This window comes from Lysinibacillus sp. NPDC095746 (assembly GCF_044763535.1).
Lineage (GTDB): Bacteria > Bacillota > Bacilli > Bacillales_A > Planococcaceae > Lysinibacillus.
On the sequence record NZ_JBIWGL010000007.1, the window covers coordinates 1 to 57,671 of the forward strand.

General features: G+C 36.2%; 57 protein-coding genes (1 of these 57 running past the window's edge). 37 read left to right on the forward strand and 20 right to left on the reverse strand.

Annotation, left to right across the window (positions count from 1 at the left end; genetic code table 11):
* Positions 1 to 596 precede the first annotated feature (596 nt).
* The 7 genes from ACIQ7N_RS06845 to dnaA all read right to left on the reverse strand — a co-directional run bounded on the left by ACIQ7N_RS06845 (position 597) and on the right by dnaA (position 10,541).
* Complete coding sequence (locus ACIQ7N_RS06845) at positions 597 to 1,679, reverse strand: HD-GYP domain-containing protein (RefSeq protein WP_132362467.1); 1,083 nt, start codon at positions 1,677 to 1,679, stop codon at positions 597 to 599.
* Between the two features lie 134 nt (positions 1,680 to 1,813).
* The gene (gene gyrA / locus ACIQ7N_RS06850; RefSeq protein ID WP_402931095.1) at positions 1,814 to 4,279 is read right to left on the reverse strand and encodes a DNA gyrase subunit A; all 2,466 of its coding nucleotides are present in this window, start codon (positions 4,277 to 4,279) and stop codon (positions 1,814 to 1,816) included.
* Positions 4,280 to 4,304: 25 nt separating this feature from the next.
* Entirely contained in the window at positions 4,305 to 6,239 is a 1,935-nt protein-coding gene (gene gyrB, locus ACIQ7N_RS06855) for a DNA topoisomerase (ATP-hydrolyzing) subunit B (RefSeq protein ID WP_402931097.1), read from the reverse strand.
* Positions 6,240 to 6,330: 91 nt separating this feature from the next.
* Positions 6,331 to 7,446, reverse strand: a complete 1,116-nt coding sequence (gene recF / locus ACIQ7N_RS06860; RefSeq protein WP_323654844.1) for a DNA replication/repair protein RecF — start codon at positions 7,444 to 7,446, stop codon at positions 6,331 to 6,333.
* Between the two features lie 3 nt (positions 7,447 to 7,449).
* Entirely contained in the window at positions 7,450 to 7,674 is a 225-nt protein-coding gene (yaaA, locus tag ACIQ7N_RS06865; RefSeq protein ID WP_132362475.1) for a S4 domain-containing protein YaaA, read from the reverse strand.
* A gap of 211 nt (positions 7,675 to 7,885) precedes the next feature.
* The gene (gene dnaN / locus ACIQ7N_RS06870) at positions 7,886 to 9,022 is read right to left on the reverse strand and encodes a DNA polymerase III subunit beta (RefSeq protein WP_132362477.1); all 1,137 of its coding nucleotides are present in this window, start codon (positions 9,020 to 9,022) and stop codon (positions 7,886 to 7,888) included.
* Positions 9,023 to 9,191: 169 nt separating this feature from the next.
* The gene (dnaA, locus tag ACIQ7N_RS06875) at positions 9,192 to 10,541 is read right to left on the reverse strand and encodes a chromosomal replication initiator protein DnaA (RefSeq protein ID WP_132362479.1); all 1,350 of its coding nucleotides are present in this window, start codon (positions 10,539 to 10,541) and stop codon (positions 9,192 to 9,194) included.
* 555 nt (positions 10,542 to 11,096) lie between these two features.
* Here dnaA and rpmH point away from each other — a divergent pair.
* From rpmH to ACIQ7N_RS06930, 11 genes are all read left to right on the forward strand, one after another.
* Positions 11,097 to 11,231: a 50S ribosomal protein L34 gene (rpmH, locus tag ACIQ7N_RS06880; protein ID WP_004233310.1), complete on the forward strand. Its 135-nt coding sequence runs from the start codon at positions 11,097 to 11,099 to the stop codon at positions 11,229 to 11,231.
* A 101-nt stretch (positions 11,232 to 11,332) separates the two neighbouring features.
* Positions 11,333 to 11,677 carry a ribonuclease P protein component gene (gene rnpA, locus ACIQ7N_RS06885; protein ID WP_402931101.1) on the forward strand — a complete coding sequence of 115 codons (345 nt, stop codon included), beginning with the start codon at positions 11,333 to 11,335 and terminating at the stop codon, positions 11,675 to 11,677.
* Between the two features lie 295 nt (positions 11,678 to 11,972).
* Positions 11,973 to 12,743 (forward strand): membrane protein insertase YidC, encoded by a 771-nt coding sequence (gene yidC, locus ACIQ7N_RS06890; RefSeq protein ID WP_402931103.1) that lies wholly within the window; start codon positions 11,973 to 11,975, stop codon positions 12,741 to 12,743.
* On the forward strand, positions 12,740 to 13,549 hold the full coding sequence (gene jag / locus ACIQ7N_RS06895; protein ID WP_142510019.1) for an RNA-binding cell elongation regulator Jag/EloR: 810 nt from the start codon (positions 12,740 to 12,742) through the stop codon (positions 13,547 to 13,549). The genes yidC and jag overlap by 4 nt, the downstream gene beginning before the upstream one ends.
* A 512-nt stretch (positions 13,550 to 14,061) precedes the next feature.
* The gene (mnmE, locus tag ACIQ7N_RS06900) at positions 14,062 to 15,447 is read left to right on the forward strand and encodes a tRNA uridine-5-carboxymethylaminomethyl(34) synthesis GTPase MnmE (protein ID WP_132362487.1); all 1,386 of its coding nucleotides are present in this window, start codon (positions 14,062 to 14,064) and stop codon (positions 15,445 to 15,447) included.
* A gap of 28 nt (positions 15,448 to 15,475) precedes the next feature.
* A complete protein-coding gene (gene mnmG, locus ACIQ7N_RS06905; protein WP_402931106.1) occupies positions 15,476 to 17,371 on the forward strand; it encodes a tRNA uridine-5-carboxymethylaminomethyl(34) synthesis enzyme MnmG in 1,896 nt (631 codons plus the stop codon).
* Positions 17,372 to 17,534: 163 nt separating this feature from the next.
* A complete protein-coding gene (rsmG, locus tag ACIQ7N_RS06910) occupies positions 17,535 to 18,251 on the forward strand; it encodes a 16S rRNA (guanine(527)-N(7))-methyltransferase RsmG (protein ID WP_132362491.1) in 717 nt (238 codons plus the stop codon).
* Positions 18,252 to 18,430: 179 nt separating this feature from the next.
* Positions 18,431 to 19,330, forward strand: coding sequence for a nucleoid occlusion protein (gene noc / locus ACIQ7N_RS06915; RefSeq protein WP_402931108.1), 900 nt, complete (start codon positions 18,431 to 18,433; stop codon positions 19,328 to 19,330).
* A gap of 737 nt (positions 19,331 to 20,067) precedes the next feature.
* A complete protein-coding gene (locus ACIQ7N_RS06920) occupies positions 20,068 to 20,829 on the forward strand; it encodes a ParA family protein (RefSeq protein ID WP_049662596.1) in 762 nt (253 codons plus the stop codon).
* Positions 20,822 to 21,673 carry a ParB/RepB/Spo0J family partition protein gene (locus tag ACIQ7N_RS06925; protein ID WP_132362495.1) on the forward strand — a complete coding sequence of 284 codons (852 nt, stop codon included), beginning with the start codon at positions 20,822 to 20,824 and terminating at the stop codon, positions 21,671 to 21,673. Before ACIQ7N_RS06920 ends, ACIQ7N_RS06925 begins: the two co-directional genes overlap by 8 nt.
* 78 nt (positions 21,674 to 21,751) lie before the next feature.
* Positions 21,752 to 22,465, forward strand: a complete 714-nt coding sequence (locus ACIQ7N_RS06930) for a DUF554 domain-containing protein (RefSeq protein ID WP_402931111.1) — start codon at positions 21,752 to 21,754, stop codon at positions 22,463 to 22,465.
* Here the strand turns inward: ACIQ7N_RS06930 and yyaC are convergent.
* Entirely contained in the window at positions 22,385 to 23,017 is a 633-nt protein-coding gene (gene yyaC / locus ACIQ7N_RS06935; RefSeq protein WP_132362499.1) for a spore protease YyaC, read from the reverse strand. The genes ACIQ7N_RS06930 and yyaC overlap by 81 nt on opposite strands.
* Before the next feature lie 93 nt (positions 23,018 to 23,110).
* Between yyaC and ACIQ7N_RS06940 the strand changes: the two genes are divergently transcribed.
* From ACIQ7N_RS06940 to ACIQ7N_RS06955, 4 genes are all read left to right on the forward strand, one after another.
* Positions 23,111 to 23,989 (forward strand): mechanosensitive ion channel family protein, encoded by an 879-nt coding sequence (locus ACIQ7N_RS06940; RefSeq protein WP_132362501.1) that lies wholly within the window; start codon positions 23,111 to 23,113, stop codon positions 23,987 to 23,989.
* A gap of 1 nt (position 23,990) precedes the next feature.
* A complete protein-coding gene (locus ACIQ7N_RS06945) occupies positions 23,991 to 24,191 on the forward strand; it encodes a DUF951 domain-containing protein (protein ID WP_132362503.1) in 201 nt (66 codons plus the stop codon).
* A 274-nt stretch (positions 24,192 to 24,465) separates the two neighbouring features.
* The gene (gene ychF / locus ACIQ7N_RS06950) at positions 24,466 to 25,566 is read left to right on the forward strand and encodes a redox-regulated ATPase YchF (protein WP_132362505.1); all 1,101 of its coding nucleotides are present in this window, start codon (positions 24,466 to 24,468) and stop codon (positions 25,564 to 25,566) included.
* Positions 25,567 to 25,648: 82 nt separating this feature from the next.
* Entirely contained in the window at positions 25,649 to 26,689 is a 1,041-nt protein-coding gene (locus ACIQ7N_RS06955) for an acyl-CoA dehydrogenase family protein (RefSeq protein WP_402931114.1), read from the forward strand.
* A 61-nt stretch (positions 26,690 to 26,750) separates the two neighbouring features.
* On the opposite strand, the gene ACIQ7N_RS06960 is transcribed toward ACIQ7N_RS06955, so the two are convergent.
* Positions 26,751 to 27,311 (reverse strand): DUF3267 domain-containing protein, encoded by a 561-nt coding sequence (locus tag ACIQ7N_RS06960; protein ID WP_402931116.1) that lies wholly within the window; start codon positions 27,309 to 27,311, stop codon positions 26,751 to 26,753.
* 173 nt (positions 27,312 to 27,484) lie between these two features.
* Here ACIQ7N_RS06960 and rpsF point away from each other — a divergent pair, with 173 nt between their 5' ends.
* From rpsF to ACIQ7N_RS07000, 8 genes are all read left to right on the forward strand, one after another.
* On the forward strand, positions 27,485 to 27,772 hold the full coding sequence (gene rpsF / locus ACIQ7N_RS06965) for a 30S ribosomal protein S6 (RefSeq protein WP_053482932.1): 288 nt from the start codon (positions 27,485 to 27,487) through the stop codon (positions 27,770 to 27,772).
* Positions 27,773 to 27,810: 38 nt separating this feature from the next.
* On the forward strand, positions 27,811 to 28,380 hold the full coding sequence (ssb, locus tag ACIQ7N_RS06970; RefSeq protein WP_132362511.1) for a single-stranded DNA-binding protein: 570 nt from the start codon (positions 27,811 to 27,813) through the stop codon (positions 28,378 to 28,380).
* Positions 28,381 to 28,416: 36 nt separating this feature from the next.
* Positions 28,417 to 28,653 carry a 30S ribosomal protein S18 gene (gene rpsR / locus ACIQ7N_RS06975; protein ID WP_012296211.1) on the forward strand — a complete coding sequence of 79 codons (237 nt, stop codon included), beginning with the start codon at positions 28,417 to 28,419 and terminating at the stop codon, positions 28,651 to 28,653.
* 524 nt (positions 28,654 to 29,177) lie between these two features.
* Positions 29,178 to 30,119 carry a YybS family protein gene (locus ACIQ7N_RS06980; RefSeq protein ID WP_402931118.1) on the forward strand — a complete coding sequence of 314 codons (942 nt, stop codon included), beginning with the start codon at positions 29,178 to 29,180 and terminating at the stop codon, positions 30,117 to 30,119.
* Positions 30,120 to 30,131: 12 nt separating this feature from the next.
* Positions 30,132 to 32,105: a DHH family phosphoesterase gene (locus tag ACIQ7N_RS06985; RefSeq protein WP_248717558.1), complete on the forward strand. Its 1,974-nt coding sequence runs from the start codon at positions 30,132 to 30,134 to the stop codon at positions 32,103 to 32,105.
* Entirely contained in the window at positions 32,102 to 32,548 is a 447-nt protein-coding gene (gene rplI / locus ACIQ7N_RS06990) for a 50S ribosomal protein L9 (protein ID WP_132362517.1), read from the forward strand. The genes ACIQ7N_RS06985 and rplI overlap by 4 nt, the downstream gene beginning before the upstream one ends.
* A gap of 13 nt (positions 32,549 to 32,561) precedes the next feature.
* Positions 32,562 to 33,923 (forward strand): replicative DNA helicase, encoded by a 1,362-nt coding sequence (gene dnaB / locus ACIQ7N_RS06995; protein ID WP_132362519.1) that lies wholly within the window; start codon positions 32,562 to 32,564, stop codon positions 33,921 to 33,923.
* 256 nt (positions 33,924 to 34,179) lie between these two features.
* Positions 34,180 to 35,472, forward strand: coding sequence for an adenylosuccinate synthase (locus tag ACIQ7N_RS07000; RefSeq protein WP_132362521.1), 1,293 nt, complete (start codon positions 34,180 to 34,182; stop codon positions 35,470 to 35,472).
* Positions 35,473 to 35,517: 45 nt separating this feature from the next.
* Here the strand turns inward: ACIQ7N_RS07000 and ACIQ7N_RS07005 are convergent, their stop codons facing one another.
* On the reverse strand, positions 35,518 to 36,330 hold the full coding sequence (locus ACIQ7N_RS07005) for a YitT family protein (protein WP_402931251.1): 813 nt from the start codon (positions 36,328 to 36,330) through the stop codon (positions 35,518 to 35,520).
* 1,269 nt (positions 36,331 to 37,599) lie between these two features.
* Here ACIQ7N_RS07005 and yycF point away from each other — a divergent pair.
* From yycF to rlmH, 8 genes are all read left to right on the forward strand, one after another.
* The gene (yycF, locus tag ACIQ7N_RS07010; protein WP_049662630.1) at positions 37,600 to 38,313 is read left to right on the forward strand and encodes a response regulator YycF; all 714 of its coding nucleotides are present in this window, start codon (positions 37,600 to 37,602) and stop codon (positions 38,311 to 38,313) included.
* A 6-nt stretch (positions 38,314 to 38,319) separates the two neighbouring features.
* Positions 38,320 to 40,185 carry a cell wall metabolism sensor histidine kinase WalK gene (gene walK, locus ACIQ7N_RS07015; protein WP_132362525.1) on the forward strand — a complete coding sequence of 622 codons (1,866 nt, stop codon included), beginning with the start codon at positions 38,320 to 38,322 and terminating at the stop codon, positions 40,183 to 40,185.
* Positions 40,182 to 41,501, forward strand: coding sequence for a YycH family regulatory protein (locus ACIQ7N_RS07020; RefSeq protein ID WP_402931121.1), 1,320 nt, complete (start codon positions 40,182 to 40,184; stop codon positions 41,499 to 41,501). The genes walK and ACIQ7N_RS07020 overlap by 4 nt, the downstream gene beginning before the upstream one ends.
* Positions 41,488 to 42,315 carry a two-component system regulatory protein YycI gene (locus ACIQ7N_RS07025; protein WP_132362529.1) on the forward strand — a complete coding sequence of 276 codons (828 nt, stop codon included), beginning with the start codon at positions 41,488 to 41,490 and terminating at the stop codon, positions 42,313 to 42,315. Before ACIQ7N_RS07020 ends, ACIQ7N_RS07025 begins: the two co-directional genes overlap by 14 nt.
* Positions 42,315 to 43,103 carry an MBL fold metallo-hydrolase gene (locus tag ACIQ7N_RS07030; RefSeq protein WP_132362531.1) on the forward strand — a complete coding sequence of 263 codons (789 nt, stop codon included), beginning with the start codon at positions 42,315 to 42,317 and terminating at the stop codon, positions 43,101 to 43,103. Before ACIQ7N_RS07025 ends, ACIQ7N_RS07030 begins: the two co-directional genes overlap by 1 nt.
* Positions 43,104 to 43,260: 157 nt before the next feature.
* Positions 43,261 to 44,562, forward strand: coding sequence for a S1C family serine protease (locus ACIQ7N_RS07035; RefSeq protein ID WP_402931123.1), 1,302 nt, complete (start codon positions 43,261 to 43,263; stop codon positions 44,560 to 44,562).
* Between the two features lie 361 nt (positions 44,563 to 44,923).
* Entirely contained in the window at positions 44,924 to 45,088 is a 165-nt protein-coding gene (locus tag ACIQ7N_RS07040; RefSeq protein WP_132362535.1) for a CxxH/CxxC protein, read from the forward strand.
* A 90-nt stretch (positions 45,089 to 45,178) separates the two neighbouring features.
* Positions 45,179 to 45,658 (forward strand): 23S rRNA (pseudouridine(1915)-N(3))-methyltransferase RlmH, encoded by a 480-nt coding sequence (rlmH, locus tag ACIQ7N_RS07045; RefSeq protein WP_323654815.1) that lies wholly within the window; start codon positions 45,179 to 45,181, stop codon positions 45,656 to 45,658.
* Between the two features lie 356 nt (positions 45,659 to 46,014).
* Here rlmH and ACIQ7N_RS07050 read toward each other — a convergent pair whose 3' ends face one another.
* The 3 genes from ACIQ7N_RS07050 to ACIQ7N_RS07060 form a co-directional block, all read right to left on the reverse strand.
* Positions 46,015 to 46,434, reverse strand: coding sequence for an exosporium protein C (locus tag ACIQ7N_RS07050; protein ID WP_402931125.1), 420 nt, complete (start codon positions 46,432 to 46,434; stop codon positions 46,015 to 46,017).
* Positions 46,435 to 46,689: 255 nt separating this feature from the next.
* Complete coding sequence (locus tag ACIQ7N_RS07055) at positions 46,690 to 47,031, reverse strand: BRCT domain-containing protein (RefSeq protein WP_402931127.1); 342 nt, start codon at positions 47,029 to 47,031, stop codon at positions 46,690 to 46,692.
* A 250-nt stretch (positions 47,032 to 47,281) separates the two neighbouring features.
* Positions 47,282 to 47,653, reverse strand: coding sequence for a VOC family protein (locus tag ACIQ7N_RS07060; RefSeq protein ID WP_402931252.1), 372 nt, complete (start codon positions 47,651 to 47,653; stop codon positions 47,282 to 47,284).
* Between the two features lie 276 nt (positions 47,654 to 47,929).
* On the opposite strand from ACIQ7N_RS07060, the gene ACIQ7N_RS07065 reads away from it, so the two are divergent.
* Positions 47,930 to 48,199, forward strand: a complete 270-nt coding sequence (locus tag ACIQ7N_RS07065) for a hypothetical protein (RefSeq protein WP_132362547.1) — start codon at positions 47,930 to 47,932, stop codon at positions 48,197 to 48,199.
* Positions 48,200 to 48,692: 493 nt separating this feature from the next.
* Here ACIQ7N_RS07065 and ACIQ7N_RS07070 read toward each other — a convergent pair whose 3' ends face one another.
* Entirely contained in the window at positions 48,693 to 49,184 is a 492-nt protein-coding gene (locus ACIQ7N_RS07070; protein ID WP_132362549.1) for a hypothetical protein, read from the reverse strand.
* 215 nt (positions 49,185 to 49,399) lie between these two features.
* On the opposite strand from ACIQ7N_RS07070, the gene ACIQ7N_RS07075 reads away from it, so the two are divergent.
* The 5 genes from ACIQ7N_RS07075 (at position 49,400) to ACIQ7N_RS07095 (ending at position 53,552) form a co-directional block, all read left to right on the forward strand.
* Complete coding sequence (locus ACIQ7N_RS07075; protein WP_402931130.1) at positions 49,400 to 49,552, forward strand: hypothetical protein; 153 nt, start codon at positions 49,400 to 49,402, stop codon at positions 49,550 to 49,552.
* Between the two features lie 169 nt (positions 49,553 to 49,721).
* The gene (locus ACIQ7N_RS07080) at positions 49,722 to 50,039 is read left to right on the forward strand and encodes a hypothetical protein (protein ID WP_402931132.1); all 318 of its coding nucleotides are present in this window, start codon (positions 49,722 to 49,724) and stop codon (positions 50,037 to 50,039) included.
* A 6-nt stretch (positions 50,040 to 50,045) separates the two neighbouring features.
* Positions 50,046 to 50,441, forward strand: a complete 396-nt coding sequence (locus ACIQ7N_RS07085; RefSeq protein WP_402931134.1) for a MerR family transcriptional regulator — start codon at positions 50,046 to 50,048, stop codon at positions 50,439 to 50,441.
* A gap of 207 nt (positions 50,442 to 50,648) precedes the next feature.
* Positions 50,649 to 51,416 (forward strand): nucleotidyltransferase domain-containing protein, encoded by a 768-nt coding sequence (locus tag ACIQ7N_RS07090; protein WP_402931136.1) that lies wholly within the window; start codon positions 50,649 to 50,651, stop codon positions 51,414 to 51,416.
* A gap of 654 nt (positions 51,417 to 52,070) precedes the next feature.
* Positions 52,071 to 53,552: a malate:quinone oxidoreductase gene (locus tag ACIQ7N_RS07095; protein WP_402931138.1), complete on the forward strand. Its 1,482-nt coding sequence runs from the start codon at positions 52,071 to 52,073 to the stop codon at positions 53,550 to 53,552.
* A gap of 362 nt (positions 53,553 to 53,914) precedes the next feature.
* Here the strand turns inward: ACIQ7N_RS07095 and ACIQ7N_RS07100 are convergent, their stop codons facing one another.
* From ACIQ7N_RS07100 to ACIQ7N_RS07125, 6 genes are all read right to left on the reverse strand, one after another.
* Complete coding sequence (locus tag ACIQ7N_RS07100) at positions 53,915 to 54,196, reverse strand: hypothetical protein (RefSeq protein WP_248717537.1); 282 nt, start codon at positions 54,194 to 54,196, stop codon at positions 53,915 to 53,917.
* A complete protein-coding gene (locus ACIQ7N_RS07105) occupies positions 54,193 to 54,849 on the reverse strand; it encodes a hypothetical protein (RefSeq protein WP_402931140.1) in 657 nt (218 codons plus the stop codon). The genes ACIQ7N_RS07100 and ACIQ7N_RS07105 overlap by 4 nt, the downstream gene beginning before the upstream one ends.
* Positions 54,850 to 55,009: 160 nt before the next feature.
* Positions 55,010 to 55,423, reverse strand: coding sequence for a MarR family winged helix-turn-helix transcriptional regulator (locus tag ACIQ7N_RS07110; RefSeq protein ID WP_248717535.1), 414 nt, complete (start codon positions 55,421 to 55,423; stop codon positions 55,010 to 55,012).
* 133 nt (positions 55,424 to 55,556) lie between these two features.
* On the reverse strand, positions 55,557 to 56,588 hold the full coding sequence (locus tag ACIQ7N_RS07115) for an alpha/beta fold hydrolase (RefSeq protein WP_402931142.1): 1,032 nt from the start codon (positions 56,586 to 56,588) through the stop codon (positions 55,557 to 55,559).
* Between the two features lie 37 nt (positions 56,589 to 56,625).
* The gene (locus ACIQ7N_RS07120) at positions 56,626 to 57,285 is read right to left on the reverse strand and encodes a hypothetical protein (RefSeq protein WP_402931144.1); all 660 of its coding nucleotides are present in this window, start codon (positions 57,283 to 57,285) and stop codon (positions 56,626 to 56,628) included.
* Between the two features lie 3 nt (positions 57,286 to 57,288).
* Positions 57,289 to 57,671: the 3' portion of a permease prefix domain 1-containing protein gene (locus tag ACIQ7N_RS07125; protein WP_248717532.1), read on the reverse strand. It continues 25 nt past the right edge of the window; the window shows 383 of its 408 coding nt (coding positions 26-408); its start codon lies off the right edge, out of view; it ends in the stop codon at positions 57,289 to 57,291.

The window sequence follows — 57,671 nt, forward strand, 5'->3', positions numbered from 1 at the left end:
GGATCAAACTCTCCATAAAAAGAAATTTGATTAGCTCAAATTGTTTTGCTGGCATCATGTTTGATGTCCAAAATTTTGTTTCGTTCACTAACTCAAGGCTAGTTACTAAAAACTTTATTGATTACGTTTTGCTTGTTCAGTTTTCAAGGTTCATTAATCTTTGTTTTAAGCATCACCTCTTGGCGACTCACTAATAATATCAAGAATACAAAGCCATGTCAACACTTTCTCAAAAATAATTAATAGTTTTTAAAATTTATTATTATTCTTCTACACCACTTTGTTCAGAGGATTAGTTAGCCTTGAATCAACATTTCATTTCACCTCCTAATAGCTGACGCTTTGCTTTCGCTACAAAAGACATTGTAACTGCTGTTTCACTTATGTAACATAAAACATTTCTGAAAGCAGTTAAATTATTTCAAAGAGATCATTTTTTCAAGTTCACTTCGTTTATTTAAACTATCAATTTCCTCTTACGTAGCTAGAGGTTAAAGTCTTTGTTGATACTTCAGTTTTATCACCTAAAATAAATTATCGATTGAATAAAAATAAAAAAGGCGAACGCCAATGTTAATGGGTTGCCCTTCTAACTATTATAAATCCGTTATAATACGTGAAATATAGAAAGTACGATTTTTACCTAAATCGAATATCTCTCCTGAATGACATAATTTGATAAGTGGTCGAGTTGGTGCAAATTTATTTACAAACATTACTTCGCCTTGTTCCAAATTAGATAGTTCAACTATTGTTCCTATAGGAAGGTCGGCAACAATATCTATTAGTGCACGAACTACTTTAATATCAAACTTCCCAAATTCAGATTCATTAATCATCTCTATGACTTTAAAGGAAGATTGCTTTGTTCTATACACTCGCTCACATGTCATTGCATGGAATACATCTGCAACAGCGATGATTTGAGCGAAAGTAGAAATATTTGCGATTTTTTCCCCTTTCGGATAGCCACTACCATTTAAACGCTCATGGTGCTGGAAAATAGCCTCTTTCATTGTATCCTTTAAAATTGTCAAATCTTTGACCATATTATAGCTATAAATCGGATGCTTATAAATTTCATTAAACTCTTGCTCTGTTAAGGTTGTTTTTTTATCGCGGATACGTGGATGAACTTTTGCCATTCCACAATCTGCTAGTAACCCTCCGATTGCAACTTGTATTGTCATTCCTTTATCATAGCCTAATTTTTGTGCAATTACGGAAGAAATCAATGCTGTTGCTACACAATGATGGTACAAATAGTCTTTTGGATTAGAATACTCATTTAAATCAAAAATTATTGTACGATCTTCTAAAACCATTTCTAGTAATGGCAAAATAATTTTACGTGCTTTCGTAATATCTACCTTTGCACCAGCTTCCCAATTTTTAAATTCCTTTTTAAATTGTTCAATGGAATTGTCATAAATCTTTTTAAAAGATGGAATAGCCTCTATTGGAACAACTAATTCTGTTTCTTTTATCTCTGATCGAGCCTCTATACCATCTTTATAAACTGGAACTCTCGATATATTAAAAGCAAAAAAAACTGGTAAATGTTCATGGGTAATTATCGTGTTTTTAAAAATGATTGGATATTGTGTATTAGCAAAAATATCTTCAGAAATTACTTTTCCAACGCGTAACTCTGAAATAGGGATATATATAGTTTCCACGCAATTAACTCCTCTTCACTATTTCACTTATAAGGTTTATTTTATCATGGAATTCAAAATAATTACTTATTTTTCATGATTTATGCAAAAAAAAACGATGAACGGCAACACTAGCTGCCGTCATCGGTCTTTAATTATTCTTCTACTTGATCATTTTCTTCGTTAGATTCTTCTTCTTTTTCAACCTTCGCTACAGTTGCTACAAGCTCTTCATCACCTAAACGAATTAAACGAACTCCCTGCGTACTACGACCAATTAAAGAGATATCATTCACATCCATACGGATTAGCATGCCATTAATTGTAATAAGCATTAAATCTTCTGAACCATCAACAGTTTTTACAGCTACCATTGGACCGTTTTTATCAGTGATTTGAATTGTTTTTAATCCTACACCACCACGGCTCTGTAAACGATATTCTTCTTCAGAAGTACGTTTACCATAACCTTTTGCTGTAACAACTAAAATTTCCTGTCCTGGTTCAACGATTTCCATACCAACTACTTCGTCACCATCACGTAGTTTAATACCTCGTACACCACCTGCAGTACGGCCCATTGAACGAATATCCTCTTCTTGGAAACGTACAAGCATTCCATCACGAGTACCGATAATCACTTGTTTATCTCCATCTGTTAAACGAACAGAAATAAGATCATCGTCTTCTCGTAAACTTATAGCTATTAAGCCGTTTGTTCGGATGTTAGCAAATTGAGATACTGGTGTACGCTTTGTAATACCTGTTTTAGTGGTGAAGATAAAGTATGCATCTTCATCAAATGAACCAACACGGATCATTGCTGTTACTTTCTCACCTTTTTCAATATTGAGTAAGTTAACAATCGGTAATCCTTTCGCTGTACGGCCAAATTCCGGAATCTCATAACCTTTTGCTCTAAATACTTTCCCTTTTGAAGTGAAGAACAAAATTGTATCGTGTGTAGATGTATTCATAAGATGCTCTACAAAATCATCTTCATTTGTGCCCATACCTTGCACACCACGACCACCACGTTTTTGACTGCGATATGTATTCGCAGCTAAACGTTTAATATAACCATTGTGCGTTAAAGTTACGACCGAATTTTCGACTGGGATTAAATCCTCGTCCTCAATCATTTCTAAACCGCCAGAAGTAATTTCAGTACGTCGTTTATCGTTAAAGCGTTCTTTTAGTTCTAATATTTCAGTACGAATAATATCTACAATTTTAGCTTCATCTGCTAAAATCGCTTTTAATTCAGCAATTAAAATTTGAAGCTCTTGATATTCTGCTTCAATTTTTTCACGCTCTAATCCACTTAAACGAACTAAACGCATATCTAAAATTGCTTGTGCTTGACGTTCAGATAAATTGAATCGTTCCATTAATTGAGGTTTCGCTTCCTCACCACTACGTGAACCACGAATAATAGCAATAATTTCATCGATATGATCAAGGGCAATACGTAAGCCCTCTAAAATATGTGCACGATCTTCTGCTTTTCTTAAGTCAAATTCCGTACGACGACGAATAATAACCTTTTGGTGCTCTAAATAATGATGCAGCATTTCTTTTAAGCCCATTACTTTAGGTTGACCATTTACTAATGACAGCATATTAATACCGAAGCTCGATTGCATAGCTGTTTGTTTATATAAATTGTTTAAAACTACATTGGCATTTGCATCTTTACGAACTTCAATGACTACTCGCATACCACGTCGGTCAGATTCATCACGTAAGTTTGTAATACCATCAATTTTTTTATCGCGTACAAGCTCTGCTATTTTTTCAATAAGCTTAGCTTTATTGACTTGGTATGGTAATTCATGAATAAGAATCGTTTCTTTACCATTTGATTTCTGTTCAATCTCTACCTTTGCACGAATAATGATGGAGCCACGACCTGTTTCGTAAGCACGGCGAATACCACTACGACCTAAAATTAATCCACCAGTTGGGAAATCAGGTCCTGGAATGATTTCCATCAATTCTTCTGTGGTAATAGCAGGATTTTCAGAAAGTGCTATCACTGCATCTATCGTTTCACCAAGTTGATGTGGCGGAATATTTGTCGCCATACCAACCGCAATTCCTGCCGCTCCATTTACTAATAAGTTTGGATAGCGACTTGGAAGGACAATCGGTTCCTTTTCTGAACCATCATAGTTATCTGTATAGTCAATTGTGTCTTTATTGATATCACGAAGCATTTCCATTGCAATACGAGACATACGTGATTCTGTATAACGCATCGCTGCCGCTCCGTCACCATCGACAGATCCAAAGTTACCATGACCATCGACTAGCATGTAACGATAGCTGAAATCTTGCGCCATACGTACCATTGCATCATAAATGGATGAGTCACCATGTGGGTGGTATTTACCCATTACGTCCCCAACGATACGTGCTGATTTTTTGTACGCTTTATCAGCTGTATTCCCTAGCTCTTGCATGCCATATAAAATTCGGCGATGTACAGGCTTTAACCCATCTCGTACGTCTGGTAATGCACGAGAGACGATTACACTCATCGCATAATCGAGGAAAGATGTTTCAATTTCTTTTGTTATATTAACTCCTTTAACACCGGAGCGTTCTTGTTCTGACAAAGTGTAGACCTCCTCTCAAGAAAAATTAAATATCTAAATTAGCATATACAGCATTTTCTTCGATAAATTGACGACGCGGTTCAACTTCATCGCCCATTAAACGCTCAAATGCTTGGTTTGCTTTAATTGCATCATCTAATTCAACTTGTAACAATGTGCGGTGCTCAGGATCCATGGTAGTTTCCCAAAGCTGCTCTGCATTCATTTCACCTAGACCTTTGTAGCGTTGCACATTTGGTTTTGGCATTTTTGGTAGTCGCTCTAAAATTTCTTTTAATGTTTCTTCATCATAGCAATATTCAACATGCTTACCCTGCTTTACTTGATAAAGAGGTGGCTGTGCAATATAAATATAACCTGCCTCTACGAGAGGTCGAAGGAAACGGAAGAAGAATGTTAATAGTAATGTGCGGATGTGGGCACCATCAACATCGGCATCTGTCATAATTACGATTTTATGATAACGAGCCTTTTCTAAAGTAAACTCTTCACCAATACCTGTGCCGAATGCTGTAATCATCGCACGAATTTCTGCATTCGATAAAATTTTATCTAAGCGAGCTTTTTCCACGTTAAGAATTTTACCACGTAACGGTAAAATCGCTTGGAAGTGTCGATCACGTCCAGATTTCGCTGACCCACCGGCAGAGTCACCCTCAACGATATAAATTTCGCATTCAGCTGGATTTGTTGAAGAACAGTCAGCTAACTTACCTGGCAAACTTGATACTTCAAGTGCACTTTTACGACGTGTAAATTCACGTGCTTTTTTAGCAGCGACACGTGCACGAGCAGCCATTAAACCTTTTTCTACAACCTTACGAGCAACAGTTGGATTTTCTAACATAAATCGTTCAAAACCATCTGAGAACAAGGAGTTAGTAATTTGGCTAACTTCAGAGTTACCAAGTTTTGTTTTCGTTTGTCCTTCAAATTGTGGATCAGGATGCTTAACTGACACAATAGCTGTTAGCCCTTCACGAACATCCTCACCAGTGAGATTTGCATCTGATTCTTTTAATAGTCCATTTTTTCGTGCGTAATCATTAATAACACGTGTTAAAGCAGTTTTAAAACCAGACTCATGTGTACCGCCTTCATACGTATTAATGTTATTAGCAAATGAAAAAATATTTGAAGAGAATCCAGCATTATATTGCATAGCAATTTCAACTGAAATACCATCTTTTTCACCAAGAACATCAATTGGTTCATGGATAGGCTCTTTAGATTGATTCAAATGCTCTACATAAGAACGGATACCACCTTCATAATGGTACGTAGTAGAACGTTCTTCACCTTCGCGTTCATCAGCAATTGTAATCCTAATGCCACGATTCAAATAAGCCAATTCACGAATACGATGTGCTAAAATATCATATTCATAAACAGTCGTTTCTTTAAATATTTCAGGGTCTGCTTTAAAACGTGTAGTTGTACCGTTACGATCTGAATCACCGATAATCATTAAATTTTGAATCGTTTTTCCACGTTCAAATTTAATTTCATGAATATGACCCTCACGATGAACTTGCACAATCGTCTCAACTGATAGAGCATTTACAACAGATGCCCCTACACCATGAAGACCACCTGATACTTTGTATCCTCCACCGCCAAACTTACCGCCAGCATGGAGCACTGTCATAATAACTTCAACAGCAGGCTTACCCATTTTCTCTTGAATACTTACTGGTATACCACGACCATTGTCTTCTACACGAATCCAATTGTCTTTTTCTATCGTTACTTTTATATCTGTACAAAATCCTGCAAGAGCTTCATCAATACTATTATCAACAATTTCCCATACTAAATGGTGAAGCCCTTTAGAGCTTGTTGAACCGATATACATCCCTGGTCTTTTACGTACCGCTTCTAAACCTTCTAATACCTGTATTTGATCGGCTTCATAAGCTTGATTTTGTAAACCTTCGTTCTCTATAGCCACGGCTTTCATCTACTCCTTCATAACATCATTGTGTGTAAATGAATGAACAGTCAACCGAGCTGACTATTACCATTCTTTTGTAATCTAAAAAACTCCCGGGCTAACTTTCTTCAATCGCGCCTTGTTTCACGTGAAACAGCTGTGCATGCTCCATCGTTTCATGGTGAATTCCATCAACACTTGTAGTCGTGACAAAGGTTTGAACTTCACCTTGAATGGTATTTAATAAATGCGATTGGCGATAATCGTCGAGTTCTGACAATACATCATCTAAAAGTAGTATGGGTGTTTCATTTGTTTCTTGTTTAATTAACTCGATTTCAGCAAGTTTTAATGAAAGAGCGGTTGTACGCTGCTGTCCTTGTGAACCATATGTTTGAACATCATAGCCATTTACCAAAAACTGCAAATCATCTCGGTGTGGACCAACTAGTGTTACACCCCGGTCAAATTCACGCGGCTTAGCTTCTATTAGCTTTTTATGCAAGAAGTCTTCAATTTCACTGGAAGTATGTTCTTTTTCAATACCAGCTACTGTGCGGTATTTAATAACTAATGTTTCCTTCCCTTGTGAAATACCTGCGTGAATTGGCTCTGCCCACTCCTGCAATAAATCCATAAATTGAAATCTTTTTCGAATAATTTGGGTAGCTGCGTGAATATATTGTTCATTATAAACCTCATACATCACGTCATCTGGCATTGCTTTCCCTTGATTCATCTTTAAAAAGTGGTTACGTTGCTTTAAAACTTTTTGAAAGGTTAATAAATCATGTAAATAAACAGGCGAAATTTGCCCAATCTCCATATCAATAAAACGTCGTCGTATTTGCGGACTTCCCTTTACGACATTTAAATCTTCGGGTGCAAACATCACGACATTCATTTGGCCAATATAATGACTTAAGCGACTTTGTTCTATGTGATTTATCTTACCTTTTTTGCCTTTTTTCGTAATCGTAAGCTCAATCGGTAAAATACCATGCCTTTTTTGAACGGCCCCTTCTATTTTACCATAGTCTGAATCCCAACGTATTAATTCTTTATCGTTCGTCGTGCGGTGGGATTTAGCCATCGCCAATACGTAAATAGATTCCATAACATTTGTTTTTCCTTGAGCATTTTCACCAATGAAAACATTAATTTTTGGAGAGAAGTTTAAAGCTAAGGCATCATAGTTACGGTAATTTGTAAGTTTTAATTGCTCTATATGCATAATCTACTGCCCAGTGGTACCTACGATACGGAATCGACCACATCCAGGAATATTTACAATGTCACCGTCACGTAATTTACGACCGCGGCGATCATCTATTTCTCCATTTACATATACATCATTTTCCTGTAAAAACCACTTGGCCATACCACCAGAGCTAATGGCATCGGTCATTTTTAAAAGCTGTCCTAATGTGACAAACTCTACATCAATTTCAATGTCCTTCATAGCTGAGTTCCCCTCCAAATACAGATCGTCTATCTCTCTATCATACCTAAAAATTCACCATAAGTAAAAAAAGATAGCCGCAATTAGCGACTATCAGTACATTTTCCAAGGTCCTTTGAGTTTGAAATGATGGAGTTTATTCTCTCCGACAAAAATTGTTTACTTCTATTACTGATTCCGGACACAATTTGGACTCGGTTTAATTGATTTTTTAATACGTACGCACAGGTAAAATCAATTGCAAAATAGCATCGTCATGAACAGAACGTAAAATAAATGGTCTCATTGCCCCTGTGAATTGAATGACTACTTCTTGACCATCAATTGCTTTTAGTGCTTCCATCATGTATTTCGCACTGAAAGAAATTTTTAAGTTCTCCCCTTCTAATGACTCAACAGGAATTTCCTCTTGTACTTTACCGATTTCTGGAGAATTAGAAGAAACTTCGACAGCTTGATTATCTAAAATCTCAAAACGTACAACATTGTTACGATCGCCACGAGCAACAAGAGATGCACGATCGATTGCTTGTAATAATGATTTACCATTAATCGTTAGATTTGTTTGGTACTCTTCTGGAATTAAACGTGATGTATCTGGGTAGTTACCTTCAAGTAAACGAGAGAAGAATAATACTTCCCCTGTTTTAAATAATACTTGCTGACTTGTGATAACAATTTGTACAAGATTTGTAGAATCTTCTAAAACCTTATTTAACTCATTTAAGCTCTTACCAGGAATGACAACACTATGTTCAACCTCAGGTAAATTTTCCAGTTGAACTTTACGTCTTGCCAAACGGTGGCTATCTGTTGCAACACAGATTAATGTTTCATTTTTTATCTGCCAGTTTACACCTGTCAACACCGGTCTACTTTCTGAAGTGGCAACAGCGAATACTGTTTCACGGATAATTGATTTTAATAGATCAGCAGGAATAGTAAATTTTTGATCCTCTGTTAATTCGGGTAATAAAGGGTATTCTGCAGCATCAGAGCCAATTAAGTGGAATTCAGATTTACCTGAGCGAATATGAGTTTGGAAACCAGTTGTTACTTGAATTTCAACCTCATTTGTTGGTAATTTACGAACAATTTCATTGAACATACGAGCTTGTACAACAATTGATCCTGTTTCTGTTATATGAATTATTTGTTGGCCATCTTCTTCAACTGGAATAAATGTTTGAATTGTAATATCAGCATCACTACCTGTTAAGCGAATACCCTCATCTGTTACATCCATTTTTATCCCCGTTAAAATGGGTATAGTCGTTTTTGAACTTACGGCTTTCATGACATCATTTAAACCCTCTAATAAACGGTCACGTAAAATATCAAATTTCATTCGTTTTCCCTCACATATTTATATTATTTATTTATATAAAATAAAAAAGATATAGTAATAGGTCCTGTGGATTTGTGGATAAGTACTTCTAAGTGAATAAAATCAGTCTATCCACATGTAGATAGACTGTGTATAAGTTTGTGTTTAAATGTTTGTGTTGTCCACAACATTATTTCCCTAACATGCTTCGGATTTGTTTAATATCTTGCTGTAGCTGAACGTCATTTTTCAACATAGAAGATATTTTTTCGTGAGCATGGATAACCGTAGTATGGTCACGTCCACCAAATTCTTCGCCAATTTTCGGCAGCGAAAAATCTGTTAATTCGCGAGATAAAAACATGGCGACTTGACGCGGGAAGGCAATTAACTTCGTACGTTTTTTCGCGGCAAAATCCTCTAAACGAATGTTAAAGTGCTCTCCTACTGCATTTTGAATGTCTAATATCGTGACAGTTCGCGGCTTTGAATTAGGGATAATATCCTTTAATGCTTCAGCAGCCAAAGTTGCATTAATATCCTTGTTAACAAGCGATGAATAGGCAACGACGCGAATAAGCGCACCTTCAAGCTCCCGGATATTGGAGTCAATCTGGTTCGCAATATAGAGCATGACTTCATTTGGCACTTCTAGGCCATCAGCCTTTGCTTTTTTTCGAAGAATAGCGATACGAGTTTCCAAATCAGGGGGCGCAATATCTGTAATTAGTCCCCATTCGAATCGAGAACGTAAACGATCTTCCAAGGTTGGTATTTCCTTAGGAGGACGGTCACTAGAAATAACAATTTGCTTCGATTCTTCATGCAATGTATTAAAAGTATGGAAAAATTCTTCTTGAGTTGATTCTTTTCCAGCTAGAAATTGAATATCATCAATTAGCAGTACATCTACATTGCGATATTTGTTGCGGAAATCTAGTGCCTTATTATCTCGAATTGAGTTAATAAATTCATTTGTAAATTTTTCAGATGATAAATATACCACCTTTGCATTTGGGTTATGTTCAAGTACATAATGACCAATCGCATGCATTAAGTGTGTTTTGCCAAGCCCTACTCCCCCATAGATAAAAAATGGGTTATAAGCCTTCGCAGGCGCTTCTGCGACAGCTAGCGAGGCAGCATGTGCAAAGCGGTTACCAGAGCCAATAACAAATGTATCAAAAGTATATTTCGGGTTTAACATACCTGGTGAAATATCATGATGATCGTCATTTTTTGCTTGGATAATCGGCGCTGGTAAATCAAAATCGTCCGAATCCTGGTTTTTTTGAACAACAAACTTAATAAGCAAGTCTTCGCCTGTAAGCTCCGTTAATATACCTGTAATCAAATGAATATAATGATTTTCAAGCCAGTCTCGAGCAAACGAATTTGGCGCAGCAATTGTCACAGTAGAACCACTACCATTGTAGGAAAGTAGTTTAGTAGACTTTAGCCACGTTTCGAAGCTTGGTTTAGAAATTTTTTGTTCAACTTGAGCCAGGACATTATTCCATAGTTCTTCTAAATGTTCCAAGCTGCTAATCTCCTTTTCAGTTCAATACAATTAAAAGCGCATTTATAGAAACGGTAAATACGTTCATTTTACAACTAGTCCACAAACTCACAAGTTGTGGATAAAAGTTAACCAAAGGCTGTGATAAAAATTATCCACAGCATATCAACAGTTGTGGATAAAATTAAAGTTCATTTCAGTTTTCAACAAAGTGAAGCACAGATATCGTATCAGAAAAACAAAGCTATTTCAATAGTTTGTGAAACTTATCCACATACCTTTCATTTATGCACTTCCAAGTTGTCCACAAGGTCTGCTTATGTGAAAAAGGTGTAGATAAATGTTGTGGATAAAAAAATATGCAAAAAATACTATACACAACTCTGTGTAAAAAAAACAAGTACTCTGTGGATAATTTATTTTTATGTAGCAGAAGATGATTGAAATAAAAAATAGACATAGATTTGCGGAAATATAGAAATTTATAAAATTCATTGACAAAATAACTAGTTACTTTATATAATATTCAGGTCTGTATGTTGAAAAATTCAACTCATCCAGGAGGTGTCTATATAAATGAAACGTACTTACCAACCAAAAAAACGTAAGCACAGCAAAGTTCACGGTTTCCGCGCACGTATGAGCACGAAAAACGGTCGCAAAGTTCTTGCTGCTCGCCGTCGTAAAGGAAGAAAAGTATTATCAGCATAAAATAAGTCCACTGAGACACATCAGTGGTCTTTTTTTTCTTTATTTTTGGTAAACCTAAAAATGAGGATCAAAGGATAATTATCGAGTAGCAGGTGAAAGTAATGAAAAAACGCCAACGAGTGAAAAAAAACGATGATTTTCAAAAGGTGTTTAAAAAGGGTAAATCTTTCGCTAATCGTCAGTTTGTCGTATATTTTTTAGAAAAAGAGGGACAAGCGGAATTTCGTATAGGATTATCGGTTAGTAAAAAGCTTGGGAATGCAGTAACACGCAACCAAATCAAACGCTATATTCGACAAAGTATTCATGAATTAAAGGATGAACTAAAGCCGAATATGGACTATGTTATTATCGCCAGACAACCGGCGGCCACGATGGATTTTCATGAAGTAAAACAAAGTTTGCAGCATGTACTACGAATCGCAAAAGCATTGAAGAAAGCCTAATATGGATGGCAACCAAAGTGGTGAGATAGAATAGTTTAGTTTCTGCGCGAAAGTGAAGCCAATATAAATACGTATAGGGGTATTTCGAAATCGGATTTTCACTGCAATATATGAATTATTAGTAACATTACTTAGCAAATATGTGCCCGTTGTTAGAATATTTAGTAGAGTGAAACGATATATGCATGATAAAATAACTGATAACTTTATTCAGTTGCAGGAAACTGTAATTGTATAAAGAAGAGAATGCATATAGTTTTAGAAAAAGTGAATAGTATTTGTAGGGGGAAAAAGGTTGAAGAAACAACTTTGGGTAATTTTGTCGCTAGTATCAGTAGTATTACTACTATCTGGTTGTACAGAATTTAATGAACCAATCTCCAAAGAAAGCACAGGCTTCTGGAATGAATTCATTGTTTGGCCTTTAGTGTCAGCGATTAAATATTTTGCTGATTTGCTCGGTTCATATGCATGGGGGATCATTGTTGTAACGATTATCATTCGTTTAGCAATTCTTCCATTGATGATTAAACAAACAAAGAGCTCTAAGAAAATGCAAGAAATTCAGCCGAAATTGAAGGAATTGCAAAAGAAGTATGCTTCTAAGGATGCACAGACACAGCAACAGTATCAAAAAGAGATGATGCAACTTATGAGTGAGTCTGGTGTCAATCCACTTGCTGGATGTTTACCTGTATTCATTCAAATGCCAATTTTAATTGGTTTCTACCATGCGATTAGTCGTATGAATGCTACACCTGCTTTTGATTTAGGGAATTTCTTTATTTTCCCGTTAGCAGAAACTGCACCGGCACTAGCAATTACGGCTGGTTTAATGCAATTTATCGTTTTACGTACGGGCCCAGCAATGGATAACCCTCAAATGAAAATAATGATGTACATTATGCCATTTATGATTATTGCTTTCGGTATGGCATTACCAGCAGCATTATCACTATACTGGGTAATCGGTAACATTATTTCGATTGCTCAAAACCTGTTTATTTACAAACCTTGGGAAAAAAATAAAACACAACCTGCTCAAAATGGAGGGGCTAAAAAGTGAAACAACATACGCAAATAGGCGCAACAACACAAGAAGCGATCTCATTGGCGTTACAGAAACTTGGCAAAACCCGTGAACAAGTAGATGTTGAAGTTTTACAAGAAGGTAAAAAAGGATTTTTAGGTTTTGGTGCACGATCTGCAGAAGTTCGTGTAACAGTAAAGGAAGTACAGGTTCGATCAACAATTGAAGTAGAAGAAGCTGAACAGCAAAATACGACTCAATTTGTCGAGCCAACAGTAATAGATGATGTTGAAACAATAAGTTCACAAGTTTCTGAACAACCAAGTGATATCGAAACTGTTCAACAAATCGTAGAGGAACAAAAAGAGGAAGAAGAAACCTCGATAAACCCAATTGAAGATGCAAAGACTTATTTAGTAAATATTGCCGAACAGTTGGGTATTCATGATCTTGAGATTGAAACGACACGTGAAGGGAAATATGTATTATTTCAACTGAAAAGTGAGAAAGCTGCACTGCTTATAGGGAAACGTGGTCAAACATTAAATTCCCTACAGCAATTAACACATCTTGTGTTAAATAAAAGTGCCAAGCAGTTCTTAATGGTGAAATTAGACGTAGAAAACTATCGTGAACGACGTCAAGAAGCTTTGGAATTACTAGCAGATCGTATGGCAGATAAAGCACTTCGCTTAAATCAGCGTGTGACATTTGAGCCAATGCAGTCGTACGAGAGAAAAATTATTCATAATCAATTGGCAAATCGCCTTGATATTGAAACATATTCAGAAGGAACGGAGCCTAATCGTTATTTAGTCATTGAACCTGTAAAGAACGGCTAAACTTCGTAAAAAACATACAGACAAAAATAAAAAGTCATTTTATCGTCATGATAAAATGACTTTTTTATGTTGTTGAAAACTATTATGTCAGTAAATTAAGGTGTGCTATTAAATAAAGTAGGCTCTTTGGCAAAAGGAGGGGTTGATTTCCGTTCCGACTGGGCGCTTTCCTGGGGGCGCCCGATGAGCCGCTTCGCTTCGCTGCAGGGTCTCATCTGTGACGCTGATCCCCGAGGAGTCGCCCAGTCTACACTCCAATCAACCACTTCTCATAGTATATATCTACTAACGTATAGCTCTAATCTATAGTAATAAAGCGAACTTATAACAGATATTTTTGCAAAAGCGTAGCCTTTGTCGAAATACGTGCTATAATGTAGAGCTTTCTGATTATCCACAATTGGAAATTATCCTTACTTTAGATTTTGCAGAAAATATGTTAGTCTAAGGTGTTAGTAAGTATTGGTCGGTTTTATTTATCCACATGTGGATAACGTTAAGGAGGTCATTAAATGGAGTTCGATACAATTGCTGCGATATCCACACCTATGGGTGAAGGAGCTATTGCGATTGTTCGTTTAAGTGGGGACGAAGCAGTCGCGATTGCAGATAAAATATTCAGATCGCCTGGTGGTAAAAGTTTAACAACGAAGGCTTCACATACAATTCATTATGGACATTTGGTTGATCCAAAAACAAATGAGGTTGTAGAGGAAGTAATGCTGTCATTAATGCGTGGGCCTAAAACATTCACTCGTGAGGATGTAATAGAAATTAACTGTCACGGGGGACTAGTTTCGGTGAACCGTGTATTAAAGCTAGCATTAACAAATGGAGCAAGACTCGCAGAGCCAGGTGAATTTACAAAACGCGCATTCTTAAATGGACGTATCGATTTATCACAGGCTGAGGCAGTGATGGATTTAATAAGAGCAAAAACTGATAGAGCGATGAATGTTGCGTTGGGACAAATGGATGGCAAATTATCGCGTTTAATTGGTGACTTACGCCAAGCATTACTAGAGACATTAGCACAAGTAGAGGTTAATATAGATTATCCGGAGTATGATGATGTAGAAGAGATGACGGTACCAGTGTTAGTAGAAAAATGTACATGGGTACGCAATGAAATTATTAAACTTTTGCAAACATCTTCTCAAGGGAAAATATTACGAGAGGGTCTATCAACTGTTATTTTAGGCCGCCCAAACGTTGGGAAATCTTCTCTTTTGAATAGCTTAGTACAAGAGAATAAGGCTATTGTGACAGATATAGCAGGTACAACTCGTGATATTATAGAAGAGTACGTGAATGTACGTGGTGTTCCGCTTCGTTTAGTCGATACAGCTGGTATTCGAGAGACAGAGGATATCGTTGAACGAATTGGTGTTGAACGTTCACGTGAGGCGTTGCGTGGCGCAGATTTAATTTTATTTGTTTTAAACTACGCAGAGGAATTAACTGCCGAGGATGAACGTCTATTCGAAACAATTCAAGCGATGGATTACATCGTTATTGTCAATAAAACAGATCTACCGCAAAAAATAGATATAGCTCGTGTTAAGGAGCTAGCAGGCAATCATCGCGTTGTGACAACTTCTCTTTTACAGGAAGAAGGCATCGCAGAGCTAGAGGAAGCAATTGCCGCGCTATTCTTTGAAGGGCAAATTGAAGCGGGCGATTTAACATATGTTTCAAATGCAAGACATATAGCATTACTTCATCAAGCACAAGCAACGGTCGAGGATGCATTAGCTGGAGCGCAAGCTGGTGTACCTGTTGATATGGTGCAAATAGATGTTACTAGAACTTGGGAAATACTTGGGGAAATTATCGGCGACACAGTACAAGAAAGCCTAATCAATCAGTTATTTTCACAGTTCTGCTTAGGAAAATAATTTTACTAAAGAAAGGAAGATACGAGCTATGCCAACAAATTATGAGGCAGGCACGTTTGATGTTATCGTAATTGGCGCAGGTCACGCAGGTTCTGAAGCTGCACATGCTGCTGCCAAAATGGGTGCTAACACACTGATGTTAACAATCAATGTAGATATGATTGCATTTATGCCATGCAATCCTTCCATTGGTGGTCCTGCCAAAGGAATCGTAGTACGAGAAATTGACGCATTAGGTGGCGTCATGGGGAAAGTTATTGATAAAACGCATATTCAAATGCGGATGTTAAATACAGGGAAAGGCCCTGCTGTGCGTGCATTACGTGCACAAGCGGACAAAGTTTTATATCAACAAGAAATGAAACGTGTGTTGGAGGAAACTGAAAATTTAACAATTCACCAAGGAATGGTGGAAGAGCTAATAATCGAAAACGGGGAAGTAAAAGGTGTTATTACACAAATTGGTGCTATTTACCGCGCTAAAACAGTAGTTATTACAACAGGTACATTCCTTCGTGGTGAAATCATTATTGGTGACGTAAAATATTCAAGTGGTCCTAATAACCAACAACCGTCAATTCGTTTAGCTGATAACTTAAAAGAGCTTGGTTTTGACCTTGTGCGTTTTAAAACAGGTACACCACCACGAGTGAATAGCCGAACAATTGATTATGATAAAACAGAGATTCAACCAGGAGATGATGTTCCACGTGCATTCAGCTTTGAAACAACTGAATTCATCATGGATCAGCTACCTTGCTGGTTAACTTATACAAGCCTAGAAACACATGAAATTATCGAGGAGAACTTACATCTTTCACCGATGTATTCAGGGATGATTAAAGGTACGGGTCCACGTTATTGCCCTTCTATTGAAGACAAGGTTGTGCGATTTAACGATAAACCACGCCACCAAATCTTCCTAGAGCCAGAAGGTCGCAATACACGTGAAGTATATGTACAAGGTTTATCAACTAGCTTACCAGAGCATGTGCAAACACGTTTACTAAAATCAATTCCAGGCTTAGAAAAAGCAGAAATGATGCGTGCTGGCTATGCTATAGAGTACGATGCAATTGTGCCAACACAATTGTGGCCAACTTTAGAAACAAAACGTATTAAAGGTTTATATACAGCTGGTCAAATTAATGGAACATCAGGTTACGAGGAAGCGGCTGCTCAAGGCTTAATGGCTGGGATCAATGCTGCTGCTAATGTGCTTGGTAAACAAGAATTAATTTTAAGCCGCTCAGATGCTTATATTGGCGTATTAATTGATGATTTAGTAACGAAAGGAACAAATGAACCGTATCGCTTATTAACATCTCGTGCCGAATATCGTTTACTACTTCGTCATGATAACGCTGATTTACGTTTGATAGAGCTAGGTTATAATATAGGAATGATTACTGAAGAAAGATATGCAGCATTCAATGAGAAAAAAGAGCTGATTGAAAACGAAATTGCACGTCTCCGTGAAGTGATTATTAAACCAAATGAAGCAACACAAGCTACTATTCGCTCTGTAGGTGGTAGTGAGCTAAAAGATGGTATCCGTGGAGCGGATTTATTAAAACGTACAGAAATGCATTATGAGTTAATTTCTTCGTTAATTCCAGCAGACATAGAGTTTTCGGATGAAGTGAAGGAACAAATTGAAATTCAGCTTAAGTATGAAGGTTATATTGAAAAAGCATTGCAACAAGTTGAGAAGCTTCATAAAATGGAAAATAAAAAAATCCCTGAAAATATTGATTATGACGCTATTTCAGGTTTAGCAACAGAAGCTAGACAAAAATTAAAACAAGTTACACCACTTTCCATTGCCCAAGCATCGCGAATCTCTGGTGTAAACCCAGCAGATATTTCAATATTACTTGTTTATATTGAGCAAGGTAAAATTGCACGTGTCAGCGGCGAATAATTAACAACAGTAAAGTGAATAAGAGGCGGGCATACCTTTGTGCCCGCTTCCTATTTTTAAGGCTAGTCTTATTTTTATATAGTTGATTGGTAAATGTGAACGAGTACATGCTTACAAATCAAAAATAGGGATAGTAAAGCCAGTTAGAAAAAGGAGACTTTACATGAACGAACAACAATTTATCGAGGCTCTGAAGGAAAAGGGCATTGAACTTTCTGAAAAGCAGATTGCTCAATTCAAAAAATACTTTGAGTTACTTGTTGAGTGGAATGAAAAGATGAACTTAACTGCTATTACAGATTTAGAAGGAGTTTATTTAAAGCACTTTTATGATTCGATTAGTGCCTCTTTTTATTTTGATTTTTCAAAAGTGACGACAGTTTGTGATGTTGGAGCAGGTGCTGGTTTCCCAAGTATTCCGATTAAAATCTGCTTCCCACATTTACATGTAACAATTGTCGATTCTTTAAATAAAAGAATTACATTTTTAAATCATTTAAGTGATGAGTTACAATTAGATAATATGAATTTCGTACATGCCCGTGCAGAGGAATTTGCACAAAATGCGAAATATCGTGAGCAGTTCGATGTTGTAACAGCTCGTGCGGTAGCCCGATTATCGGTCTTATCGGAGTTATGTGTACCACTAGCGAAGCAAGGTGGCTATTTTGTTGCTTTAAAAGCGGCAGCTGGTGCGGAAGAATTAAAAGATGCAAAAAAAGCATTGGCCACATTAGGGGTTGCGCTAAAAGAAGAATTTTCTTTCCTACTACCTGTTGAAGAAAGTGACCGCATGTTATATATCTTTGATAAAATAAAAGGAACACCGAAAAAATACCCGCGAAAACCAGGTGTACCAAATAAAACACCAATTCAATAATTAGTGTTTCATGTGAAACTTCTCAAAGTAGAAAATATTTTTTCTATTTTGAGCATACATACTAGTTATGGATGGTTATAGCAAATGACATCTACGAACTATATACATTTTAAGAAATATAATAAATAATAATAGAATGAAACAGAGCAAGATAGTTACTTAAAGGTGGTGCCACTTGGATGAAAAGTCCTTTTTCACGTTTTTTTGGAGGCGGTAATAAAACTGAGCCTATTGTGAAAAATGAAGTAGAACAAGCAGAGACGGTTCATGCAGCAGAAGAAGTTATAAAGCTGCCTATTGATCAAATTGTACCTAACCGTTTTCAGCCACGTACTATTTTTGATGATGAAAAAATTGAAGAATTATCAAGAACCATTCATACGCATGGTGTAATTCAGCCAATTGTTGTACGTAAAACAGCGGAAAATCAATATGAAATCATTGCTGGTGAGCGTCGCTATCGAGCAATGAAAAAGCTACAATGGACAGAAGTTCCGGCAATTATAAGAAATTTAACTGATAAGGAAACAGCCTCTATCGCGTTAATCGAGAACCTACAGCGTGAAGAATTAACAGCAATTGAAGAAGCTGTTGCCTATCAAAAATTATTAGAGCTTCATGAGCTGACACAAGAAGCTCTGGCCCAACGACTTGGAAAAGGACAATCCACGGTAGCCAATAAATTACGTTTACTAAAGCTTCCTGAAGAAGTGCAGCAAGCTATTTTGAAGCGTGAAATCTCTGAACGACATGCACGTGCATTAATTGCAATTAAAGATCGGTCATTACAGCTAGAAGTTTTACAACAAACGATTGAAAATGATTGGAATGTTCGCCAATTAGAAGAACAGATTTATGCTTTACTACATCCGGAGGCAGAAGCTCAAGAAGAAGCAGAGCCAAAGAAAGTAAAGCCGAAACGTAAGGCCATTAGTAAAGACGTACGCATTGCTTTAAATACGATTAAACAATCGTTATCTATGGTAACAAAGAGCGGTATAACAGTTAAGACTGAAGAAGAAGACACAGAGGAATATTATCAAATTACAGTGAAAATACCTAAAAAGAAAAAGTCTTAAGTAGTGATTAAAGTTATATTGGAAAAATAAAGAAATGGCTTTTATAGCATCATCAAAGTTGCGGATGATATTTCTATAAGTGGTTGGAGTGAGGATAAACGCCACCAGGAAAGTGTTCAGTTGGACCGAAAATCAACCCCGCGATATAATGATGAACTACTTTTATAGTTCTGTACGGAGGAGGCATCTCAGTAATAATTCTGGGAGATGTCTCCTTTTTTGCATATATTCTTAATATTTTATACAACTATTTTCTGTTTTTTTGATAGAATGAAAGTTAGATAGAGGTATTTACTTCTTTGGAGCAAGTGTTTTTTGTAACGAAGTAGACGTCAGTTACAGAAGTCTCTCACCTCTGTAAGTGGTAGTTTAAGTTACTTTTCAGCGGGTGTCCAACCGTCCGTAATAGAGGAAGTCAGTTTAAGAATGCCTCGTCCTGTGGCAACGACTGAGTGACAAACATCTTGTTGCTGACGCTGCGTTAGCACTACGCTTCGCGCAAAAAACATCTGTTGGCCCAAAGCCTTCGGTGGATGTCACGGATTCGGAAAGGCGTTCATAAAGGATGTTAGCCTAAAATTATCGCATCCATGCGAATACGACTAACTGACCTGCATGCTACAGGCCTAAGCACAAAACCGAATTCGGACACAATTATGCCGAGGCATAATTGATCAGTGATTTTACAAATGATTTGTCAAAGTGAACCTTTGATAGATGAAAGCAGGTGCTTTTAAATGGGTAGAATTATAGCAATCGCCAATCAAAAGGGTGGCGTAGGAAAAACAACGACATCGGTCAATTTGAGCGCTTGTCTAGCATACTTAGGGAAGAAAGTGCTCCTAATCGATACTGATCCACAAGGCAATACAACAAGTGGACTTGGTGTAAATAAAGGAGAACTTCAAGGCTGTATTTATGATGTATTAATTGATGATGAAAACGTTGAAAATGTCATTCAACAAACAAATGTCGAAAACTTAGCAATTGTTCCAGCAACCATTTCACTTGCAGGAGCAGAAATAGAATTAGTTTCAACAATTTCCAGAGAAGTACGTTTAAAGCACGCACTTCAAGATGTAAAAGAAGACTATGATTATATTATTATTGATTGCCCACCTTCGTTAGGGCTACTAACAATTAATGCTTTAACTGCTTCGGATGCACTTATTATTCCTGTACAATGCGAATATTACGCATTAGAGGGGTTAAGTCAGTTGTTATCAACTGTCCGTTTAGTGCAAAAACATTTAAATCAGCAATTATACATTGATGGTGTATTGTTAACGATGCTTGATGCACGAACAAACCTTGGCTTACAAGTTATTGATGAAGTGAAAAAGTATTTCCAAGATAAAGTATACAAAACAATTATTCCTCGTAATGTGCGATTAAGTGAGGCTCCAAGTCATGGGCAGCCGATTATCATTTATGATGCAAAATCAAGAGGTGCAGAAGTGTATTTAGAGATGGCGAGGGAAGTGATTAAAAATGGCTAAAGGTCTAGGAAGAGGCATAGGTGCATTATTTCCTGGAGAGTCTATAGAACAAAGTGGGCAAGTGGAAGAAATACAATTAGAGCTTATCATCGCAAACCCATTTCAGCCTCGTAAAATTTTTGATGAAGAAACTTTACAAGAATTAGCTGACTCTATACAGGAACATGGTATTTTACAGCCAATTGCTGTACGTAAAAAAGGACGTAAATATGAAATCGTTGCCGGAGAACGCCGTTATAGAGCGACTCAATTAGCAGGTTTAGAGGTTATTCCAGCTATTATAAAAGAGCTATCAGATGCGCAAATGATGGAACTAGCTATTTTAGAAAATCTACAGCGTGAAGATTTGACAGTTATTGAAGAGGCGGAGGCCTATCAAAGCTTAATGGAAAGCTTACATTTAACGCAAGAGGAGCTATCCAAAAGATTAGGGAAAAGTAGACCGCATATTGCCAATCATGTTCGTTTACTTGCATTACCAGAGGATGTTCGTGAGTTTATGAATGATGGAACATTATCGATGGGACAAGGACGAGCATTACTTGGATTGAAAAATAAAAGAAGAATATCAGAAGTGGCAAATAAGGTCATCAAACAAGGTTTAAACGTACGGCAAGTTGAAATGTTAGTACACAATTTGAATGAAGAAGTTTCACGTGAAACAACTCAACAAAAGAAAAAAGATATATTCGTGGCAGCAAAGGAATCACAGTTACGTGATTACTTTGGAACAAATGTACAAATTAGAAAATCTAATAATAAAGGGAAAATTGAAATTGAATTTTACTCTGAAGATGATTTAGAACGTATTTTAGAAATATTAAATTTACAGGAAGAAGAATAAGAGATATATCAATAACGTGATCAGAGCGCCGAACTACAAGGCGCTCTCTATTTTTCTAGAGAGAAGGAAGGTTGGGACGTGGTATTACTAGGGGCATTAATTAACGCTTTGCTTATTATGATAGGTGCATTAGTAGGACGTATTTTTAAAAATATTCCTGAATCGATGAAATCTACTGTATTATCGATTATTGGATTAGCAGTTGCACTTTTAGGGATTAAAATGGGCTTTGAAAGTAATAATTTTATTATTTTAATGATTAGTTTAGTGGTAGGTACAGTAATTGGTGAGTGGTTAGATTTAGATAAGCAAATGAATAGACTTGGGAAATGGGTAGAATCTTTATTTAGTAAAAATCGAACTGATAATAATCAAATTGGCATAGCAGAAGGTTTTGTAACGGCATCTTTAATATTTGTAGTTGGCTCTATGGGCGTCATTGGTGCACTCGATAGTGGTCTGCGTAACGATCATAATATACTTATTACGAAAGGATTAATCGATGGATTTATATCGATAATCTTAACATCTACATTAGGTATTGGCGTGCTATTATCTGCAGTACCTGTATTCGTTTATCAAGGATTAATTGCACTTTTTGCAGGTGTTATTAGCTCTTTTATACCAGATGCTGCACTACAAATGTTTATTCAAGAAATGACTGCTGTAGGTGGCGTTATGATTTTTGCCATTGGTTTAAATATAGCAGGCTTAACTAAGATCAAAGCTGCTAACTTGTTGCCAGGTCTCATCATTGTTGGTATTGTGGTTGCTATCTTCTATATTTTTTAGTGAGTAACGATGTGTAGCGAGCAATAGAGCTCTTGAAAGTTTTTCCGCCATTGCATAAGAAATATGAAGTCTTGTATTTTGTAAAACAAGCATTTCCATAAAGCCTCCAACATTGACTATTCCTTTAATGGAAATATCGCCGATGGGAGGTAATTGTTTTTTGACAGCTTTCCCCGGAAAAATAGGTCCATTCTGTACAGAAATATGTCCAACGTTTTGTTCACTTCCAAGACATGCATCAATCGCAATAATGAATGGTTTTATAGTATGATTGTGTAGCTGTTGCATAGTAGTGTCTAAATTAAGAGCATGCAAAGGATTGTCTAAAGAGCCTACAATTTCATATGGAAAACTAACAGACTTTTTTAGGAAGCTACCTGTTAATGGTCCAAGTGTATCACCTGTACAACGGTCACTTCCAATACAACAGAAAATAAGGCGTTCATGATGAAAGGGTATATGTTCTAAAAATAATGTACTCAACTGCCAAACGATATTTTTACTTTCATGATGAAGAGAATAAGGAAGTAATAATTTTGGTATAGTATTCATAAAAAAACTCACTTTCCTTTTTATTTGTAAGAAGTGCTCGATTTTTATGCAGTATACGCAAATTTTTAGCAAGTTATTCAAGAGGTGGTAATAATGGATTGGTTTAGTGAAAGGTTTTTAAAGAGCAGTTGGGATAAGTTGATGTCAGAGGAGCTCTGGATAAGTATAACAAAAGCTTCGGTTAAGATTATTATTATCTTGATTGTATCGTGGCTAGCTGTACGGTTAGGAAAAAAGTTTATTAAAAAAGTATTTTTAATGCGTATGCGCTCACCTTTAGATCATTCAGAACGTCGACAAACAACAATTTCAAGATTATTACAAAGTGTCATTTCCTATGTTGTTTATTTTTCAGCAATCATTGCTATTCTCTCGATCTTAGAGATTAAGATAGCAGGGCTATTGGCTGGAGCAGGGATTGTCGGCTTAGCAATTGGTTTTGGTGCGCAAAGTTTAGTAAAAGATGTCATTACTGGATTCTTTATTATTTTTGAAGACCAATTTGGTGTTGGCGATTATATAAAAATAAATGCTGCTGAAGGAACTGTTGTAGAAATCGGTTTACGTACAACAAAGATTAATGGTTCTACAGGAGAGCAGTTTATTATTCCAAATGGTTCGATAGGTGAGGTTGTCAATTACTCTGTTAACAACTCTAAAATTTATATAGATTTACAAATGACGACCGATGCCAATTTCGAAAAAGCTGAATCTATTATTAAAAAGTATTTAAATACTTTACCTGACCTTCATAAGGAACTTGTAGCAGTACCTGTCTTTTTAGGTGTACAAAATGTTAAGGGGACAGAGGTAACGATTCGTATAGCCGCAGAAACATTACCACAGCAACAACATGGGGTGGCTCGTACGATTCGTCGTGATGTTACAAAACTCTTTGAAGAAAATAATATACCAATGGCTCAACCAAAAATGATGTTCTATGGTGTTAATGAAGAGGGGAGAAGTGAGTAATATGGAAGCAAAGAAATTTGGTTTAAACGATATTGTTGAAATGAAAAAGCAGCACCCATGCGGTACAAATGAATGGAAAATTATTCGGATGGGGGCGGATGTACGCATTAAATGTGAAGGCTGTCAGCATAGTGTCATGATTCCGCGCCGTGAATTTGAGAAAAAAATGAAAAAGGTTATCATTTCGGCTAGCGAGGACTAGTTTTTATCTTCAATCAGTAGGTGTTCTGAACCCACTTATTGAAGATAAAGTCTCCGGTGGATGTCATAGATTTTGAAAAATAAATTGTACGGCACAATTCAAATTCCGGACGCAATTATGCCAAGACGAAATGGATGTGTATTAGACTTTTTAGAAGTGAATCAATATAATAGATAGGGTTATACAGTGATGAATCAGTGAGGATTTCTGTAACCTCACAGTATCCGTTATTAAGAGCAAATTTGAACAGATCATAGAAAGGTTGTGTCCATACATGGCATTAACAGCTGGAATCGTTGGTTTACCTAACGTTGGAAAATCAACATTATTTAACGCAATTACAAAAGCGGGCGCATTGGCTGCAAACTATCCATTCGCAACAATCGATCCGAACGTCGGTATTGTTGAAGTACCAGATGCACGTTTAGATAAATTAACAGAATTAGTAACACCTAAAAAAACAGTCCCAACAGCATTTGAGTTTACAGATATTGCTGGGATCGTAAAAGGCGCTTCAAAGGGTGAAGGCTTAGGGAACAAATTCCTTGCTCATATTCGTGAAGTAGATGCAATTTGCCAAGTTGTACGTTGTTTTGTTGATGAAAATATTACGCACGTATCAGGTGGAGTAGATCCGATTGACGATATTGAAGTCATTAATTTAGAGCTTGCACTTGCTGATTTAGAATCTGTTGATAAGCGATTACAACGTGTTAGCAAAATGGCAAAGCAAAAAGACAAAGAAGCCATGATCGAAGAACCAATTCTTGTGAAAGTTAAAGAACAATTAGAAAACGGTCGACCAGCACGCGCTGCAGAGCTTTCAGAAGATGAGCTAAAGGTTATTAAAGGACTTCATCTGTTAACAATTAAACCTATGCTTTATGTGGCAAACGTTTCAGAAGATGAAGTAGCTGATGCAGATAATAACGAATATGTGCAAAAGGTACGTGAGTATGCAGCTGCAGAAGGAGCTCAAGTTATCACAATTTGTGCAAAAATTGAGGAAGAAATTTCTGAGCTTGATGATGAAGAAAAATCAATGTTCTTAGAAGAACTAGGCATTAAAGAATCTGGTTTAGACCAGTTAATCCGTACTTCATATGATTTACTAGGGCTAGCAACTTATTTCACTGCAGGGGTACAAGAGGTACGTGCATGGACGTTCCGTAAAGGTATGAAGGCACCACAATGTGCAGGAATCATTCATACAGACTTTGAACGTGGATTTATTCGTGCAGAAACAGTTGCTTTCGAAGATTTAGTAGAAGCTGGTTCTCAACCTGCTGCTAAAGAAGCTGGGAAAGTACGTCTTGAAGGTAAAGAGTATGTTGTACAAGACGGCGATATTATGTTATTCCGTTTCAATGTATAAAAAACAAACAGGGGGCAATCTTTCAAAAGATTGTCTTTTTTTGTATATAATTTTATCTGAATTTTCAATTAGGAGGGATAGTATGAACATATTACAAATAAAAGATCGTGGTTTAGAAATAGAGGAGTTAGGTAAATTACCAGAAGACATATTAGAGCTTATTTATGAGCATCAATTGTTTAAGCTATTTACCGCAAAGGAATTAGGCGGTAAAGATTTAGATCTACTAGAGGGCATTAAAGTATTTCAGCAGATGTCTGCACTTGATGGTAACTTTGGCTGGCTTGTCACAATAGGAACAGGGGGTAACGTGTTTATTCCAACATTGAACAAAGAGGTTGTTGAAAAAATGTTTTCACCAAGAAATGCAGTCATAGCAGGCAGTGGCTATCCTACTGGCGTAGCAGAAAAAATCGATGGGGGCTATCGTATTACTGGTCAATGGAAGTATTGTAGTGGCTCAAATTATGCTACAACTTTTACGATGAATTGTGTTGTCGAGGATGAAGGAAATAGAACAGATGAAATAATTAGTTGCTCAGTAAATCGTGATCAAGTAGAGATTCTTAATGATTGGCGAGCAATGGGCTTAAAAGCGACAGCTAGTCATACGATCCGTGTGCAAAATGTTTGGGTACCACAAGAGGAAACATTCCAATTGGGTATAATTAAAAACAATTATGGAAGTACGGTACATAGTTTTCCGTTTGGAGCATTTGCAGAAGCCTCATTTCTAAGTGTTTGTCTTGGGATAACAGAAAATTTCTTAGAAGAGTCATCTATTTTAGTAAAGCAAAGAAAGCATGATCCAAGCCGTACTGATCGTATGGGTGCAATACAATTTTTATTGATGCAGCAACAGAAGAACTTTAAACAGCTTGAAGAGCGATATTATTTACTGTTGAACGAATACTGGCAAAAACATAAAGAAGGTCATGAGTTGACTGAAGAACAACTCCAACAATTTTCACGAATAAGTAAAGATACTGCAGCGACTTGTGTAGACATTGCCAATAGCTTAATACGTAGACTTGGCATGGATGCAATTACGGAGACATCCTCCATTAATCGTATTTGGAGAAATTTATATACAGCAGCACAGCATAGTTTTTTAACGCCATAAATACAAATAGAACCTGCTTGGGGACAAGCAGATTCTATTTGTAACGTGACGCTCAGCAAAGTTATTTCTTTTCCTCGGGCAAATATACATAAAGCTTAGGTAAATGAGGATCATCTTGTATGAATGCATTTTTTGGGTATTTTCGTAATGCTGTATACATGGAAAAATCACCAACTGCACCAGCGATTAAAAAAGCACCTACTAATACTAAAACAGTACTGTTAAAGTAGAAACCAGCAATTGTCGGGAGAACACCAGTTGTCCAAAATGGAAGTAATAAAGCTTTTTTCATTGCATGATTCGGTAACGGTTGTTCAGTTGTTGCGTACGCTATGCCAAGCTCTAAATTCAGGCCATATTTTAACGATTTAAAGGGTACGCCTCCAAAGACCATAAAGCCAATTAAATGAAAGGCTTCATGTAAGACAATGAAAATAATATACAGAATAACAAAAAGGAAAGATCCAAGTATCATATTCCAAAATGAAAAATCAAAATCTTTAAAGCAAATAGCTTGAATAGCTACAAATAATATGACGAGACCACTTGTGACAACAATATTATCCATCATTAGTTTTTTTATATCCAACTCTATTACAATAGGTTCTTTATCTGGTAGCATGAAGATCCTCCTCTCATTCATGAATTAAGTTCATTATATAGAAAGAATTGTTTGGTTGCGACTTGAAAGACATGTATCTATATGTTACAATTCATTGATGTGAGTAATAATTATTACTTGCTCCTTGCTCCCTGTATACAGGAGAGCCTAAGTCCATAAGGAGGTGTAAACAGATGAGAAAATACGAATTAATGTACATCGTACGTCCGAACATTGAAGACGAAGCGAAGAAAGCTTTAGTTGAACGTTTCAACGAAATCTTAACTTCTAACGGTGCAGAAGTCATCGAATCAAAAGAGTGGGGCAAACGCCGCTTAGCTTATGAAATTCAAGACTTCCGCGAAGGTTTCTACCAAATCGTGAAAGTAAACGCTACTTCAGAAGCAATTAACGAATACACACGTCTTGCTAACATTAGCGAAGATATCATTCGTCACATTGCGGTTCGCCAAGAAGCATAATCATTTAACAAAATGCTGAAAAGGAGGTTGCATTTCTGATGATAAACCGTGTCGTATTAGTTGGAAGACTAACAAAAGATCCTGAGCTACGCTATACGCCTAATGGTGTTGCGTCTACAAGATTTACAGTTGCTGTGAATCGAACATTCTCAAACCAACAAGGTGAACGCGAAGCTGATTTCATTAGCTGTGTTGCTTGGCGCAAACAGGCTGAAAACTTAGCGAACTTCATGCGAAAAGGAAGTTTGATTGGAGTGGAAGGTCGCATTCAAACAGGCAGCTATGAAGGACAAGATGGTAAACGAGTATACACAACAGATGTAGTGGCTGATAGCGTACAGTTTTTAGAGCCTCGTAATACTAGCGGTGCTCCTGCTCCTCAATATGGTGGGCAGAATACTTACGGTAATAATCAACCGTCATATGGCGGTGGACAACCACAACAACAGTTTGGTGGTGCTATGCCAGGGCAGGGTTCATTTGGCGGCGATGCTTATCAGCAAAATCAACCACCTATGAATCAGCCGAATTATACACGTGTAGATGAGGATCCATTTGCTAATAGCAAAGGACCGATAGAAGTATCTGAGGATGACTTACCATTCTAATACTTCTAATAAAAAATGATAAGGAGGAGACATACTATGGCACCACGTCGCGGAGGCCGCAAACGCCGTAAAGTTTGCTACTTCACTGCTAATAACATTACGCATATCGACTATAAAGATGTGGATTTACTTAAAAAATTCATCTCTGAGCGCGGTAAAATTTTACCACGTCGCGTAACTGGCACTAGCGCTAAGTACCAACGTAAATTAACTTCAGCTATCAAAGTTTCTCGTATCATGGGATTACTTCCATTCGTAGCAGAAGACAAATAAGATAATAAAGGCACAACGAGGTTTAATTAACTTTAGTTGTGCTTTTTTATTTATAAAACTGGAGTTGTTGATCTTGTCATCGCAATACTATAGTAATGATCTTTACCTCAGTAATTGCTCTATATATTACCATTTGCTATTATCATAAGAATTTATTACACTCTTAACAGACATGAATAAAGAAAAGATGAAATTTTAGAGATTGAGAAACAATCGACTAAGTAACATTTTTAAAAACAAACGGCTTATAATCATTTCGATTAAAAGCCTTTTTTCATGCAGTAGTAACGGTCGTATGCATCGTTGAAAAATTTCAACAATATATATAAGAACATAAATAATGAATTTGTTATGCCTTTTCGGTAAAAAATCTCCCTATATAGCTATGTATTTCACGCTTTAGTCATTGGTTCTACAAAATTAATGGCAAAGCATTCAGTTGTTCTTAGCGTTTTTTGTTCAATAACCTAAAAAAATGGTACAATAAAGGTCAGTAAGATTGACTGAAAAAAGGAAGGTTTTCAATGCCGAATAATCAAACAAAGGCGCTTTTACATGGCTCAATGATGGTCGCAATCTTTACGCTTCTTATGCTTATTTCTGCATATGTACCATTCATTCGTATAGTAAGTCTAATATTTGCCCCATTACCGATTGCTTGGTATAGCGCAAATTATAAGCGTTCATCATCAGTATTTGTAGCAGTAGTAGGCTGTATTTTAACCACTCTAACAACTGGCTTAATTATGTTACCATTTGCCTTTGTATTGGCATTACTTGGTGTCGTAATAGGAAATGCAATTAATCAAAAGAAGAGCAAACTTTACCTATTCATGTCATCTGGGGTTGCTGTTCTTCTGTCAATGACAATTGTCTATGTAGCCTATGTTCAATTTTCTGGTATCAATATGATTAACATAAGCATGGAGTTGTTCCGTGAAAGTTATGAGCAATCAAATGAACTGACCAAAACTATGACAGGTCAAGAAGCGTTTCAGCCAGAGCTAATTGAGGCTCTGTTAAAAACAGTTGAACTGACAATACCTGCAATAGTAACACTCTCTGCATTTATGACAGCATTTATTGTCATGACATTCAATTTACCTGTATTAAAACGTCTTGGTTTAGACGTACCGAAATTTCCACCGTTCCAACATATGCGTCTACCACGATCTATTTTATGGTATTACATGATTGTTTTATGCATTAACTTATTTATGCGTCCAGAAGCTGGATCTACATTAGATATTATTGTTTTAAATGTTTCTTATGTTTTATGGATGTTATTAATCCTGCAGGGGATTTCCTTTATACATTATCTTATTTCTAAAAAGGGAATGCCGAATGCTGTAAAATGGATAGCTACTTTGTTAGCCTTACCACTATCATCCTTTATGATATTGCTAGGCATCGTAGATTTAGGTTTCGACGTACGTTCACTTGTGAAGGGAAAAACTAAAGAATAAGGGGCTGATGTAATGGGGACTTTTAGAAAACGACCAATCCGCTATCCGCTTTTTGTTCTTTCCATTTTTGGCATTGTGACGTTCGTGCTTCTATGTATTTGGAATATCGGGATAGGTGTCGGTTATGGAATAGGTTTTGTACTATTAATGGTCTATACGTGGAAGGTAGAAAAGATTACCTTTGATGAAACAGAAAGGCATATTGAATCCATTTCTTTCCGCATGAAAAAAGTAGGGGAAGAGGCATTGCTTGAAATGCCAATTGGGATTTTACTTGTCAATGATCAATATGAAATAGAATGGTCGAATCCATATATGCAAGGCGTTTTAAATATGGAGAATTTAGTAGGTGAAGGAATCGTTAATATATCTGACGACATCTACGTGCTAATGAAAAGCGAAGAGACAAACGAAGATACGATTACGCTCCATGATCGTAAATATCGAGTTTATTATAAAAAAGAAGAGAATTTACTCTATTTCTTTGACATAACGGAGCAGATAGCTATTGAAAAACAATACTATGCAGATCGTACAGTTATCGCCATTTTATTTGTTGATAATTATGACGAAATTACGCAAGCAATGGATGACCAGCCACGTAGTTTAACGAATACGATGGTGACATCAATTGTTAATGATTGGGCGGCTGAACAAGGGATATTTGTCAAACGAATATCATCCGATCGTTTTTTAGCTGTATTAAACGAATCCATTTTAATGGAGCTTGAGAAGAAAAAATTTGCCATTTTAGATACAATTCGAGAAAAAACAGCGCAAAAAAATATGTCATTAACATTAAGTATTGGTGTTGGCGCAGGATCATCTTCATTAGTAGAGCTTGGTGAACTAGCACAATCAAGTCTAGATCTTGTTTTAGGTCGTGGTGGTGATCAGGTTGCCATCAAGCAACCTACAGGAAAACTGAAATTCTATGGTGGGAAAACGAACCCTGTTGAGAAACGTACACGCGTTAGAGCACGTGTTATTTCTCATGCACTACGTGATTTAATTCAGGATAGTGACCAAGTATTTGTTATGGGACATAAAAACCCTGATATGGACTCTATTGGTGCCTCTGTTGGTGTACGTAAAATGGCACAGATGAATGATGTGAAGGGCTATGTGATCGTGAATTTCGAGGAATTAAACGGAAGTGTAACACGTTTAATGAATGAAATAGAGAGTAAATCGGATTTCTATGAAAATTTCCTAACGCCAGAGGAAGCTGCGGCAAGAATGACAGAAAAATCTTTGCTCGTTATAGTCGATACGCATAAACCGGATTTAGTCATCGACTCACAGCTATTGAAGCTGGCAGAAAAAGTTGTGGTGATTGATCACCATCGTCGAAGTGAGGATTTTATAGAAAATCCAACGCTTGTTTATATGGAGCCATATGCATCGTCCACAGCTGAACTTATAACAGAGTTACTCGAGTACCAACCAAAACGTGCGAAGATTAATATGCTAGAGGCTACGGCATTGCTGGCAGGAATTATAGTCGATACGAAAAGTTTTACACTGCGCACAGGAGCCCGTACGTTTGAAGCGGCTTCTTATTTACGGACAAATGGTGCCGATACAGTGCTAGTACAGCGATTATTAAAAGAAGATGTCGATACGTATATTGAGCGTTCTAAAATAGTGCAAACGGTTAAGTTCGTGAAGCCGGGTATTGCTATTGCTGTAGGTGAGGAAGCGAAAGTGTATGATTCTGTACTAATTGCGCAAACAGCAGACATTTTACTAACAATGAAGGATGTTGGTGCTTCCTTTGTCATTGCACATCGTTCAGATGGCAAAATCGGCATAAGTGCAAGATCGCTTGGCGAAGTAAACGTGCAGCTTGTTATGGAAAAGTTAGGCGGCGGTGGGCATTTAACGAATGCAGCTTGCCAAGTCGAAGCAAATTCCATTGATGGAGTAAGAAAATATTTAGAAGAGGCCATAAATGAGGTACTCGAAGGGAGTTCTGAATCATGAAAGTAGTATTTTTAAAAGATGTTAAAGGAAAAGGGAAAAAAGGGGAAATAAAAAATGTAGCGGACGGCTATGCACAAAATTTCTTGATTAAAAATGGCTATGCTGCTGAAGCAAATGCACAAGCATTAAGTCAATTAGATGGTCAAAAGAAATTAGAAGCTAAAAACGCCGCTGCAGAATTAGCAGAAGCGAAAGCGTTAAAAGAAAAACTAGAAGCTTTAACAGTAGAATTAAAAGCAAAATCAGGTGAAGGTGGTCGCCTATTTGGTTCAGTATCTACAAAGCAAATTGCTGATGCGCTTCAAAAAAAGCATGGTATAAAAATTGATAAACGTAAAATGACTTTAAGTGATGGAATTCGTGCGCTAGGCTTTACAAATGTACCTGTAAAACTACATCATGAAGTATCTGCAACATTAAAAGTTCATGTAACGGAAGAGTAAGGGGCGACGAACCATGAACGAACCGATGATGGACCGCGTCCCACCGCATAACCGGGAAGCGGAGCAATCGGTTATCGGTGCAATTTTCCTCGATCCTCAATCATTAATCACGGCATCTGAAATTTTACTAGCAGATGATTTTTATCATAATGCACATAAGACAATTTTTGAAACGATGCTACGTTTAAGTGATCAAGGAAAAGCGATAGATGTTGTAACAGTTACGGAAGAATTATCAGCTAAAAAGGAAATTGAGGATGTTGGCGGGCTATCTTATTTACTAGAGCTCGCCAATGCTGTGCCTACAGCTGCTAACGTCGCACACTATGCGAAAATTGTCGAAGAAAAGGCACTATTACGTCGTTTAATTCGTGTAGCTACTAAAATAGTAGAAGATGGCTATACTCGTGAGGATGAGGTAGAGGCATTACTAGGTGAAGCAGAGAAGAAAATGATGGAGGTAGCCAATCGTAAAAATGCGGGAGACTTTAAGCATGTTAAAGACGTATTGGTGGAAACCTTTGATAACATCGAAAAGCTTCAATCACAAAAAGGTGATGTTACAGGTATCCCGACAGGCTTCCGTGATTTAGACAATATAACAGCTGGCTTCCAGCGCAACGATTTAATTATTGTAGCGGCACGTCCTTCTGTAGGGAAAACGGCCTTTGCATTGAATGTCGCACAAAGTGTTGCCGTTCAAGCACGTGAAAACGTTGCGATCTTCTCGCTAGAGATGGGTGCTGAGCAGCTAGTTATGCGTATGCTTTGTGCGGAGGGAAATATAGATGCACAAGTTTTACGTACAGGTGCTTTAACAACGGAAGATTGGGGTAAACTAACTATGGCAATGGGAAGTTTATCGAATTCCGGAATTTTTATTGATGATACACCAGGTGTACGTATCAATGAAATTCGAGCAAAATGTCGACGTTTAGCACAGGAGCATGGCCTCGGTATGATTTTGATCGATTATTTACAGCTTATTCAAGGTAGTGGTAAGCCAGGTGAGAACCGTCAGCAAGAGGTATCTGAGATTTCACGTTCTTTAAAAGGTTTAGCGCGTGAGTTAAAGGTTCCGGTCATTGCATTATCACAGTTATCTCGTGGCGTTGAGCAACGTCAAGATAAGCGACCTATGATGAGTGACTTACGTGAATCGGGAAGTATTGAGCAAGATGCCGATATTGTTGCCTTCTTATATCGTGATGATTATTACGATAAAGAGTCCGAGAGTAAAAATATGATTGAAATTATTATTGCTAAACAGCGTAACGGTCCAACGGGTACAGTTACACTTGCTTTTAAAAAAGAATTCAATAAATTCATTAATGTGGATTGGTCGCAAATGCCACCACCACCTCCACGTGAGTAATATTTATCTTCATTCATAAGAAAAATTTCCTTCTTTTAGAGGAACTCAACGTGGGACATTACACCAAGACGGAATTAATCTGAATGTTCGATAATATTCATACCATTCTGTTATTAAACACGAACGTTGAATCATATTTTTTGATTTTATGTTCGTGTTTTTAAGTATTTTTGTTGACTAGGCGTTTCTATCATTGATACAATAATTAACGGCTTAAAAATTGAGATACAAATGGTATCTAACGGAGGTGCTGACTATGACATCAGTTGTAGTTGTAGGAACACAGTGGGGAGACGAAGGAAAAGGTAAAATTACGGATTTCCTTTCACAAAAAGCTGATGCAATCGCTCGTTTTGCAGGTGGCGATAATGCAGGACATACAATTAAATTTGATGGTGAAACTTATAAGTTACATTTAATTCCATCAGGTATTTTTTATAAAGAGAAAACTTCAGTAATCGGAAATGGTTTGGTTGTTAATCCAAAGTCATTAGTTACTGAGCTTAGAGGCTTACAAGAGCGTGGCATTGATACAGATAATTTACGAATTTCTAATCGTGCGCATGTTATTTTGCCATATCATATTAAGCAAGATATCGCGGATGAGGAAAGCCGTGGCGATAAAAAAATTGGTACGACTTGTAAAGGGATTGGACCATGCTATCAAGATAAAGTAGCACGTATCGGTATCCGTATGGCTGATTTACTAGACAAGGATGTATTTGAAGAAAAACTACGTCAAAATTTAGCAATTAAAAATAAGTTATTTGAGAAATTTTACGAAGTTGAAGGCGTAACATTCGAAGAAATTTTCGAAGAATACTACGGCTATGGACAAGAAATCGCAAAATATGTAACTGACACGTCTAAAATCTTAAATGATGTACTAGATGAAGGCGGCAAAGTGTTATTTGAAGGAGCACAAGGTATTTTACTTGATGTCGATCAAGGTACGTATCCATTCGTAACATCTTCAAATCCTGTTGCTGGTGGAGTAGCGATTGGTGCTGGTGTTGGTCCTTCACGAGTGACAAGTGTTATTGGTGTATCTAAAGCCTATACGTCTCGTGTTGGCGATGGACCATTCCCAACTGAATTATTTGATGAAGTAGGTCAACAAATCCGTGAAGTTGGTCGTGAATACGGTACAACAACTGGCCGCCCACGTCGTGTAGGTTGGTTTGATACGGTAGTTGTGCGCCACTCACGCCGAGTAAGTGGTATTACGCATCTTGCGCTTAACTCAATCGATGTTTTATCTGGTTTAGAAACAGTTAAAATTTGTACAGCGTATAAATATAAAGATGAAACGATTACTGAGTATCCAGCAAATCTTCATATTATTGAACAATGTGAACCAATTTATGAAGAGCTTCCAGGCTGGTCAGAAGATGTTACGGGCTGCAAAACATTAGAAGAGCTACCTGAGAATGCACGTCGCTATGTAGAACGCGTAAGTGAATTAACGGGTATTGAAATTGCTACTTTCTCTGTTGGTCCTGCACGTGAACAAACGAACGTTTTAGTGGATGTTTGGGAAGCGAAATAAATATAAATCAAAAAGGGCGTACCATATGCGGTACGTCCTTTTTCATTAGTGAATATCTTTCTTCTTGAAGCGGCCACCTCTAACCTCTGCAATATTACCAATTGCTAGGAATGCATGATCATCAATTTCAGCGACGATGGATTTAAGCTTGGATTCCTCTAATCGGGTAATGATGGTAAAAATAACTTTTTTATCGTTCCCTGTATAAGCCCCCTCGCCATGAAGGAAGGTTACACCTCGACCGAGTCGGTCCATAATCGTTTGCCCAATTTCATCAATTTCATCACTAATGATATAAACGGATTTTGATTCCTCCATGCCTTGAATGACGATATCAATCATTTTATAGGCAATATAGTATGCCAGGATAGAGTACATGGCTTGTTCCCATGTGAACACAAATCCCGCTACCGCAAAGATGAGTAAGTTGCAGAACATAATAATTTCACCAACGGAAAACGGTGTTTTACTATTAAATAAAATAGCTAAAATTTCTGTCCCATCTAATGAGCCACCATAACGAATGACAATGCCGACACCAATACCTAAAATCATACCACCAAAAACTGTGGCCAATAGCGTATCTTGAGTAAACGGGTTTAGATTATGTAAGAAAAGCGTTGTTAATGAGAGTACTGTAATTCCGAGCCCTGTGGAAAGTGCAAAGGTTTTACCGATTTGTTTATAGCCTAAAAAGATGAAAGGTAAGTTTAAAATGAAGATGAAAATACCAAGAGGTAAATTTAATAAATGAGAAGTAATAATGGAAACACCTACGATTCCACCATCCATAATGTGGTTTGGTACTAAAAATAGCTCAAGCCCCAGTGCCATAATGACTGCACCTAATGCCACCATAATAGTCCTAATGATAAGTTTTCGAACGGGATTTTTACATTGAGGTTTTCTTACTTTAGGGGTTATTTCAGATGTTTGTAAAACATTCAAATTAATCGCTCCATTCAACTAATGTATCTAATCTCTATTTTATCAGAATATTAAAAAAGCAAAAAGTCATAAGGCTTGGAGTAGAGGTTGAGCGGCTTAGGGTCTAGATACCTCGTGAAAAGTACAAGACTGGAGCAAAATCTACGTCTGAAACTATACTTTTTAATAGCTATAAAAATAGGAATGATGTAACAATTAGTAGAGAATTAATACATTTACATTACAATAAGATGAAAACAGTTAAACTGTATTTTCTTTATGGTACAGTATATTGGTGCAAAAACTATTAGTGGGTAATTAATACTACGATAGAAAAGGTGGAAGGTGCATTGCTGTCACCTATCATAAGAGGTGGTAGGGAAAATCTGTTAGGGGAATTATAGGCACTACTAGAAATCCATCAGGTACACATCTACACTTTGAAGTTAAGAAAAAGGATTCGTTAGAAAAACCATTATCATATGTAGGGCGTTAATCAATTCGAATAGAAGGCAGTCCAAAATAGGGCTGTCTTTTTATATACTTCGTATGTAAATCTATGTTATTTCCCGAGAAATATTTGTCGAAATATAATTTCTGTAGCGAAAGCAAAGCGATAGGTACAGGAGTATCCGCCTCTATAGGTGATGAGATGAATACGGTTTTAAGTATCAAGGAACCCACTCTAAGAACGCTGCGTCGTTGTGGCAACAGCTTTAGTGACCAACTTTGTACTGTTGCTGTCGCATAGACAAAACACCGTGCTGAAGCTGTGTTAGTACTACTCCTTCGCACAAGCCTTTCGGCGGATGTCACGGGTTCGGAAGGGAATGCTTAGTGCAAGTACGAGGGCCAATTCCGGATGCAATTTGTCGAGGGATAATGGATTATAACAATATCGTAAAATGTCTTAGGATTTAGAATAATGCATAGAAGTTAAAAGCATGGTAGAGTTAGAGTAGTGACTTTAACTTCTTTCAGCAAAAGTCTCCCATCCTTTTAGGTGGTGAGTTAATGCGAGTTGAAGTTATTTTTCAGTGGATGTCCCCTGAAATAAGTTAAAGCCTCCGGCGGATGTCATGGATTCGGAAAGGAGTTCTTTGTGCAAGCACAAAGCCGAATCCAGACGCAATTATGCCGAGGCATAATTGATAAATACAATCGTTTAAAAATAGATAAAAAGCGAAAGGGAGAAAAAATATGGACAAGACCATTTTAGTTGTTGACGATGAAAAACCAATCGCAGATATTTTACAGTTTAATTTAATAAAAGAAGGGTACAAAGTTATTTGTGCTTATGATGGAGATGAGGCACTAGAGAAGGTTGAGGAAGAACAACCAGATTTAATGCTTTTAGATATAATGTTACCGAAGCGTGATGGGATGGAAGTTTGTCGAGAAGTACGAAAAAAATATGATTTCCCTATCATTATGCTAACTGCAAAAGGGTCTGAGATTGATAAAGTATTAGGACTAGAAATGGGCGCAGATGATTATGTGACAAAGCCATTTAGTACACGTGAGCTTATTGCACGTGTAAAGGCAAATATGCGTCGCTTACAGGTAGTAGCCCCTACTGCCGAAGAGGTTGAAGAAGAGTCTAATGAAATTGTAGTAGGCTCGCTTGTTATTCAGCCAGATGCTTACTTAGTATTGAAACGTGATGAAGCAATTGAACTAACACACAGAGAGTTTGAACTATTACATTACTTAGGGAAGCATATCGGTCAAGTAATGACGCGTGAACATTTACTACAAACTGTGTGGGGCTATGACTATTTCGGTGATGTACGAACAGTAGATGTAACAATTCGTCGTTTACGAGAAAAAATAGAGGACAATCCTAGTCATCCGGCTTGGATTGTAACACGCCGTGGTGTAGGTTATTATTTACGAAATCCTGAACAGGAGTAACAAGGAATGCAGAAAGTTAGCTTCTTTAAATCAATTCATGTCAAGCTAGTACTAATTTATATTTTGCTAATCCTACTTGCTTTGCAAATAATAGGAATTTATTTTGCGCGTGAATTAGAGCAAAATTTAAAAGACAACTTCCGACAATCCATTTTTCAACGTGTCGATTTAATGCAATATAGCATTCGTGAAGAAATGTTAAAAGAGCGCGATGAAAGTATGCCAACTCTTGAAGAGAGCTTGAAAACGATTGTTATGGAATTTTCCACAGGGTTGAAGGAACTTTCTAAAGGAGATATTTTAGAAATCCGTGTCATCGATAATAGGCAGCGTATTCGCGCCACATCTGAGATAGACAATCAAAGTTTGATTGGACAGCGCTCGAATAATGACCTCGTACGCCGTGCTATCTCTGCAGAAACATTATTTGAAAACATTAAACTGGATAATAAAACAAGAAATCGAGTGTGGGTGTTAGCTTCGCCAATTCGAGATGGTGCAGGACCTGATGATGAAATTATAGGGGTACTCTATATTGAGGCAAATATTGAATCTGTTTTTGAACAAGTGAATGACATTAACCGTATTTTCCTTGGTGGTACAGCAGTGTCCTTAGTCATTACTATCTTTTTAGGAATCTTAGTGGCACGAACAATTACACAGCCAATTTCAGATATGCGTAAGCAGGCTCAAGCGATGGCAAAAGGTAACTATTCTCGAAAAGTGCGGGTTTATGGTACAGATGAGATAGGGCAGCTTGCTATAACCTTTAATCATTTAACAAATCGCTTGCAGGAGGCACAATCTACTACTGAGGCGGAACGGCGAAAGCTCGATTCGGTCCTTAGTAATATGACGGATGGCGTTATAGCAACAGATCGAAAAGGGCGTATTATTCTTATTAATGACCCCGCACTAGAGCTGCTGCATATTTCAAGAGATATTACATTAGGCCGACCGATTGCATCTGTTTTAGGAATTGACCAAGAGTATAGTTTTGAGGATTTAATTCACATGAATGATGCGGTGAATTTAAATTTCAGTACAGCAGACGCACCGTATATTTTACGTGCGAATTTCTCTGTTATTCAAAAAGAAACGGGCTTTATTAATGGTCTAATTACCGTATTACACGATATTACGGAACAGGAAAAAATAGAGATGGATCGTAGGGAATTTGTATCAAATGTGTCACATGAATTAAGGACACCGTTAACGACGATGCGCAGTTATTTAGAGGCGTTAGCAGATGGTGCATGGAAAGATGAAAATATTGCTCCAACATTTTTGAATGTCACACAAACAGAGACAGAGCGTATGATCCGCTTAGTAAATGACTTATTGCAGTTATCAAGAATGGATAGTTCAGATTATGAACTGAATCAAGACATTGTTCTCTTTAATTCATTCTTTAACCGTATTATCGATCGTTTTGAAATGTCTAAGTCAGATAAAGTGATGTTTGAACGTTTATTCCCAGAGGCATCTTATTATGTAGAAATCGATACGGATAAGGTGACACAAGTTATCGATAATATTATTTCTAATGCTATTAAGTATTCTCCCGATGGCGGTAATATTCGCTTTGGCTTTACAGCGCAAGGAGATATGCTAAAGGTTATGATTTCCGATGATGGTATGGGAATTCCTAAGGAAAATGTAGGACGTATTTTTGAGCGTTTCTATCGAGTGGATCGAGCTCGAGCTCGTTCTATGGGAGGCACTGGTCTAGGTCTAGCTATTGCCAGGGAAATGATTGAAGCTCATGGCGGTAAAATATGGGCTGAAAGTGAAGAAGGGCATGGAACAACGGTTTTCTTTACATTACCACTTAATTTAGATGATTTTGACGAGGCAGGTGAGTGGGAATGAAATATATAGAACCAGTTAAATCAGTTGTTTTATTCCTACTCGTTGTGCTAAGTGTTGTTTTAACCTTTATGATTTGGACATACACGCCAGATTATAAATTTATTGAACAGACTGAAGGAAAAGAAATTTTAATCGGACCACAAAAAAAACCAGAGGATGTAATTCGTCCTTATAAAGCCATTTACCGTTTTGATAAAGAATTTACCGGAACCGTATCTAATGGTGCAATGGTAGATATTATGGAAGCGTTTCATGGGTGGAATATCCTAGATTTAATGCCCATGGACACTAATCTTAAGGCGGACACTGTAAACAATATGATTCGTTCTAATAATTGTATGACCGTCTTTTTCCCTGGTGAGATTCCTTACTCTGCCTTTAACACGATTTTTCAGTTCGCCGATAAGGAGCTACCTGAAACAACCTTCAATCGTATGATTATAGATTGGAGCAATTATAGTAGCAAATATTTACAGGTCTTTTTCATTAGTGGCAATAATGAATTATTAATGCGTTCACGTGTAAGTCTAGAAAATGCTAATCAATTTGTAAGAAATATTATTGAGCCAGCGAAAACATACAACACTTTTAAAGAAGTGGAGCGAGATGGCTTTACCTCACTATATATTGCAAATGATAAAATTGAATCTGCAAAATATACGTATTTTATCGAAGAGAAACCTGAATTATTTAAAAATGTGGTATTTACAAATCTAAACAATGTCGTGCGTACTGATGAAAGTGCAACTACTGAAAAATATCACGATGGCATGTCACGGATGGTAATTGATTCGAAGGTGAAATCATTAACCTATGTATATCCAGCTGCAGAAAGTAGTGTAAGAATAGAGCCTTCTAAGCTCTTTACGGATAGCTTTGAATTTATCAATGAACACGGAGGTTTTACAGATGATTATCGCTTAGCCTCAACAAGTACAAGCAATAATCAATTGGATTATCAGCTATATTTACATGGATTACCGATTTATAGTGATCAGGCTATAAACCGAATTACAACCGTTTGGGGAGATAATCGTATGTTCCGCTACAAACGTCCATACTTTTCTTTTGAGAAAGATATTCCATCCGAAAAAGAGATGAAGGAACTTCCATCAGGATCGGAAATCGTTGAAAAGATTAAAAAGCTAGATAACATTGCTTTATCAGATATAGATGATATTGTTGTGGGTTTCTATTTAACCTATGATCAAAGCACAATAGTGACATTAGAGCCATGCTGGTTTGTTATTCGTAATGGTATATCGACAAAACTGACGCCTGAAATATTAGGAGGTGTCAAAAATGGATTGGAATAGAACAAAGTCTATTTTTATATTCGTTTTTTTAATCTTGAATATCTTTTTGTATTGGTTATATTTAAATCGCTATAATGAAGCGCAGAGCGTAGAAATACTAGGTGAAAAAACAATAGAAGCCCGTTTGAAAGATGATAATATTACGTATGGACCACTGCCGAATAGTAATGAATCAGCTTCTTACATTACAGGAAAAGTGCATAATTTTAAAAATATTGTTAACGATGATAATCAGCGAGTAAGTTTCACTGATGAGAAACATGCACATATACGTGTTAATTTTATTAACCCTGTGAAATTACGAAATATAAGTGATGATGCAAGCTTTACCGATTTTGTCCATACAAACGTTAAAGATGGAGATTCATATGCATTATGGAAGGTAGATCGTGAGGAACGAGTCGCAATCTTCTTCCAAAAGAAAAATAATCGAATGTTCTATTATAATGATAGTGCCTTATTAAAAGTACAGTGGAATTTAGAAAACGAAGTGACAATGTATGAGCAGACAATGATTGATAATATCGAAGAGATGGAGCAGCAGGAAACGGTCATACCACCACTTCAAATTTTCCAGACACTTTATAATAAAGGGCTATTAAAATCAGAATCGCGTATTAAACATGTGAAGTTAGGTTACTCGACATTTAGTAATTTAACGCAAACGCAAGTGTTGATACCAACATGGGAAGTACAAGTGGAATTACCGGACGGAGAAATAGAAGAGTACTTCGTGGATGCTATCGATGGAAAAATTATTGAAATCCAAGGAGACAAGCAAAAGGCTGAAGAGGAAGACTGGGGAGTTGAATAATGCGATTTAGTGTTTTAGCAAGTGGCAGTACAGGAAATTCGATTTATGTAGAGAATGACGAGCATGCATTTATTGTCGATGCGGGTCTTAGTGGCAAAAAGATGGAGCAACTATTTACAAAAGTCGACCGCAATATGAAACAGCTAAGTGGCATTTTCGTTACACATGAGCATAGTGATCATATTAAAGGAATAGGTGTATTGGCACGAAAATATAATGTACCTGTTTATGCTAACGCCAAAACGTGGCAGGCGATGGACGGGCTAGTTGGCGATATACCCTTAGAGCAACGTTTTGAATTTGAAATGGATACTGTAAAGCATTTTGGTTCATTGGCTGTTGAATCTTTTGCGGTATCACATGATGCAGCAGATCCAATGTTTTATAGCTTTCATGAAAATGGGCGTAAACTTGTTGTTATTACGGATACAGGCTATGTTAGTGACCGTATGAAAGGGATTATTCGTGGTGCTGATTCCTTTGTATTTGAAAGTAACCACGATGTGAATATGCTGCAGATGGGGCGTTACCCATGGTCTATAAAACGTCGTATTTTAAGTGATGTAGGGCATGTTTCAAATGAGGATGCAGCTATCGCAATGAGTGAAGTAGTATTTGAAAAGCCAACAAATATATATTTATCACATTTAAGTAAAGATAATAATATGAAAGAGCTTGCACGCATGAGTGTTACACAAACTTTGCAATCTTGCGGCATTATTGTCGGTGAGTATTTAAATTTATTTGATACTGATGCAGAAGAGCCGACGAAGTTAGTAACCGTTTAATGGTAAAATATCGAGGCTGTTCAATGACATTTATAGAAAATGCATTGAACAGCCATTTTTATGTCCATTTTATTTATTTTTCATCTGATTTTAATGTTTGAATTGTAATATTAGGGTAACAACTAGCAAATACTTAATAAACGAAAGGATGAGGTAAATGGGCTATTTTCAAGATGATGATAAAAATAATGATTTATTAAAAAATGATGAAATACAGAAGTCACCTCTTCAGGAGCGACTCGAACAAGAGGAGCGAGAAACGCAAGAGAAGCGTTATAAAAAGAAAGGCGGTGGCGGAGGTAAAGGTGGTTATTTATTTACCGGTTTTATCGGCGTTATCATAGGCGCTTTACTCGTTTGGCTCATGATGCCTGGACTGGTCAATCAAATGCCAGGTACAACAACAAGTAGCGCAAGTAATAAAAATGAAACAACCATTAATCAGGTTGCAACAGAAGTGACAACTGACGTTACAAAAGCAGTAGATAAGGCTTCAGGGGCTGTTGTAGGGATTACAAATATTCAAGAAGTGACAACTGGCGGATTCTGGAGTCCACGATCCTCATCAGAACAGCCTGCGGGAAGCGGTTCAGGTGTTATTTACAAAGTTGAAGGTGATAAAGCCTTTATCGTGACAAATAACCATGTTATTCAAGATGCAAAGCAGTTAGAAGTTACAATGCCTGATGGAACGAAAGAAGTAGCACAAATAGTTGGTCATGATGTTTGGACAGACTTAGCGGTCATTTCAATCAGCTCTAAAGATGTTAAGACAGTAGCGACATTTGGTAACTCAGATGTATTAAAACAAGGTGAAACAGTAATTGCAATTGGTAATCCTCTTGGCTTAGAATTCTATGGCTCTGTTACTACAGGTGTTGTTTCTGGTAAGGATCGTTCTGTACCAGTTGACATAAACGGTGATGGTACTATAGATTGGCAGCAAGAAGTATTACAAACAGACGCAGCTATCAATCCTGGTAATAGTGGTGGTGCACTTGTAAACCTTGCTGGTGAATTAGTCGGCATTAACTCCATGAAAATTGCGCAATCCTCTGTTGAGGGTTTAGGCTTCTCAATTCCGATTAACTCAGCAATTCCAATTATCGAGGAATTAGAGAAAAATGGTGAAATGAAGCGTCCAACAATGGGTATTTCATTAGTAGACTTAACGGATGTTCCGTCATTCTACCAACAAGAAACGTTAAAATTACCAAGAGACGTAACAACAGGTGTTGTTATTACAGATGTTGTGACGAACTCTCCAGCTTCAAAAGCAGGCGTTAAACAATACGATGTTATTGTTGAAATGGATGGCCAAAAAATCGAAACAGCAATCGATTTACGCAAACATTTATATAACCACAAAAAAATTGGTGATAAATTAACGATGAAAGTATACCGCCAAGGTAAATTAGTGGATCTATCACTAACATTAACAAATAGCGATTCGTTGTAAATTAAAAATCAGTGGGGATGATAGGGTCCCCACTGATTTTTTGTTGTTGAGTCAATGATAGTAAGGTGTCATATTAAAGTATAGCTCTTCAGCAAAACTTTTGCTCAAGCTTGGTGAGTAGTGAGAACGAGTAACCTCTGAGTTGAAATTCACCTCGCCGCAACGTTCACTGAATGATTTAGAATTAGAAAATATTGTGGATAACTAGAAAATTGTGAATAATAACATATACAGTGCGAGTGGTGATAGAAAGCCTATTCTTCCATACTTGCCTGACCTTTGTTACAATGGATTGTGGATAACATAGACTGAATTGTGAATAAGTTTGTGGAAATTTCGGAAAATAAGAAGAGGTGCAAAAATGGAAAAATACAGCTGTGAAAACCATATAGAACACGCTTTAGACATGTTTGTGGCTGAGCAAAAAGAGTTCCCAATTATGGATAAAATCGAAGAGGATGAAAAGTTATCCACAAAATGTAGCTACTGTGAACGACCTGCAGAATATCTTGTATCAAGTAAATAACTTTACACAAGATATAGGAATCGCTTGTGGATATGTTGATAACTTTTGTGGATAATTTGTTTGTAAATGAAATGTAAAGGTGGATAACGTGTGAATATAACGATTGTATCAGTCGGAAAACTAAAAGAAAAGTATTTAAAAATGGGAATAGATGAATACGTAAAACGCCTCGGTGGCTATGCAAAGATGGATATAATTGAAGTACCAGATGAAAAAGCGCCCGAGCAGCTAAGCGAAGCAGAGATGGAAATTGTAAAGAAAAAAGAGGGTGAACGTATTCTATCTAAAATCAACCCAGATACATACGTTATCGCCTTAGCCATTAATGGCAAAATGAAAACCTCTGAACAAATGGCGGCAGATCTTGAATCCCTCATGACCTACGGCAAAAGTAAAATCGCATTCGTCATCGGTGGCTCTCTTGGTTTACACGATGATGTATTGAAACGTGCTGATGAGAAACAATCCTTTGGAAAAATGACATTACCGCATCAGCTAATGAAGCTTGTTTTGGTGGAGCAGATTTATAGAAGTTTTAGAATTATGAAGGGTGAACCGTATCATAAGTAAGTGCGGTTTATGAAAAGAACCACCTAAAACGTTGGAGTGTCAGCGTTTTGGTGGTTTTCATTTATACAAATTCAATAATGTCAGTTTTAATAAATGAGGGTAGTAACATTTTCTAATGTTGAATAGTGATTTTCGCTAGAGATAAAGATCTTATATACTAGGAAAGTATAATATAATCGAAAAATAAGCTGTATAGAAAGTTAAATTTTAATAACTTCTGTACAGCTTATTTTTTTAATTAATATGCCTTAAAGCATTCGTCTCACTCTATGAACACTCTTAAAAAATTGATCATGTATGCCTTAAATTTGCATGGGGCATAAACATATCAAGAGGCATAGTAAGAACTATTATCGTTAACTTTTAGCTAGGCCACTAAAAGAAATCGGTCCAACAATGTTTGCTTGTGTGTTGGGTGTAATATTCTCAGCAAAAACCTGATAGAAGTTAGCACCAGCTATCAAATTGGAATCAATCGCTTGGAAGGTAAATATGTAATTTTGTTCTGAATCAGCTGATTCTACTCCATCTTGCGTATTATAGATCTCTTTCCCGTTACGGAAGACTCTAAATACAATTTGGGAAATATTAGTAACTCCAGCCACGCCGATGCTTGCAAGTAGTTCAACATTATTGTTTCTTGAAGCGGTGCCTGGGATGTTTATTTGAATCGAAGCTAAAAGAATTTTAAATGGTGCCTGCGGAATTGGAAAAGCAGTTTCTGGGTTAAACGTACTTAGAGGTTCGGTTGCTTGGTAATCAAGAATTTGTACCATTTTATCACCTCCTTTTGCTAGGATACTATAAGATATGTTCTATATTAGAGTTGGATTGTGTAGTAAACTAAGCTGTGTTATTTTTTAAACTTCGTCTAGTGAACTGTTCTAGTTTTTAATGGAATTATGAGCTTTCAAATTAAAATCATTTTAGAATTTATGATCTTTAGTTTGAAGTAATAAAATAGGTGAAAAGGTATGTAAACATAGTTGTTTTGCATACCTTTTAAGATGAGATGGAATAAAGAATGGTGTTTAAATTGGAGGCAGCTCTTCTTTTTGCATTGAAATGAGCCACATAAAATCATCTTCAATAATAATTTGAATGTCTTGGCCGAGGCTAATTAATTTCTCCGCTTTTAATTGTTTCGTACTTATACCCCGACGTTTGTCCCCGAGAATAACGAAGTCTGTATCTTGTGTCACAGTCCCTTGCATAATCCCTCCACAAGATCGTACTCTTTTCGCAGCTTCTGAACGTGTCATCGTGGAAAGGGCCCCTGTAAAAACGATTTGTTTATTATAAAACGGATGCATCAAGCACTCGGATGGATCAGAAAGTAAGATGATTTCTGTGTTGTCCTTATTGTTGTTCATGTTGTTTCTCCTTGATGATTTCAACCTAAATGTTAGGTGCTTGATTATAATTTGAATAATGACAGGAATAGTACTTTACATCAAAACTAGTCATGGAGAATCGTATCATAAGTCAAGGTGATTAGATGTAATTGATACACGATAGAGGAATTGTTACTTGAAGTACCGTATCGGAAAAAGTGCAATTTACACTTGCGTATTAAAAGGATTATTAAAGGAGACCGCGTATTTTTGACGGTCTCCTTTCTTCTTAAACTTGCACTTCACTCATGAATGCATGAGTATTATCTTCTGTATCTTTAAAAAATACCATCCATGTTTCTGTTTGTCCCATTTTTGCTACTACATGTGGTTCATCGATAAACGTAACATTTTTATTTACTAAATCCTCATATGTCATGCTTAAATTTCCAACTTGAAAATAAATAATTGAACTTGAATAAATAAATTCGTCTTTTTCTGGCAAGGTTAACAAAAGACGTAATCCATTACAATCAAAGAATGCCATGCTGTCAGTATTAAATAAAAGTGAAAGCCCTAGTTTTTCTTTATAAAAATGTATGGCTCGATCTAACTCTTTAACTGGGATTCCGATTTGTCCGACGCTTTGAATCCTCTTCATTTCCAATGACATTATCCTCTTTCAAATATGAATTTATCTTAAGAAAATACTATTAAATTTAGTATATCTTAACCAAAAACAACTGCAATGGATAAAGTATTTATAGAAAAATCTGACCGTGCTGAAGTATAAAAATTAAATCTTTATTGTGATTATTAAAAGTACACTAATAAATGGGGGAGTATTCATTAGCTTTTCCGTACATATTTTCTGCACATTTTCCAATACTATATCTAAATTATTTATATTAAATTGGCAAGAAGGGAAGAGGAAAAATTGGCTAAGCACTCAGATATGAGCTGGAAACAGGATCATCCAAGTACTTTGTTTGGGAACTCTGTCCAAAAGGCAGAGCGTTTGTTGAAGCATGCAAAGTCACATCCGGAGGAAATAGCGATTGAGCATGCTTTCAATCAAATCGAACATGCAGAAAATGCATTCATGAATGCACAGCAATTTGGTGAGCATTTGGATACAGTTCAGCAAAATAAAGAATACTTAGAGCAAATCAAGCAGCAATTACACGAAATGCAAGGCAAGCAGTAGACAGAGGATAAAAAAATAAACAATTAAGCGGCTTAGCCTAAAAGGGACTTGAGCCGCTTAATTGTATTCCTTTTGCTTGTAGTAACTTTACATTTTAGTCGATTATTAGCGCTATGTTGGGCAGAAGAGGAAACATAACGTTTTCTTTTCCGATGGATCCTGGGCTGTAATCCAACGAATTGGAATACATGCTCTCCAAAAATTGGGTGACTGACATCTTTCCTGGGAAATATTTTTAGTGTTTTTTTACATTTAATTTAGTTTTTGTATCATTACTAAGTAAATACGTATGCCATATAAGTTGATTGGAGTGGAGGCTGGCAACTCCATGGGGATTAGCGATATAGATGAACGAAGGCTAAAACCATCACATCCTGTAATAACGCCTTCGTGACCAACCTCGTGTTGGCCCGAGACCCCTGGAGCGAGCCTCGCGAATTCGGACGCCCCCAGGAACGGAAATCAACCCCACATTATGGTGACGAACCTATTCTTAACACCAAACAATTACTGTATACGGTGTAGTTTGTGCAGGAATACTCCTTGTAGTAGGACCGTAAATCACAATTAAGTTTCGATTTGCCGGGCTTTTTGAAAAAGGTTGCCCATTTTTCAGCAAGATAAGTGTATAAGCGGAAAGATTTAGTTGTAATTGACCATCGCTACTCACTAATTGGTTATTAAAAAAGTCGACTTTGACATTTTGAAAGCTATTTTCCTTTACGACGACGAGGGCTCGATATTGAGGTGGATATATCAAAGGAACAGGTGCATTCCCATCATAATATCCAGTAATCAAATCACCGATTGTTACAATTTCTTGGTTTACAAAATAAGTAGAAGGTGAGACGACAAAATTGATAATGCCCTGAGTACTATCTTCTACCGTCATAAGCTTATAACAGCCTTCCTTTTCCCCATTTTGCCCGATCGGAAAATCATCAATCTGAGTAACGACCCCACGAAATGATTTAAAGTTTACCATTGCTATTCCTTTCTTTATTAAAATGAAAAAAATCGTGAAAGAAGCTAAAAGAAAACCGACTTTAAAATAAGCAGCTTTATTTTAATTTATGTAACATCCCCAATTTGGGTGACAGAATGATTTTATGATCAAAAGGTTAGGTTTCTATATTACATGAATCAATATATACTTAATTTGCAAACTATAAACATTATTTTTCAGAGGAGGGGAGATTATTGAAGTGGATTTCTAAAAATAAGAAGCCCCTTTTACTATTCACCATTATTATTATTTTCATTGCTGGAGTACTCGATATCAAATATGAAGGATTATTCTTTCAACTATTACCAGGATCTATTCAAAACTATTTAGCTGATATTTTTAAATAAGTAGCATTAGGAGAAAGAGATTGAGCTATTCATAGTTGAAATTGGGTTTATGACTTAATTAGTAACTTAGTTCTAGAAGAATGATGACTGCTCTTCTGATTTGAATCTGTTGACATGGAGTTAACTCCATCTTTTAAAGTGAAAGTAATAAAAGATTGAGGTGATGTAAATGGATATTATTGTTTATGTATTGATAGGGGTATACGCATTATTAACAGGGATTGCAGGCTTGCATCAATGGAAAGAGAATGGCTTTCAAATACGAACATTCTTATTTGTGGTCATATCTATCAGTATTGTTGTAACAATATTTTTACCAAACAAAGCTCTAGTACTGATGTTACTAATTTTAGAATTTGTGTTGTTACATGTATTAACAGTTGCGGAAGGACTATTAACAAATAAACAGCTAAGATACAGTCACCATATCGTTCGTTTCATATTCCATTGTATACTACTATTATTGGTTTATAAATTTATAATGTAGTAGGTGATGATCATAAAAATTGGTGAATTTGCTACATGTACGGATCTTAGTAAAGATACGATCCGTTATTACGAAAAAATGGGTTTATTACATCCGGAATTAAAAAACAAACACCGTGAGTATAACGGGGAACATATTGAAATCATTAGTGCAATTCGTAAACTAAAGCAATGTGGTTTTTCACTTCAAGAAATTAAAATGCTTTTTGAATGGTCGCAAAATACGGATGAAAATGATGAATTGACAGAAGCGGAAATCCAAAACGTTCAACAGCTGAAAATATTATTTCAAAATAAGTATAAGCAGATGATTCAAAGAGAAAATGAGAGTAAACAAATAAAGCAAGTCTTGCTACGTGCTGATCATAAAATCGAGCAGCTGCTAGAAAAAAATAAAGGTTAGATGGGTGTTCTAATTAGAATAACAACATCATTTTAGAGACAATTATCGAATTGAGAAAACAAAGGAAACATCATAAAAAAAATAATATTTCATAATTTAACACAGCTAATGGGCTGTGTTTTTTTATAAAAAGTAAAAGGTGTTCTTCATTAAATCTTGAATATATTGTGGTATTCCAAAGTCTGATTTTTAAGAAGGGTGATGTTTATGGAAGAGTGGAAAATGGCACTTGAAGAGTTTTTAAAAGATTGGAAGAATCGAAATGATGTTGTAGGGGCACTCGTATGCGGGAGCTATATAACGGGAGATCCTTCAAAGCGTTCTGATATAGATGTACATATTATTTTATCTGAAGATGTAGATTGGCGAGAGCGAGGAAATAGGGTTATGAATGGTTTTCTTATAGAATATTTCGCTAATCCACCAAAACAAATTCGCAAATACTTTCAACAAGATTTTCAAAACCAAAGAACAATGTCCATGGTTCAATTTATTACAGGAAAAATTTTATTTGATAACACGGGCATACTTAATGAATTAAAAATCGAAGCGAAACATTGGCTAAACAAAGATTATGATGACCTAAATAAAACAGTTTTAGAAATAAAAAAATATTCACTATGGGATTCACTAGATAATTTAAAGGATTGTTTTGATCAACAAAGAGTAGATTTCCCCTTTGTGTATTTTAATTCATTAGCTAATTTATTTTCTGAGTACTGTCAGTTTCTAAGATTAGAAAGCATTCCATACTATCAAGTACATTCTTATCTTATAGAGCCAACATATATTAAAAAATATTTAAAAAATGTTTTTCCTGATTCAATATTTACAGAAATGTTTTTAAAAGCATTATTAGAAGTGGACAAACAAAAGATGGTGGAGGCATATGAACTGTTAGTAAACCATGTATTTCATCAGATGGGTGGTTTCAAAATAGACGGCTGGAAAATAAAAAGCACTGTCGAAAAATAGGATGAGATTTGATTTTTTGGTTAGAATAAAAAAAGAAATAACACTAGGGATTATAAAGAATATTCGTTATATTTTTATATGTAGTGGAGCTGGTGCAAAAACAAGACTGGTTCCATATTTTTATGTTATTATATAGATATAATATTAAAAGATCCGCATTATTATATGAAAATGCTAGCCAAATTTAGGTCAATTATTCCATAAAACTTAACTTCTATCAGCAGAAGTCTCCTCCTTTTAGGTGGTGAGATAAATGTAGGTTTAAGTTACTTTTCAACGGGTGTCCAAACATCTGCTGAAAGAAGTTAAAGCCTCCGGCGGATGTCACAGAATCGGAAAGGATTTCTTTGTGCAAGCACAAAGCTGATTCCGGACGCAATTATGCTGAGGCATAATTGATATGAAGGTTGGTTTTCTTTGTGGTGGAATAGGAGGTTTTTCTCTTGATTTATTAAGGGGAAGGCTCGAAAAAAGCACATAACTCTCATATAGATAGTTGATATTTTAATCTTTATGTAATTATGATACACTGCAATAAGGTAATAATTGATACAGAAAAGGTGTACGCCTAGGTTACTCCAGGGCTTACTGAGATATTTAAGCAGGAGAGCTATACATCCTTTCTGCAAATCTTAATATATAAGGAAGGTAAAAATGAGTAACAGACAAATTAAATCAGATGTTATCTTAATTGGTGCCGGAATCATGAGTGCGACTTTGGGGACAATGCTCAAAGAATTAGCACCAGATTGGAAAATTACAGTATTTGAGTCGCTCGATAAAGCTGGTGAAGAAAGTTCTCACGAATTAAATAATGCGGGAACTGGACATGCTGCACTTTGTGAGCTTAACTACACTTCAGAGAAAAAAGACGGATCAATCGATATTAGCAAAGCGATTAACGTTAATGAACAGTTCCATGTTTCAAGACAGTTCTGGTCTTATCTAGTGAACAATAAACTGATCAATAATCCACAAGACTTTATTATGCCTTTACCTCATATGAGTTTAGTACAAGGGAAAGACAATGTAGAGTTTCTAAAAAAACGTCATGAAACGATGACAAAAAATCCTTTATTCCAAGGTATGGAATTTTCTGATGACCCAGAAAAACTAAAGGAATGGATTCCTCTTATTATGCAAGATCGTCCAGCAGATGAAGCTATTGCTGCGACAAAAATTGACACTGGTACAGACGTTAACTTTGGTGCATTAACACGTATGTTATTCGACCACTTAAAAAATAAAGACGTTGACATCAACTACAATCATAGTGTTGAAAGCATGAAACGTACTAGCGATGGTTCATGGGAAGTGCGAGTGCACGACAAAAAAGGCTGTAAAATGGAATACCATACAGCAAAATTTGTTTTCCTTGGAGCTGGTGGAGGAAGCCTAGAATTACTACAAAAATCAGGTATTCCTGAAGGGAAACATATCGGTGGATTCCCAATCAGTGGATTATTCCTAGTATGTAAAAACCAAGAAGTTGCTGAGCAACATCATGCGAAAGTATACGGAAAAGCTAAAGTTGGTGCTCCACCAATGTCTGTTCCGCATCTTGATACACGCTATATTGATAACAAAAAATCATTACTATTTGGACCGTTTGCAGGTTTCTCACCTAAGTTCTTAAAAACAGGTTCAAATATGGATTTATTTGCTTCTGTAAAACCGCATAATATTACAACGTTATTAGCGGCAGGGGTTAAAGAAATGGGCTTAACAAAATATTTAATCCAACAACTTATGTTATCTAAAGAACAACGTATGGAAGAGCTACGTGATTTCATCCCAAATGCTAAGAGCGATGATTGGGATATTATTGTAGCTGGTCAACGTGTACAAGTTATTAAAGATACTGAAGCTGGTGGTAAAGGAACACTTCAATTTGGTACAGAAGTTGTAAGTGCTTCTGATGGCTCAATCGCTGCATTACTTGGAGCTTCTCCAGGTGCTTCTACTGCTGTTCACGTTATGCTTGAGGTAATCAATAAATGCTTCCCTCAACATGTTAACGAATGGGAATCAAAAATTAAAGAAATGATCCCATCTTATGGTAAGTCATTAGCAGAAAACCCAGAGCTTCTTAAGGAAATTAATGAATCAACAGACGAAGCGCTTCGTTTAAAATAAAATAGGATGTAGAAACAAAGAATGTAAATGATTTGTTTCTACAAAATACAATAGGACCTTCAATTTTAATTTTGGATTGAAGGTTCTATTTTTTTATTTCAACATCTTTAAGGAAGAGTATTTTGTGAAAAATTAGCCTCTATTAAAACGTGGAGTGATTTCATAGCGTATGCTTTAACGATTCTCATATCCACTTTTGATAACAAGTTGTACCAGGAATATTTAAATATATTATCTAATATATTTAAATAGGCATTAATTAATGACAAAATCGCAATAATTTATGAAACAAATATTTATAAATCAAAATAAATGTTTAGAAGCACACCTCTTACTAGCAAATAAAAGGTGTGCTTCTAATTTTAAAATTTAAGCTTGGAATAACAAAATTGGATAGAGCGTTTGATATACATTGAACAAAAGAATAGCAACAAAGAAACCAAGAGTGCTAGCGGAATGCTGAAAACGATTGGAAGCTCTACACCATACCAAATGCTCATTTGTATTTGTTCCAAGCCGAATGTTCGTAAAATGCCGGCTACTATTGATAGTAATGCACTGAAGACCAGCCCTGCATAGAGGATAGATAGTACGAGAAGGGCTAATGAGCAAAAAAAGCCTTGAATGATTTTTATGAATGTCATTCGTTTTCCCTCCGTATAATTTGTTGCACCTTGGCGTTTTTAGCAATCGAATAGCTTTTTGTATAATAAAGTGTTTGTATATGACAATTATCGCCTATTGCTACAATATCTCCGTCAACAATTTCTGCATCTGTATAGGACAGATGTATTTGTTCACCTTTAATACATGTACAATTCAACTTTTTCTTTAGAAAAGAAATAGATAACGTATCTTTTTCTACATGTATTACATCTGCAATAAGCTTTCCAATTTTATTTCCACCAGACATTTTTAAGTGAAAATGTTTAGCCTCTATTTCATTTGCTTTAACAAAACCGACTGCATGAAACTGTTCTACTTGTAAGTTTTGTTCAATGCCCAACTTCCCAGAACTATTCAATTTTGTTACTCGCCCATTGCACATATTTAAGATCCCCGCACTTTTAATCTCATTAATTTCACAAAAATCTTTTATAGAGCATGATCCCGTATTATTTAAAATCTGTGCTTCAACGAGGGAATGAAAAGAACTATGACCATGAGTGGAGATTTTTTTTACGCGTATTTCCTGATGTAAAGCAACAGATCCACGGATATTTAATTGCTCACAGTCTGCTACTAAGTCTTTAATAGAGCCGTTAGTAAGGGTTACTGTACGTAGTTTTTGAATCAAGGATAACCACCTCATTTTAATTTAATTAATATATATTTTAATTATTAAAATATATATTAATTAAATTATATGTTGCTTTGTTTTGTCAAGAACAAAAAAGTGTTACGACTTTTTATGGATTTTTTAGGCAATAAAAAAAGGATTTCAATATCATGAAATCCTAAAAAATTTTATTCATTAACTGATTAACTTCACGCAATATGTTTGCCATGTCTATCAGCTTTTCCTGTGGAAATTTTAAAAATAAATCTTGAACCTTTAATTCACCGCTATTAGTTAACGCCATTTTTACAACACGACGATCTTCTTGTTCTCTAATCCGTTCTACAAGTTCTAATTTCTCAAGTTTATCGCACATCGATGTAACGGCTCCTGGTGTCACACTAAAGAACTCAGCAATTTCAGTTGCCTTCATACCATTATTACTCTTTAGTTGAAGTAGGAGGATCAGTTGGTTTTGCGACAATGTTTCTCCCTCGGATAAGAGATTTACAAACTTTTTTGATTTCTGTTGTATTTCAAGCATTTCTCTCATAATCGTTTCCACATTGTGCAATTGTTCTTTTTTTGACATAGTATCACAGCCCGTTAAAATATTTAATAACTAAATTATATAGTAAATAAATAATGTGAGCTACAGCAATCGTTGCTAATGACTATATCGATAACTTCGAGTGCTGTTGATTATGAAATTAATACAAGTGCATTTATTTTATAAACGTATCGACCATCCACTCGTGAAATTTTTCCTTCTCTTCAAATTGCGGATAATGAGCTGATTGTTCAAAGGCAATAAATTCTTTTTTATCGGCTTCCATCATATCAAAGTAGTTTTTTGCTGCATTAGATGAAGTTTGATAATCATAGTTACCCATAACAAAATAGCATGGTAATGCAAGTTTTTTTACTTTAGTAGATATAGGGTTTTTCATTGATTCCTCTAACAGAGTTTTTTGAGAATAGGATAGCCCATAGTTGTAACGAATCACATCTAATAAGTTATACTCACTACTGAATAACATATTTATGATATTTCCATCAGGGATATCAATAAGTCTGGAAGCTCCACCATATTTTGCGATATACTTTCGTGGTGTATACATCTCACCATTTTCAACTTGTTTCGTTAACCCTTGTAAATATAGAACATCCTCTGTATTACCATCGTGTTCAGCTTGCTGAATAACGTAATTCAAACCGTCAATCTCGCTTTCTACTGTATCACTCATCTGTCCAATTCCAACATAGGCTGTAAATTTTTCTGGAGCTTTAGAGGCAGCTTGCGTTGCAATATACGTACCATAAGAATGGCCAATTAATATTACTTTTTCTTTGCCAAGACGATCTGCTATATAATCCGTCAAAGCCAATAAATCATCTACAAGTAAGTCTGATGAAAGATTAGAATAATCCTCAAAAAAATGATATGATTTTCCGCTTGCTCTTTGGTCGTAATTCACGACCGTAAAATTGTTTTCCAATAAGTTTTGATACTTACTGGCATATGGTATTTCTGAACATCCAGGTCCTCCATGGACAAAAATAATAACGGGATTACCCTTATCTTTGCCACGTATCATAACTTCATGATTACTGCCATTTATCTTTACTTGCTCTAATGCACTTACACTGTTATGACCTTTAATATGGGAGGTCCATGTAGGGAATAAAAGCGCTGTTATGAATAATACGATGGTAATTATTACAGTGTATTTTATAAATTTCATTATCTTTTTCATCTATTCCCCCTGTGAACATGAAATATAATCGGAATTTTTAGACTCTTTTTGGAAGAGTTGTCGAATTGTATATTTTCCTTTTATAAACATAAAAGTACATGCTAAGGGGCCACCATAGAACGATAAAGATTGGATAAATTGCCCATATTACGCCTGGTGAAGAGACAATATTTACTGTAATAAAAAAGATACTGATAAGAATTGTAGCGGTAACAGAGAAGGCTACAAACGTTTTTCTTTGTGCGTGGTATAAAGCTAAAGGCCACCAAATGACTAAAAATGATGGAAAGATTGCCCAAGGGTATGGATGCGATAAAATAATATTTAATAAGGAGTAATAAATAATGGTACTTGCACAGCCTATTAGTGCAATTTTTAATGTTTTTGCTTTTTCCTCTAAATACATTAGAATAGGCCACCAGATAATTGGATAAACCGCATATATGAACCATATATAATCTGGTGAGTATAAATAATTTTCAATGATTAGAAAAGCAATGATCATGGCGCTACAAACAAGAGAATATTGTTTATACATTCTTTTAGACATGAAAAATAAAGTTATAGGCCATAGTAAAACTAGAAAGCACGGGTACATAAACCATATCGTCTGAGGTGAAGTCGTATAATTGACGATTCCTAAAAAAATCATTGTCATCAAACTACCAACAATCGAAAAGCTAATAAAGTTCTTCATGTTTTATTCCCTCCATTTCTTACGTGACCAAACAAAGTACATAGTTAATGGCCACCATAATATTGCAAATATTGGATAGATTGCCCAAATTATATTGGGTGTATAGTAAAGATTAATAAAAATAAAAAATGCAATAATTAAGCCACTACCCCATATAGAGAATTCTAAATTTAATTTAGACATGTTTTTCTTTTCGGGCTCCTTAACACCTAATTCCTTTTTTAAATCCTCGATATCCCCAAACTCCACGATGGCTTTGTTGATGGCATCCTCTTGTTCTTTCCCTTGATCCATTAAATAAAATACTTTTTCTTCAAGGTTTTGAATAATTTCTTGTTTCACCATTTCTGTTTCTTTATTACGAGGAATGTCTTTAAAAAGCTCAT

Excerpts from the sequence above, each read along its gene's own strand:
- gyrB (WP_402931097.1), bottom strand. The coding sequence starts at position 6,239 with ATGAAAGCCGTGGCTATAGAGAACGAAGGTTTACAAAATCAAGCTTAT.
- recF (WP_323654844.1), bottom strand. The coding sequence starts at position 7,446 with ATGCATATAGAGCAATTAAAACTTACAAATTACCGTAACTATGATGCC.
- yaaA (WP_132362475.1), bottom strand. The coding sequence starts at position 7,674 with ATGAAGGACATTGAAATTGATGTAGAGTTTGTCACATTAGGACAGCTT.
- dnaN (WP_132362477.1), bottom strand. The coding sequence starts at position 9,022 with ATGAAATTTGATATTTTACGTGACCGTTTATTAGAGGGTTTAAATGAT.
- rpmH (WP_004233310.1), top strand. The coding sequence starts at position 11,097 with ATGAAACGTACTTACCAACCAAAAAAACGTAAGCACAGCAAAGTTCAC.
- rnpA (WP_402931101.1), top strand. The coding sequence starts at position 11,333 with ATGAAAAAACGCCAACGAGTGAAAAAAAACGATGATTTTCAAAAGGTG.
- mnmE (WP_132362487.1), top strand. The coding sequence starts at position 14,062 with ATGGAGTTCGATACAATTGCTGCGATATCCACACCTATGGGTGAAGGA.
- mnmG (WP_402931106.1), top strand. The coding sequence starts at position 15,476 with ATGCCAACAAATTATGAGGCAGGCACGTTTGATGTTATCGTAATTGGC.
- rsmG (WP_132362491.1), top strand. The coding sequence starts at position 17,535 with ATGAACGAACAACAATTTATCGAGGCTCTGAAGGAAAAGGGCATTGAA.
- noc (WP_402931108.1), top strand. The coding sequence starts at position 18,431 with ATGAAAAGTCCTTTTTCACGTTTTTTTGGAGGCGGTAATAAAACTGAG.
- ACIQ7N_RS06920 (WP_049662596.1), top strand. The coding sequence starts at position 20,068 with ATGGGTAGAATTATAGCAATCGCCAATCAAAAGGGTGGCGTAGGAAAA.
- ACIQ7N_RS06925 (WP_132362495.1), top strand. The coding sequence starts at position 20,822 with ATGGCTAAAGGTCTAGGAAGAGGCATAGGTGCATTATTTCCTGGAGAG.
- yyaC (WP_132362499.1), bottom strand. The coding sequence starts at position 23,017 with ATGAATACTATACCAAAATTATTACTTCCTTATTCTCTTCATCATGAA.
- ACIQ7N_RS06940 (WP_132362501.1), top strand. The coding sequence starts at position 23,111 with ATGGATTGGTTTAGTGAAAGGTTTTTAAAGAGCAGTTGGGATAAGTTG.
- ACIQ7N_RS06945 (WP_132362503.1), top strand. The coding sequence starts at position 23,991 with ATGGAAGCAAAGAAATTTGGTTTAAACGATATTGTTGAAATGAAAAAG.
- ychF (WP_132362505.1), top strand. The coding sequence starts at position 24,466 with ATGGCATTAACAGCTGGAATCGTTGGTTTACCTAACGTTGGAAAATCA.
- ACIQ7N_RS06955 (WP_402931114.1), top strand. The coding sequence starts at position 25,649 with ATGAACATATTACAAATAAAAGATCGTGGTTTAGAAATAGAGGAGTTA.
- ACIQ7N_RS06960 (WP_402931116.1), bottom strand. The coding sequence starts at position 27,311 with ATGCTACCAGATAAAGAACCTATTGTAATAGAGTTGGATATAAAAAAA.
- rpsF (WP_053482932.1), top strand. The coding sequence starts at position 27,485 with ATGAGAAAATACGAATTAATGTACATCGTACGTCCGAACATTGAAGAC.
- ssb (WP_132362511.1), top strand. The coding sequence starts at position 27,811 with ATGATAAACCGTGTCGTATTAGTTGGAAGACTAACAAAAGATCCTGAG.
- rpsR (WP_012296211.1), top strand. The coding sequence starts at position 28,417 with ATGGCACCACGTCGCGGAGGCCGCAAACGCCGTAAAGTTTGCTACTTC.
- ACIQ7N_RS06980 (WP_402931118.1), top strand. The coding sequence starts at position 29,178 with ATGCCGAATAATCAAACAAAGGCGCTTTTACATGGCTCAATGATGGTC.
- ACIQ7N_RS06985 (WP_248717558.1), top strand. The coding sequence starts at position 30,132 with ATGGGGACTTTTAGAAAACGACCAATCCGCTATCCGCTTTTTGTTCTT.
- rplI (WP_132362517.1), top strand. The coding sequence starts at position 32,102 with ATGAAAGTAGTATTTTTAAAAGATGTTAAAGGAAAAGGGAAAAAAGGG.
- dnaB (WP_132362519.1), top strand. The coding sequence starts at position 32,562 with ATGAACGAACCGATGATGGACCGCGTCCCACCGCATAACCGGGAAGCG.
- ACIQ7N_RS07000 (WP_132362521.1), top strand. The coding sequence starts at position 34,180 with ATGACATCAGTTGTAGTTGTAGGAACACAGTGGGGAGACGAAGGAAAA.
- ACIQ7N_RS07005 (WP_402931251.1), bottom strand. The coding sequence starts at position 36,330 with ATGGTGGCATTAGGTGCAGTCATTATGGCACTGGGGCTTGAGCTATTT.
- yycF (WP_049662630.1), top strand. The coding sequence starts at position 37,600 with ATGGACAAGACCATTTTAGTTGTTGACGATGAAAAACCAATCGCAGAT.
- walK (WP_132362525.1), top strand. The coding sequence starts at position 38,320 with ATGCAGAAAGTTAGCTTCTTTAAATCAATTCATGTCAAGCTAGTACTA.
- ACIQ7N_RS07020 (WP_402931121.1), top strand. The coding sequence starts at position 40,182 with ATGAAATATATAGAACCAGTTAAATCAGTTGTTTTATTCCTACTCGTT.
- ACIQ7N_RS07025 (WP_132362529.1), top strand. The coding sequence starts at position 41,488 with ATGGATTGGAATAGAACAAAGTCTATTTTTATATTCGTTTTTTTAATC.
- ACIQ7N_RS07030 (WP_132362531.1), top strand. The coding sequence starts at position 42,315 with ATGCGATTTAGTGTTTTAGCAAGTGGCAGTACAGGAAATTCGATTTAT.
- ACIQ7N_RS07035 (WP_402931123.1), top strand. The coding sequence starts at position 43,261 with ATGGGCTATTTTCAAGATGATGATAAAAATAATGATTTATTAAAAAAT.
- ACIQ7N_RS07040 (WP_132362535.1), top strand. The coding sequence starts at position 44,924 with ATGGAAAAATACAGCTGTGAAAACCATATAGAACACGCTTTAGACATG.
- ACIQ7N_RS07050 (WP_402931125.1), bottom strand. The coding sequence starts at position 46,434 with ATGGTACAAATTCTTGATTACCAAGCAACCGAACCTCTAAGTACGTTT.
- ACIQ7N_RS07055 (WP_402931127.1), bottom strand. The coding sequence starts at position 47,031 with ATGAACAACAATAAGGACAACACAGAAATCATCTTACTTTCTGATCCA.
- ACIQ7N_RS07060 (WP_402931252.1), bottom strand. The coding sequence starts at position 47,653 with ATGAAGAGGATTCAAAGCGTCGGACAAATCGGAATCCCAGTTAAAGAG.
- ACIQ7N_RS07070 (WP_132362549.1), bottom strand. The coding sequence starts at position 49,184 with ATGGTAAACTTTAAATCATTTCGTGGGGTCGTTACTCAGATTGATGAT.
- ACIQ7N_RS07080 (WP_402931132.1), top strand. The coding sequence starts at position 49,722 with ATGGATATTATTGTTTATGTATTGATAGGGGTATACGCATTATTAACA.
- ACIQ7N_RS07085 (WP_402931134.1), top strand. The coding sequence starts at position 50,046 with ATGATCATAAAAATTGGTGAATTTGCTACATGTACGGATCTTAGTAAA.
- ACIQ7N_RS07090 (WP_402931136.1), top strand. The coding sequence starts at position 50,649 with ATGGAAGAGTGGAAAATGGCACTTGAAGAGTTTTTAAAAGATTGGAAG.
- ACIQ7N_RS07095 (WP_402931138.1), top strand. The coding sequence starts at position 52,071 with ATGAGTAACAGACAAATTAAATCAGATGTTATCTTAATTGGTGCCGGA.
- ACIQ7N_RS07100 (WP_248717537.1), bottom strand. The coding sequence starts at position 54,196 with ATGACATTCATAAAAATCATTCAAGGCTTTTTTTGCTCATTAGCCCTT.
- ACIQ7N_RS07110 (WP_248717535.1), bottom strand. The coding sequence starts at position 55,423 with ATGTCAAAAAAAGAACAATTGCACAATGTGGAAACGATTATGAGAGAA.
- ACIQ7N_RS07115 (WP_402931142.1), bottom strand. The coding sequence starts at position 56,588 with ATGAAAAAGATAATGAAATTTATAAAATACACTGTAATAATTACCATC.
- ACIQ7N_RS07120 (WP_402931144.1), bottom strand. The coding sequence starts at position 57,285 with ATGAAGAACTTTATTAGCTTTTCGATTGTTGGTAGTTTGATGACAATG.